The sequence below is a fragment of the Janthinobacterium sp. EB271-G4-3-2 genome, assembly GCF_020858035.1.
In the GTDB taxonomy this organism is placed as follows: Bacteria; Pseudomonadota; Gammaproteobacteria; order Burkholderiales; family Burkholderiaceae_D; genus Janthinobacterium; species Janthinobacterium aestuarii.
Genome location: NZ_JACYMG010000004.1, coordinates 56887 through 112508 on the forward strand (window position 1 = coordinate 56887; position 55622 = coordinate 112508).

The following is a 55622-nucleotide window of genomic DNA, read 5'->3' on the forward strand; positions in this document are numbered from 1 at the left end:
CCCATCTGGAAGCGGCCGGCAACGTCGTCTGGCGCCGCGTGCGCCCCCTGCTGAAACCATTGATGCCCATGGATACGCCGTTAAAAGCGCTGGCCGTGGGCGGGCTGTGGGGCTGGGTGCCGTGCGGCATGGTCTACAGCGCGCTGCTGACGGCCATGATGCAGGGCTCGGCCCTGAACGGCGCGGCCACGATGGCCGCCTTCGGCCTGGGCACCCTGCCCACGCTGCTGGGCATGGGTTTGCTGGGCACGCGCTTGCGCACGCAGATGCAGCGCCGTCCCGTGCGCATCGCCAGCGGCTTGCTGGTGCTGGGCTTTGGCCTGCTGGGCCTGCTGCGCGCCACGAATGGCGTCTCGCTGGGCTGGCTCGACGCCCTGTGCGTCACGGGCCATCCATGAAAAGACGCATGAAAACAAACCTATGAATGCTGTTTTACAACCCTCCGCCTGCTTCCATTGCGGCTTGCCTGTCCCCGCAGGCTCCAACTGGAACGTGACCATCGACGACGTGCCGCGCGCCATGTGCTGCCCCGGCTGCGAAGCGGTGGCGCAAACCATCGTCGACATCGGCCAGAGCGCGTATTACCGCGACCGCGACGAATATGCCGTCAATGCGGCCGATGCGGCCATGGTGCCGCCCGAGCTGCGCCTGTACAGCAATGACGACGCGCAATTCGCGCGCGACGCCAGCAGCTGCGAAGCGACCCTGTCCGTCGAAGGCATCCGCTGCGCCGCCTGCGTCTGGCTGATCGAGCGCCAGCTGACGCGCCTGCCCGGCGTGCAGGCGGCCAGCCTGAACGTCGCCACGGAGCGCCTGTACGTGCGCTGGAGCCGCGCCCAGTGCGAACCGGGCGACATCCTGCAAGCCGTGCGGCAAGTGGGCTACACGGCCTATCCGTATGACGCCGTGCGCCATGGCGAACGCCTGCAAAAAGCCAGCAAGACCCTGGGCCGCCAGCTGTTCGTCGCCGGCCTGTCGATGATGCAGGTGATGATGTACGTGGCGCCCGCCTACCTGGCCGCCGAGGATGGCACCCTGGACGAGAATATGGCCAGCCTGATGCGCTGGGCAAGTTTGCTGCTGACCCTGCCCGCCATCTGCTACTCGGCCATGCCGTTCTTCCAGGGCGCCTGGGCCAGCCTGCGCGCGCGCACCCTGGGCATGGACGTGCCCGTCGCGCTGGGCATCCTGGCCGCCTTCTTCGGCAGCGTGGTGGCGACCTTCACGGGCCGCGGCGAGGTGTATTACGACTCGGCCACGATGTTCATTTTCCTCTTGCTGTGCAGCCGCTATTTCGAGCTGCAGGCGCGCCGCAAGGCCGCTTCCGCGCTCGAGCGCCTGCAGCACGCCTTGCCTGCCTCCGCGTCCTTGATGCCGGGCTTTCCCGACAACCGCGCCACCACCCTGGTGCCGGCCGGCAGCCTGGCCGTGGGCGACATCATCCTGGTCAAGCCGGGCGAAGCGATCGCCGCCGACAGCGTCATCGTCGAAGGCACGAGCGCGCTCGATTTATCGCTGCTGACGGGCGAAAGCGCGGCCCAGCGACGCAAGACAGGCGAACAGGTGCCGGGCGGGGCCATCAACGCCAGCGCCGCGCTCATTGTGCGCGTACTGAAACCGGCGCGCGAAAGCACCCTGTCGGACCTGCTGAAACTGATCGAGCGGGCCGGCAGCGGCAAGCCGCAGATCGCGCAGTGGGCCGATAAAGTGGCGGCCTGGTTCGTGCTGGGCCTGCTGCTGTTCGCCGTCGCCGTGTTCGCCTTCTGGAGCTGGCATGACCCGGCACAGGCCTGGCCCGTGGCCATTGCCGTGCTGGTTGTCTCGTGCCCGTGCGCGCTGTCGCTTGCCACGCCGACGGCGCTGGCGGCCGCCACCGACAGCCTGCTGCGGCGCGGCGTGCTGATCGTCCAGCCGCATGTCTTGGAAACCTTGCACCGCGCCACCCACATCGTCTTCGACAAGACGGGCACCTTGACCCTGGGCCGGCCCGTGCTGCGGCAAATCGAGGGACTCGGCAGCCTGAGCGAGGACGATTGCCTGCAGGTGGCCGCCGCGCTGGAAGCGGGCAGCGCCCATCCGCTGGCGCAGGCGATCGTGGCAGCAGCGGGAGAAACGCCGCGCACGCATGCGGAACAGTTGCAGGAAGTGCAAGGCCAGGGCCTCGAGGGCGTCGTCGACGGCGTGCGCTACCGCCTGGGCAATGCGGCCTTTGTCGCCGCCATCGCCGGACCGCCGCTGGGCGACACGGCCGTCGGCATGCAGGGCATGACGCCGCTGTACCTGGGCACGCAGGGGCGCTGGCTGACGCGCTTTTTACTCAGCGACGCGCTGCGCCCGGAAGCGCGCGACGTGGTCGCGTATTTCCACCGGCACGGCAAGCAGGTCGTGCTGCTCAGCGGCGACCAGGAAGCGCTGACGCAAAGCGTGGCGACGGAACTGGGCATCAACACGGCGTGCGGCGAATGCCTGCCCGACGAAAAGCTCGATTTCGTGCAGCAGTTGCAGGCGACGGGCGCCGTCGTGGCGATGGTGGGCGACGGCATCAACGACGCGGCCGTGCTGAGCGGCGCCGACGTGTCCTTCGCCATGGGCTCCGGCGCCGCGCTGGCGCAGGCGCATGCGGACACGGTGCTGCTGTCGAGCCAATTGGTGTCCGTGCTCGACACGGCGAAGACGGCGGCGCGCAGCATGCGCATCATCCGCGAGAACCTGGGCTGGGCCACCCTGTACAATCTGACGGCCATCCCGGCCGCCGCGCTGGGTTTCTTGAACCCCTGGCTGTCCGGCGTCGGCATGGCTGCCAGCTCGGCCGTTGTCATCGCCAACGCCCTGCGCCTGCGGAAAGCCTGAACATGGAAGCACTGTATCTCCTCATCCCCCTGAGCGTCGTGGTCGTCTTCATCGCCCTATGGGTGTATTTCACGGCCTCGGACGGCGGCCAGTTCGACGACCTCGTCGGACCGGGCCTGCGCGTGCTGCAGGACGACGACACGCCGCCCCAGCCGGCGCCCGGCGAACCGCATCCCTGACCGCACCAGCCCGGCCGAAATCCCGCACGCCATGGCCGGCGCGTCTGCCCCGCCCTGATTGCAGGGATCTTGTATGGCTTTTTTGAGCTGAATTTGACCGAAATATCACTTTATTTCGATGCCAGTTCGCTACGCTTATTTCATCCGGGGAATTTTGATCCACATCAAAGTTTTTTCGCGGTCAAACACTTACTCTCTGGCCACCATCATAAATAGTAATTCCAGGGAGAGTCTTTGTGGATCAATCGCTGAACTATAACTACAAGATCGTGAAGCAATTCGCGGTCGCTACTGTGGTATGGGGCATCATCGGCATGCTGGTTGGCGTTATCATCGCCGCTCAGCTGGCCTGGCCTGCCCTGAACCTCGACATACCATGGCTGACATACGGACGCTTGCGTCCGCTGCACACGAATGCGGTGATTTTCGCCTTCGGCATCTGCGGCCTGTTCGCCACCTCGTACTACGTCGTGCAACGCACCTGCCAGGTGCGCCTGTTTTCCGACAAGCTGGCCGCCTTTACCTTCTGGGGCTGGCAAGCGGTAATCCTGTGCGCGGTCGTCAGCCTGCCCATGGGCCTGACCCGCGGCAAGGAATACGCGGAACTGGAATGGCCTATCGCCATCCTCATCGCCGTCGTCTGGATCGCCTACGCCATCGTCTTCTTCGGCACGCTGATCAAGCGCAAGGTCAAGCACATCTACGTGGCCAACTGGTTCTTCGGCGCCTACATCCTGGCCGTGACGATTTTGCACGTGGTCAATGGCGCCGTCATGCCAGCCTCGTTCACGAAATCGTATTCCGCCTATGCGGGCGTGCAGGACGCCATGATCCAGTGGTGGTACGGCCATAACGCGGTGGGTTTCATCCTGACCGCCGGCTACCTGGGCATGGTCTACTACTTCATCCCGAAACAGGCCGAGCGCCCCGTGTACTCGTACCGTCTGTCCATCGTCCACTTCTGGGCGCTGATCTTCACCTACATGTGGGCGGGCCCGCATCACCTGCACTACACGGCATTGCCTGACTGGACGCAATCGATCGGCATGGTCTTCTCGCTGGTCCTGCTGGCGCCAAGCTGGGGCGGCATGATCAACGGCATCATGACCCTGTCGGGCGCCTGGCACAAGCTGCGCACCGACCCGATCCTGAAGTTCATGATCGTCTCGCTGTCGTTCTACGGCATCGCCACCTTCGAAGGTCCGATGATGTCGATCAAGACCATCAACTCGCTGTCGCACTACACCGACTGGACCGTTGCCCACGTGCATGCGGGCGCCCTGGGCTGGGTGGGCTTCATCACCATGGGTTCGATCTACTACCTGCTGCCGCGCCTGGCGGGCCGCACGCAGATGCACAGCACGCGCCTGGTCGACGTGCACTTCTGGGTGGCCACCATCGGCATCGTGCTGTACATCGCCGCAATGTGGATCGCCGGCGTGATGCAGGGCCTGATGTGGCGCGCGGTCAATCCGGACGGCACCCTGACCTACACCTTTGTCGAAAGCGTGAAAGCAACGTATCCGTACTACGTGGTGCGCGTGGCCGGTGGCCTGCTGTACCTGTCGGGTATGTGCATCATGGGCTACAACACCTGGATGACTCTGCGCGGCAGCAAACTCCCCGTCGCCCGCATTCCGGAACTGAACGCGGCGCACGCCTGATAGGAGCAAAAGCAAATGAAATTTTCACATGCATGGATTGAGAAAAACCCCTGGCTGCTGATCGCCCTGGTCACGGTGGTGATCAGCATCGGCGGCGCCGTCGAGATCGTCCCCCTGTTCTTCCAGAAGAGCACGACGGAGCCCGTCGCCGGCCTGAAGCCGTACTCGCCGCTGCGCCTGGCCGGCCGCGACATCTACGTGCGCGAAGGCTGCTACAACTGCCATTCGCAGATGGTGCGTCCGCTGCGCGCGGAAACGGAACGCTATGGCCACTATTCGGTCGCCGGCGAGTTCGTCTACGACCGTCCGTTCCAGTGGGGTTCCAAGCGCACGGGGCCCGACCTGGCCCGCGTGGGCGCCCGCTACAGCGACGAATGGCACCGCACGCACTTGAACAACCCGCGCGACGTGGTGCCCGAGTCGAACATGCCGGCCTACCCATGGCTGGCGAAGACCAAGCTGGTGCCCGACGACATCATGCCGAAGATGCGCGCCCTGCAACGCCTGGGCCAGCCGTACAGCGACGCGGAAATCGCCGCCGGCCCCGCGCAGCTGCAGGACAAGACGGAAGAAGACGCCCTGGTCGCCTATCTGCAAGGCCTCGGTACATTAATCAAAACAAGGAATTAGCATGGCAATCGAAAACCTGTTTGACAGCGCCAGCAGCGTCATGACGGTGGTTTCCTTTACGACGTTCGTGGGCATCCTGTGGTGGACGTTCAGCCGCAGCAATAGCGACTTCGACGCGGCGGCGCGCCTGCCGTTCGCCGACGAGGCGCTCGACTATCCGGCCGAGGCCGAGATGAACCTGGCGAAGGAGCATAACCATGGCTGACTTTACCAATGGCTTCTGGAACATCTACATCATCGTGCTGTCCCTGCTGGGCATCATCGGCTGCGGCGTGCTGCTGTACTCGCAGTCGAAAGTGAAAGTGGCCGCCGGCGCCCCCGCCGACGGCACCACGGGCCACGTGTGGGACGAGGACTTGAAGGAACTCAACACGCCGATGCCGCGCTGGTGGATGTGGCTGTTCTACATCACCATCGTCTTCGCGCTGGCCTACCTGTTCCTGTATCCGGGCCTGGGCAACTATGCCGGCAGCCTGGGCTGGAAATCCACGGGCCAGTACGAGGAAGAGCTGAAGAAGGCGGAAGCCGACTACGGCCCCCTGTTCAACAAGTACCTGAGCCAGGACTTGAAGACGGTGGCGGCCGATCCGCAGGCGCAAGCCATCGGCCAGCGCCTGTTCCTGACCTACTGCGCGCAATGCCACGGTTCGGATGCGCGCGGCAACAAGGGCTTCCCCAACCTGACGGACAAGGACTGGCTGTATGGCGGCGAACCCGACATCATCAAGACCACCATCCTGCACGGCCGCAATGGGCAGATGCCGCCGATGGGCGCCGCGCTGGGTTCCGAAAAGGATGTCGAGAACGTGGCCCATTACGTGCTGAGCCTGTCCGGCTCCACCTCGGACCCCGTCAAGTCCGTGCTGGGCAAGGCCAAGTTTGGCGCCTGCATGGCCTGTCACGGCGCCGATGCGAAGGGCAACCAGATGCTCGGTGCGCCTAACCTGACGGACAAGGTCTGGCTGTATGGCGGCAGCGCCGACACCATCATGGAAACCGTGCGCAAGGGACGCAGCAACACCATGCCGGCCTTCAGCGATTTCCTCGGCGAATCCAAGGTACACGTGCTGTCGGCGTATGTCTGGAGCCTGTCGAATCCCCAGACGCCCGTGAAATGATGTAATGGAACCTCAAGTCATCAAGATGTATGCGGCCCGCGAGCAGATCTACCCTCGCGAGGCCAAAGGACGCTACGCTACCTGGCGATGGGTATGCGTATGGCTTACCCAGCTCGCGTTCTACGGCTTGCCGTGGTTGACCTGGAATGGCAGGCAAGCCCTGCTGTTCGATTTGACCACGCGCAAGTTCTACATTTTCGGCGTCGTGCTGTGGCCCCAGGATTTCATCTATCTGGCGGCCCTGCTGATCATCTGTGCGTATTTGTTGTTCCTCGTCACGGCCATTGCCGGGCGGGTGTGGTGCGGGTTCTCTTGCCCGCAAACGGTATACACGGAAATCTTCCTGTGGGTCGAACGCCGCATCGAGGGCACGCGCAGCGCGCGCATGGCCCTCGACAAGCAGGGCCCTTCCGTGCGCAAGGCATTCAAGAAGACGGCCAAGCACCTGGTGTGGGGCGCCATCGCCCTGTGGACGGGCTTTACCTTTGTCGGCTACTTCACGCCGATCAAGGAACTGGCGCGCGAGGTGACCACCTTGAATTTCGGTCCCTGGGAATGGTTCTGGGTCTTGTTCTACAGCCTGGCAACCTACGGCAACGCGGGCTGGCTGCGCGAGCAGGTGTGCAAATACATGTGCCCCTACGCGCGCTTCCAGAGCGCCATGTTCGACCAGGACACCCTGATCATCACCTACGATGCCAAGCGCGGCGAACCACGCGGCGCCATGAGCAAGAAGGCCGGCAACAACGACAAGCTGGGCGATTGCATCGACTGTACACTGTGCGTGCAGGTGTGTCCGACCGGTATCGATATCCGCAACGGCCTGCAGTATGAATGCATCGGCTGCGCCGCCTGCGTCGATGCCTGCAACAGCGTGATGGACAAGGTCGAGCGGCCGCGTGGCCTGATACGCTACAGCACCGACCATGCGATGGAAAACAACTTCAATTCGAAGCAGATACGCCAGCGCGCCATGCGCCCGCGCGTCTTGATCTACACTTCCATCCTGGCCCTGATCATCATCGCCGTATGTACCTCGCTGGCCCTGCGCACCCCCCTGAAAATGGACGTGATCCGCGACCGCGGTTCGATGGGGCGCGAGGTGGAAGACGGCATGATCGAAAACGTCTACCGCCTGCAGATCATGAACACGTCCGAGCAAAGCCAGCACTTTAAAATCAGCGCTTCCGGCTTGCCGGGCCTGACCTTGCTGACGCGCGAAGAAGTGACCTTGCAGCCGACCGAAACGCTGGGCTGGCCGATCCGCCTGCGCGTACCGCACGGCGTGGGCGAGAAGGGGTCGAACAAGATTGCGATCGAATTGCAATCGCTGGACAATCCATCGCTGCATGTGCGTGAAAGCGCGGTCTTCATCGTGCCGCGTTAACAAGGAAAGGCGGACGGGGACCGGGTGCCCTCGCCGCCGCCACGAAGTTGCAGGAAGGCCGGTCCCCGCATGGGGGCTGGCCGTTTACACAGGAGAAATACCATGTCCGACAGTCTGAAACTGCAGCCTCCCGTTGCACCGTGGTACAAGCACCGCTGGCCATGGCTGCTGATGATCGGTCCCGGCCTGTCCGTGGTCGTCGGCAGCTTCATGGGCTATATCGCGTTTACGCAGCCCGACGCGCTGGTGGTGGGCGACTATTACAAGCAGGGCAAGGCGATCAACCAGGATTTGAAGCGCGACACGATCGCCAGCGACCTGGCCATGGATACGAGCCTGGCGTACGACGTCGCCGCAGCGCGCCTGACCGGTTCCGTGCACAGCTTCGGCAAGGCCTATCAGGGTCCGCTGCAGCTGCACCTGGCGCATGCGACCCTGCCTGAAAAAGATATCAAGCTGCTGGTGCGGCCCGATGCGGCCGGCAATTTCTCGGTGCCCCTGCCGATGCTCGAGCGCAGCCGCTGGCAAGTGCTGGTGGAAAACGACAAACGCGAGTGGCGCCTGTCCGGCATCTGGACCTGGCCCGTGCAGCGCAGCATCGCGCTGCATGCGGATGAAGAGTTATAAGCCTTACTTGCAGACGTCGGTACCGGCCGTAATGGCTTTCAGCTTGGCAGGCTGCAGGATCTCGATCTCGCGGTTCGAGACGCGCAGCCAGCCTTCCTTCTTGAATTTTGACAATAAACGGCTGACGCTCTCGATGGTCAGGCCCAGGTAGTTGCCGATTTCCTCGCGCGACATGCGCAGCTGGAATTTGCTGCTCGAATAGCCGCGCGCTTCGTAACGCGACGCCAGGTTGACGATGAAGGCGGCAAAGCGCTGCGTCGCCTGCATATTGCCCAGCAACAGCATGACGCTTTGCTCGCGCGTGATTTCCTGGCTCATCATGCGGTGGAAATGCCGCAGCAGGGTCGGCATATTGCCCAGCAATTGTTCCAGGCTGGAAAACGGGATTTCACACACTTCGCTGTCTTCGAGCGCCACCGCATTACAGTGGTGGCGGTCGGCGCTGATGGCGTCCATGCCCAGCAGTTCGCCGGCCATCTGGAAACCCGTCACCTGCTCCTCGCCGCCCGGATTGATCTGGTACGTCTTGAAGTGCCCCAGGCGGATCGCGTACAGGTTCTGGAACGAGTCGCCGATGCGGAACAGCGAGGCGCCGCGCACGATCTTGCGGCGGCGGCCGATGATCTGGTCCAGCCTGTCCATGTCGCCCATATCGAGGCCCATCGGCAGACACAATTGATGCATGCTGCAGGTCGAGCATCGCGCACGCAACGCTTCCACGGTCACTGTGGGCAAGGTTGGAGTGATTAGCGCTTCAGTCATGTCGGTACCTTTTAGAAAATGCAACAACAAGTTTACTGCATACCGGGTTGCCGTGTGCCAATTTCACCGCAATTTCGCTGAATAAACGACGTTCCGACTTTAATTATATGGCAACATCGTCAAAAGCCCATGCGGAGAGGGGCATTTGTGCGGCGGCGCTTGCCAAGCTGGGGTATTGATAGGAAAATTCCTGACAGCATTATCTGCCGCCTGTGCCGCCCGGTACTGAAAAGGAAATCATGAAGCCTCTCGGCATCAAAGCAAAAGTCGCGCTGGCCACCAGCCTGACCTCGATCGCCATGATCGCGCTGGTCACCATGATACAGGTGCAGCACATGCGCGACGACTTCACCCGAGTACTGCTGAGCCAGCAGTCGTCCCTGATCAGCCGCACCGCTGCCGAGCTCGACGACAAGCTGGGCATGCTGCTGCAGATCGTCACCCTGACGGCCAGGCAGCAGCCGCCGGAACTGATGGCCCAGCCAGCCCAATTGCGCGAATACTATTCGCGCCGCTCGATGCTGGTGCTGTTCGACGACGTGCTGGTGCTCGACGCGCATGGCGCCGTCGTGGCCGACATGCCGGAAGTGGCGGGGCGCACGGGCATCAACGTCGCCGAGCGCGAGTATTTCCAGACCGTGCTGCGCACGCGCCAGCCCATGATCACCGAACCGATGCTCGGCAAATCGAGCGGCATGCCCATCGTGCAGATGGTGGCGCCCGTGCTGGCCGCCGATGGCCAGGTGGCCGGCGTGGTGATCGGCGTGCTGCGCCTGTACAAGGACAATCTGCTGGGGCGTCTGCGCTCGGAAAAGATCGGCAAGAGCGGCTATTACTTCATCCTCACGCGCGGCGCCGTGCCGCGCTATGTGCTGCATCCCGATACCAGCCGTTTGCTGCAGCCGCGCCAGCCGAACGCCAACCTGACGACGACCCAGCTGCTGAAGGAAGATGGCGAAGGCAGCATGGTCAGCACCAACAGCCGCGGCATCACGGCCGTCAACAGCTTCAAGCGCCTGAAATCGGTGAACTGGCTGCTGGCCACCTCGCTGCCCTTGGCGGATGCCTTCGAACCGTTCGATGGCGTGCTGTACCGGCTGGTGCTGTGGAGCATCCTCGCTTCGCTGCTGGCCGCAGCCGTGCTGGGCTGGGTCACCGTGCGCCTGCTGTCGCCGCTGGTGCGCCTGCGCGACACCCTGCTGGCCCTGCGTACCAGCGGCAGCCGTTTCACCCCCGTGCCGGTGCAGCAGCGCGACGAGATCGGCGAACTGACGGAAGCGTTCAACGGCCTGATGAGCGAGCGCGACCGCCTGCAGCAGGAACTTGAATCGCGCGCGGCGGAACTGGAGCAGGAACGCGACCGGGCCGAGGCCGCCAACCGCGCGAAGAGCGATTTCGTGGCCAACATGAGCCATGAAATCCGCACGCCCCTCAATGCCGTGCTGGGCATGGTGTATTTGCTGGGCAATACCAAGCTCGATACGGAACAGCGCAAGTATCTGACCATGGTGCGCGTGGCGGGCCAGTCGCTGCTGGGCATCCTCAACGACGTGCTCGATTATTCGAAGATCGAGGCACGCCGCATGGAACTGTCGCCCGTCGAATTCGACCTCGACGAAGTCATGAATACCCTGGCCACGACGATGACGATGAATGCGGGCGAAAAGGAACTGGAACTGGCCATCTCCGTCGAGCCCGACGTGCCGCGGCGCCTCGTGGGCGACACCCAGCGCCTGCAGCAAATCCTCGTCAACCTGGCCGGCAACGCCATCAAATTTACCGAGAGCGGCGAAGTGGTGGTGGCCGTCAGCCTGGCCGAGAGCGAGAACGGCCGCGCCTGGCTGCGCTTCGAAGTGCGCGACACGGGCATCGGCATGACGGAACTGCAGCAACAACAACTGTTTGCCGCGTTTTCACAGGGCGACCAGAGCATCACGCGGCGCTTCGGCGGCACGGGCCTGGGCCTGGCCATCAGCAAGCAGCTGATCCACATGATGGGCGGCGACATCGCCGTCGCCAGCAGCGAAGGCAAGGGCAGCCGCTTCTGGTTCAGCGTGCCGTTCGAGATGCTGGCGCAGCCGGCCGAAACGCGGCGCACGCCCACGCTGGGCCAGCTGCGCCTGCTGGTGGCGGACGATAACCGCACCACGCGCGAACTGATCGTCAAGCTGATCGAGGCGTGGGGGTGGCTGGCCGATGAAGTCGACTCCGGCTTTGCCGCCATCGAACTGTACCGCGAACGCCTGGCGCAGCAGCAGCCGTACGACGTGGTGCTGGCCGACTGGCACATGCCCGTCATGGACGGCCTGGCCACGGCGAAGGCCATCCGCCAGGCGGCCAGCGGCCAGCGGCAGCCCATCGTGGTGATGGTCAACGCCTTCGCCCGCAACCACCTCGAGGAAATCTCCAGCGCGGCCGAGGCCGACGTCGTGCTGATGAAGCCGATCACGGGTTCGAGCCTGTTCGATGCCCTGCATCAGGCCCTGATCACGAAGAACGACGGCGGCGAGCAGCGCATCCTGCACCAGCCGCTGGGCACGCAACTGGCCGGCGTGCATTTCCTGCTGGTGGAAGACAATCATTTGAACCAGGCCGTGGCGCGCGGCATCCTCGAACACATGGGCGCCACCCTCGACGTCGTCGGCGACGGCTTGCAGGCCGTGGAACGGCTGCGCACGGAAGCGCTGCGCTACGACATCGTGCTGATGGACATGCAGATGCCCGTCATGGACGGTTTCAGCGCCACCCACATCATCCGCACGGAACTGCGCCTGAGCCTGCCCGTGATCGCCATGACGGCCGGCGTGCTGGCGTCCGAGCGCGAGCGCTGCATGACGGCCGGCATCAGCGACTTCATCGCCAAGCCTGTCGTGGTGGAAGAGATGATGGAAGTCATCCTGCGCCACCTGCCCAAGCGCCCGCAAGTGCAAACGGCCGAGCCGGTGCGCGTCGCCGACGAGGAAGTGTTTTCCATGGCGCCGCTGATGCGCGTGATGGGACGCGACGCGAAGGGGCGCGGCGTGCTGCGGCGCATGGTCGAAGACGCGCTGAACAAGGGCATGACGCCCGTGCGCGATGCCGAAACCGCGTTGCAGGCGGGCCGCCACAGCGACGTGGCGCGCATCCTGCACAGCGTGCGCGGCTCCGTCGGCACCCTGGGCACGAAACGCCTGATCCGCGCCGCGTTCGCCACCGAGGAAGCCATCGACGCCGGTCGCCTGGACGAAGTCCCAAGCCTGCTGGCGCACACGGCGCAGGAGCTGGAACAGGCGCTGGCGGCGGCCGCCGACTGGTTGTCCAGGCTGAAGGATTAAAAGGGTAGGTCGGATTAGCGCCACGCGCGTAATCCGACAGGACGCGGCAACAATGTTGTCGGATTACGCTGCGCTAATCCGACCTACGCAATTTACGCGGGTACACCGAGGATCACGCTGGACGCCTTGAACATCGCCGTCACGCTGCCGCCGATGGCGATCCCCAGGTCGGTACAGCTCTGGTTGGTGATGATGGCGGCGATCGTGCCGCCGCGTGGCAGGTCCAGCACCACTTCCGTGTTGACGGCGCCCGTCTGCACGCGCGTGACCGTGCCGGCCAGCTGGTTGCGCGCGGAAAAGCGCGCGCCTTCGCTGTCGGCCACGAGGATGATGGACGAAGCCTTGATCAGCGCAAACGCTTCCGCGCCAGGCACCAGGCCCAGGCTTGCGCTGCTGCCCTGCGTGACGATGGCAACGATATGCTGGCCGCCCGGCAATTCCAGGGTGACTTCATCGTTGACGGCACCCTGTTTCAGTTCGGCCACCTTGCCGAGGAATTGATTGCGTGCCGTGGTTTTCATGGCCATTCTCCGTATGAGTAAAAGATCGTCGGCGATGCCTTCGGCCTGGCTGCCCAGCTGGCGCAGGTAGCGGGCATGCTCGCGCTCGATGATGCGGAAATTGTCGACCAGCTGGCGTCCCCGTTGCGTGAGCCGCGTGCCGCCGCCGCCCTTGCCGCCCGTCAGGCGCTCGACCAGCGGCTCGCCGGCCAGATTGTTCATCGCGTCGATGGCGTCCCAGGCCGCCTTGTAGCTCATCTTCACAAGCTTGGCCGCCTGCGTGATGGAACCGCACTCGGCGATGGCGCCCAGCAATTCCACCCTGCCGGCGCCGCCCAGGTGCTCGCCACCCACCGTCATCCATACCGAACCTTCTAGGCCGATTTCCGCTGCCGCCGATTTATCCAATGCGTTCACCCAATGCCATGTGGTCTTCCCTGTTATCGATCTGTCCGTCGCGCAAATACAGCACGTGTTCGCCCAGGATGCGCGCATCTTCCGGATCGTGTGTGATCAGGATCATGGGCACGTCCAGGCGCTGCTGCCACTGGCTCAGTTCCAGCCGCATTTTGACACGCAGGGCCGGATCGAGGGCGGCAAACGGCTCGTCGAGCAGCAGCGCGGACGGCTCGGCCACGAGCGCCCTCGCCAGCGCCACCCGCTGGCGCTGGCCTCCGGACAACTCGTCGGGGAACTGGTGCGCCAGTTCCTGCAAGTGAAACGCGTCGAGCCAATGCTCGACCTTGGCCAACTTTTCGCGCGCGCGCGGATTGAACCAGCCGCGGCTCAGGCCAAAGCCCACGTTCTGGCGCACCGTCAGGTGCGGGAACAGCGCGTAATCCTGGAACAGGTAGGCGACGTTGCGCTGCTGCGGCGGCAAGTTGATGCCGGCGGCCGAATCGAACAGGGTGCGCCCGTTCAGGCGGATATGGCCTGCGTCCGGTGTAAACAGTCCGGCAATGGCTTTCAGGGTCATGCTCTTGCCGGCGCCGGACGGGCCATACATGGCGATGCGCTGGCTGCCGGACGTGCATTGCACCTGCAGGTCGAAGCGGCGTTTGCCGGAGCGCAAGGTGGCGCGGATGTCGAGGTCGAGTTGCATGGGCGTCATCCTCAGCGTCCTTTGTGCGCGACGCGCCCGGGCGCCAGGCGGCCAGCCGACAGCAGCACCACGATGCAGACCACCGAGATGATCACGACCAGCGTATTGGCCACGTCGTCCTGGCCCGCCTGCACGGCTTCATACACGGCCACCGACAGGGTCTGCGTCTTGCCGGGAATGCTGCCGGCCACCATCAAGGTGGCGCCGAATTCGCCGAGCGCGCGCACGAATCCCAGCAGCACGCCGGCCAGGATGCCGCGCCAGGCCAGCGGCAAGGTGACGCGAAAGAAAATCGCCGGCTCGGAAATGCCCAGCACGCGGGCAGCCTGCTCGAGCTGGCCGTCGACGGCCTCGAAGGCGGCGCGCGCGGGCTTGAAGACGAGGGGAAAGGCGACCACGGTGGAAGCGATCACGGCGCCCTGCCATGTAAAAATCAGGTTGATGCCGAAGTTGTCCTGCAGCCAGATGCCCAGGGTGCCGCGCCGGCCCAGCAGCACCAGCAGGTAATAGCCGAGCACGGTCGGCGGCATCACCATCGGCAGGGTCAACAGGGCGTCGAGCAGCTCGCGCCCGGGAAAACGCGTGCGTGCCAGCAGATAGCCCGTGCCGATGCCGAGCAACAAGTTAAGCGCCGTGGCCCATGCCGCCACTTTGAGCGACAGGGCCAGCGCGGTCCAGGCGATATCCATGTGCAGTCGTTCTACTTTATGGCTTTTTAAACCCGTATTTGGCGAGGATGGCTTGCGCCGGCACCGTCTGCAGATAGCTGACGAAGCGCTTCGCTTCGGCCGCATTGCCGCTGCCCTTGATGGTGGCGATCGGGTACAGCACGGGTGCGTCCAGCGGCACTTCCAACACCACGTTGACCTTGTCTTTCATGATGGCCGCGTCGGTGGAGTAGACAAAGCCCGCATCGACTTCGCCGCGCGCCACGTAGTCGAGCGACTGGCGCACGTTCTGCGTGCCGATGGCTTTAGATTGCACGGCGTCCCACAGCTTCGCCTTCTTCAGCGCGCCTTCCGAGTAACGGCCGACGGGCACGCTGGCCGGATTGGCGATGGCCACGCGGGTCACGTCCTTGCGCGTCAGGTCGCTCAAGCTCTTGATGCCCAGCTTGCTATCGTGCGGCACGATCAGCACCAGGCTGTTGCCGACGAAGTCCATGCGCTCGGCCGGCAAGACAAGGCCCTGCTTTTGCGCCGCATCCATGGTTTCCTGGTCGGCCGAGGCAAACACGTCCACGGGCGCGCCCTTGACGATCTGCTGCAGCAGCACGCCCGAGGCGGCAAAGTTCAAGGACACCTTGCTGCCCGGATACTGCGCCTCGTAGCCTTGCGCCGCCTCCTTGAACGCATTCGTCAGGCTGGCCGCGGCCGACACGACCACTTCGCCGGCAAGGGCGGACGAGGCGGCGGTGGCGGTGGCGAAGAGGGCGGCGCCGAGCAGTGTGGCGAGGGAGGTAAGGCGCATGATCGTATCCTTGATGAGAAGAGAACCAGGCCCGTAATATACACCGATATATAGCGCTCTGCCATCGCACAGGTCAAGTCAGCGCAAGTCCCATTCCCTGATATACTGTATATAAACACAGTATATCGAGGTGCATCATGGAATTGACGGACAAGCTGGAAATCCTGGCCGACGCGGCCAAGTACGATGCGTCCTGCGCCAGCAGCGGCGCGCCCAAGCGCGATTCCATCGGCAAGGACGGCTTTGGCGCCACCTCGGGCATGGGCATTTGCCACAGCTACACGCCGGATGGGCGCTGCGTCTCGCTGCTGAAAGTGCTGCTGACGAATTACTGCCTGTACGACTGCCAGTACTGCGTCAACCGCCGCACGTCAAACGTGCCGCGTGCGCGCTTTACCGTGGCCGAAGTGGTGAAACTGACGAGCGACTTTTACCTGCGCAACTACATCGACGGCCTGTTCCTCAGTTCCGGCATCATCCAGTCGGCCGACTACACGATGGAACAACTGGTGCAGGTGGCGCGCGAGTTGCGCGAAGTGCACCAGTTCCGCGGCTACATCCATCTGAAAACCATTCCCGACGCCGATCCGGCGCTGATCGCGCAGGCGGGCCGCTATGCCGACCGGCTCAGCGTCAACATCGAACTGCCGACCCAGGACAGCGTGCAAAAGCTGGCGCCGGAAAAGAGCGTGCACACGATCAAGCTGGCGATGGGGTCGATACGCCGCAAGCTCGATGAAAAGGCCGAGGAACCACGCGCGCCGCGCTTCGCGCCGGCCGGGCAAAGCACGCAGATGATCGTCGGCGCCGACGCCAGCGACGACCAGCAAATCCTCGCCACGGCCGAGACCTTGTACGGCAGCTACAAACTCAAGCGCGTGTATTACTCGGCTTTCAGCCCGATCCCCGACAGCCCGAAAAGCGTGCCGCTGGCGCCGCCACCGATGCTGCGCGAACACCGGCTGTACCAGGCCGATTTCCTGCTGCGCAGCTATGGTTTCCAGGCCAGCGAACTGCTGCCCGCCACGGGCGGCAACCTGGCGCTCGATATCGACCCGAAACTGGCGTGGGCGCTGGCGCACCGCGAACATTTTCCGCTGGACTTGAACCGCGCGGCGCAGCACATGATCGCCCGCGTACCCGGCATCGGCCTGCGCAACGCGCAGCGCATCGTCGACCTGCGGCGGCTGCGACAGGTGCGCTACGCCGACCTGTCGCGCCTGCGCTGCAGCATGAAGAAAATCGCTCCCTTCATCATCACGGCCGACTACTTTCCCGCGCGCGACACGACCGCCTCCGAACACCTGCGGCGCGCCATGGCGGAGGCGCCGCAGCAAATGTATCTGTGGCCGGAGCTGCAGGCCGCATGAGCACGGTGGTGAGGCTGGCGCAATCGTTCGACGAGTGGCGCGCGGCGGCACGCGAACTGATCGCGCTTGGCGTGCCGCCTGCCGACGTTGCCTGGCAGTCGCGTCCCGGCGATGGCGACCTGTTTTCCGCCACGCCGGATGCGACCGATACCGGCGCGCCGCAGCTGCGCCTGCCGCGCCAGCTGGTGGAACTGCTGCGGACCGCCGCCTGTTTCAGCGTGCCTGACCGCTGGGCCTTCCTGTACCAGGTGCTGTGGCGCTGGCAGCTGGGCCAGTACGACGTGATGTCGCCGGCCGATGCGGACGGCGCGCGCCTGCACGCCATGGTCAAGGCCGTGCACCGCGAGGAGCACGACATGCATGCGTATGTACGCTTCCGCGAACGCAGCGAAGCGGAAGAGGCACCGCGTTTTGTGGCCTGGTTCGAACCCGTGCACGAAGTGCTGCCGCAAGTGGCGCGCCACTTCGCCCGCCGCATGGGATCGACCAGCTGGATGATCGCCACGCCCGCCGCCAGCATGCTATGGGATGGCACAATCTTGCACGCTGGACCCGCACTGATGCGGGACGCGGCCGATATCGACGATGCCGGCGAAGCCCTGTGGCTGACCTACTACCGCAGCATCTTCAATCCCGCGCGCGTGAATGCGGATTTGCTGCACAGCCATATCCCCTCGCGTTTCTGGAAAAACCTGCCGGAAGGCGCCATCGTGCCCGCCATGCTCAGCGGCGCCACCAACGGCGAACGCCGCACGGGCCAGACGGCCAGCGTGGGCCAGCGCAGCGGCGCGGCCATGATCCCGATTGCCGCCGAACGCGTCCAGCCGGCGCGCGAAGTAGCGACAAGCCTGGACCAGTGCCGCCGCTGCGAACTGTGGCAGCACGCCACGCAAGCCGTGCCCGGCATTGGCCCAGCACAGGCGCGCATCATGCTTGTGGGCGAGCAGCCGGGCGACCAGGAAGACCTGGCGGGACTGCCGTTTGTGGGCCCGGCCGGGGTGCTGCTCGAGCAAGCCATGCAGGAAGCGGGCATGGCGCGCGACAGCGTCTACCTGACCAACGCCGTCAAACATTTCAAGTGGGAGCCACGCGGCAAGCGCCGCCTGCACAAGACGCCCGCGCAGCGCGAGATCCTCGCCTGTCATGGCTGGCTGGAAGAAGAGATCGAGCGCGTCCAGCCGCAGGTGATCGTGGCGCTGGGCAGCACGGCCTTGAAGTCCATCCTGAGGGATGGCGCGGCGAGCATGGCACCGCTGATCGGCACGACTATCGAGCATGCGGGACGCCCGGTGGTGACCGTATATCACCCGGCGTATGTGCTGCGCGCGCCCGATGAGCCCAGCCGGCGGCAGGCTTACGCGGTCATAGTGGCGGGGCTGCGGCAGGCGCTGCGGCTAGAGCAGGATCGCCATCACAGCGTCGTGGCCGGCACATCCCGCCCCTCATCGCGCCGCGCATAGCGTTGCGCGATCACGGCGCAAATCATCAGCTGAATCTGGTGGAACAGCATCAGCGGCAAGATCACCATGCCCAGCGAACGCGTGGAAAACAGCACCTTGGCCATCGGCACGCCGCTGGCCAGGCTTTTCTTCGAGGCGCAAAAGACGATGGCGATTTCGTCTTCCTTGTTGAAGCCCAGGCGGCGGCTGACGAAGGTGGAGATGCCCAGCACCAGCACCAGCAGCAAGGTGCTGATCAGGCCCAGGGCGACCAGGGTTTCCACCGAGATCGTATGCCACAGGCCTTCGCTGACGGCTTCGCTGAAGGCCGTGTAGACCACCAGCAAGATCGAACCTTGGTCGACGTATTTCAGGGTGGCTTTGTGGCGGTCGACCCAGCGGCCGATCCAGCGGCGCAGGAACTGGCCAGCCAGGAAGGGCAGCAGCAGCTGCATGACGATGGACAGCACGGCGTCCACGGACGACTTGCTTTCCGCGCCCTTGGCCACCAGCAAGCCCACCAGGATGGGGGCGAGGAAGATGCCGATGAAGTTCGAGGCCGAGGCGCTGCAGATGGCGGCCGGCACGTTGCCGCGCGCCATGGCCGTCATGGCGATCGAGGACTGCACGGTGGACGGCAGCGCGCACAGGAACAAGATGCCCATGTACAGGTCGGGCGTGAGGAAGGTCAGCGCCAGCGGGCGCAGCGCCAGGCCCAAGAGCGGAAACAGGACAAAGGTGCTGGCCAGCACCAGCAAGTGCAAACGCCAGTGCATGGCGCCTGCCACCACGGCTTCGCGCGACAGCTTGGCGCCGTGCAGGAAGAACAGGGCGCCGATGGCGACCGTGGTGATGTTGCCGAAAACCACGGCCGTCTGGCCCGTGCAGGGCAGGAAGGTGGCCAGCGCCACGGTGACGAGCAGGGCGATGGTGAAATTATCGGGTTTCAGATTGCGCAGCAGGGCAGCGGGAGAAAAAGAAGACATGCGGTAGCCTGGTAACGGCGCAGCCTTGCACGCTGTGCCGTGGATGACAAAAAGCGCCGGAATCGGCGCCAGTGCTGGCTATTCTAACCCTATTGCCGAGCTACCTGCCTGGAAGCAAGCGTGGCTTGTGGACACAATGGCACAAAAAAATGCCCTGTCCGCAGACAGGGCAACCCGGAGTAAAGTACAGCGCGAGGGGATTAACCGGCGGCTTTGACTTTCAGCTCGTTCTTGATTTCTTTCACGCCGCTCACGGAAGCGACGATCTGCACGACGCGGTCACCCGCTTCGGCGCTCGGTACGTCGCCCGACAGGACGACAACACCTTGCTGGGTTGCTACCTTGACTGGCAGGGCGGCGGCTTGCGCATCGGCGCTCAGGGCGGCCTTGGCCGAGGAAGTGATGGTTTCATCAGGGACGGCTGCGGCAGCGTTGGCGGCCACGACGGTGTCAGCAGGAGCTTGTGCTTTTGGTGCGGAGTCAGCGGCATGCGAAGCGGTGATCGAGGCGCCCGACAGTACGATAGCGGCAACCAGGGTATTGAACAGTTTCGATGTTTGCATGGTAGTTCCTCTCAATGAAGTTAAAAGCTTCTTACTTGGATAAAGCAACACTTTGAAGCGTCACATCTACCCATACAGCAAGCGCCGTGCCAGCTTTTAAATTTCCTTTAAAATCAATTGCTTATATTCAAACTCGATTTTTCCGGCCCGTTTCGCGGCGATCTGGCCCGGAAAACAGGACTTTTTGTCGCCTGGCAGCGACAGCTTGTGGCAAGAACGTTAATGTTTTACGCCAAGCCCCTGATTTTTAACGCTTTATTTTTGTCGCTATTCAGCGACAGGGTCGCCATCGGCCCGGAACAGGGCCGGCGTCAGCTCGTATTTCTGCAATAAGCGGTAGAACTCCGTGCGGTTGCGGTCGGCCAGGCGGGCCGCGTCGGCCACGTTGCCATCCGTCAGGCGCAGCAGCTGAATCAGGTAGTCGCGCTCGAAACGCTGCTTGGCTTCGTTATAGCTGAGCGCTTCCAGGGACGGCACGCGCAGGGCACGCTGCACCAGGGACAAGGGCACCAGCGGCGCCGTGGCCAGCGCGCACACTTGCTCGACGACATTGACCAGCTGGCGCACGTTGCCGGGCCATGGCGCCGCCACCAGGGCCGTCAAGGCATCGGGCGCGAAGCCGTTCAACGGTTTTTGATACTTGGCCGCCAGTTTCTGCAGGAAATGGTTCGCCAGCAGGGCGATGTCTTCGCGGCGCTCGGCCAGCGGCGGCAGGGTCAAGGTCACGACATTGAGCCGGTAATACAAGTCTTCGCGGAATTGCCCTTCCGCCATCGCCACGTCGAGGTCGCGGTGCGTGGCCGACAAGAGCCGCACGTCCACCGGACGCGTCTGGTCGGCGCCAACGGGGCGCACGGCCCGCTCCTGCAGCACGCGCAGCAATTTGACTTGCAGCGGCAGCGGCATGTCGCCGATCTCATCCAAAAACAGGGTGCCGCCATCGGCTGCCTGGAACAAGCCTTCGCGGTTGCCGACGGCGCCCGTAAACGAGCCCTTCACGTGGCCGAACAGTTCCGATTCCAGCAGCTGCTCGGGAATAGCGCCGCAGTTGACGGCGATGAACGGCGCCTTGGCGCGGCGGCTGGCGTTGTGCAGGGCGCGCGCCAGCAATTCCTTGCCTGTGCCGCTGGGGCCTCGTATCAGGATGCTGGCGTCGGAGCCCGCCACCAGCTTGGCTTCGGCCAGCAGCTCGGCCATCTGCGCACTGCGGCTGATCAGCTCGGCACGCCAGCTCTCGTCGCCGGACGCTTGCGCCGGCATGACGGTGGACAAGTTGATGGCATACGCCACTTTTTCCATCAGCAGCTTGCCGTCGAATGGTTTCGTCAGGTAGGCAAACGCGCCGCGCGCCGTCGCGTCGACGGCGTCCGGGATGGTGCCGTGCGCCGTCAGCAGGATAACGGGCAGGGCAGCATGCTGGCGGCGGATTTCATCGAACAGGGCCAGGCCGTCGCGGCCCGGTAATTGCACGTCGGTAATGACCAGGGCCGGCAATTCCACGGCCAGACGCGCCAGCGCCGCTTCCGCGCTGCCCACGGCCGTGACCCGATAATTGCCCGCCTTCAGGCGGATGGTCAGCAGGCGCAGCAGGTCGGGATCGTCGTCGACCAATAAAATGTGGGCGTGCTCGCTCATTTCGGCGCTCCCGCGGCAGGGCGCACGGACAGGCTGCGCTCGATATTCTTTAACGCTTCGAGTTTTTCATTGAGCAAGTCGTTGCGGCGCTGGGCGTCGCGCAACTGCGTGTTGAGCTTGTCGATGCTGTCTTCCTGGCGGCGCAGTTCCGCATACTGGCTGCCCAGCAATTGCGCCAGCGGCGCCAGCAGTTGCGCATCCTTGCCCGTGGCCGTGGCCAGCGGTTCCAGCGAGGCTTGCGCGCGGGCCAGGTCGCCCGGACCGCGCAAGGCCGCCTGCAACATGGCGCGGCGCAGCGTGTTGTGCGGCGCATGGTCGGCTTTCGCCAGGTCCAGCTGCGCTTTCGCCAGTTCCGACGGCGTCATCAGGCGCAAGGCGCTTTGATACGCGAGCAGTTCGGTCAGCTGGGGATCGGCCACCACCACGACGCGCGGCGGCGTTTGCACGAGCACGGGCGTCTGGACGGGGGGCTTGGCGGCGCAAGCGCCCAACAGCAATGCGCAAGCGGCCATGGCGGCCAGGGAAATTCTCGTCATCATAAGGGCAGTTCTATCCGAAAATGCGCGCCGGCGGGGCGCGGTAAAAGAGTGACGCTGCCATCGTGGGCGGCGATATATTCGCGCACGATGGACAGGCCGATGCCATTGCCGTTACGCGCGCCGGCCGCCTGGCGCACTCCCTGGTAAAACGGTTCAAAAATACGCGCGGCATCCTCGGGCGCCACGCCGGCGCCCTCGTCGATGCAATCGATGCGCACACGGCCGCCTGCGCCAGACAGGGCAAACCGCACGGTGCCGCCTTCCGGGCTGAAACGTACGGCATTCGACAGCAAATTGGCCAGGGCCGTCGCCAGCTTGTCGCGGTCGGCTTGCACGCTCAGGGATTCGCCCTGCACCTCGACCGTCAACCGGCGCGCCAGCCATTGCAGGCGCTGCCCGGCCACCACATCTTGCAGCAAGACCAGCAAATCGACCTTGCTGTGCGCCAAGTGCTGGGCGTCAAAAGCGGCGGTATTGTAGCGCAGCAAGTCCTCGATTTGCGTTTGCAGGGACGCCGTGTTTTGCTGCAGGATGCCGGCGATTTCGCGCTGGCTATCGCTGAGCTTGCCTGCCACCTCGTCTTCCAGCAAGGCCACGCCTTCGCGCAGGGCCGCCAGCGGGGTCTTCAGTTCATGCGAAATATGGCGCAGAAAACGTTCCTTGTCGGCATCGAGGTCGGCCAGGCGCTGGCGCAGCCAGTCCAGCTGCTGGCCAAGGCGGCGCGTGTCGGCCGGACCGCCGACGACGATGGGCTGGTCGTAGCGCTTGTCACCGAGGCGCTCGATGGCCGTCTCGATGCGGCGCAGCGGACGCGACAGCAGGAAGCCGAAGCAGGTGGCCAGCACGGCCGCCAGCAGCACGGCGCCGCCCACCAGCACGCCCAGCAGGCGGCGCTGGCGTTCCAGCTCGGCCAGCAGGGCGTCGTTGCGGCTGCCGATTTCCGTCTTGCTTTCGCGCGCCAGGCTGTCATTGATCTGCGTCATGCGGGCAAACGCGCGGTACACGACGGCGTGGCCATCGCGCTTGCGGCGCTTGCCTGCCTGTAACACTTCCCAGGCCGATTGCGCCTGCACCGTCCATTCGTCGGCCAGCTGGGGAGCGAACTCGGGCGTGGCACGGTTCAGCACTTGCAGCGCCGCCGTCGCTTCGTCGCGGGCCGCCGCGAAGCGCTCGCGGAACACGGGGTCGTCCAGCACGAGGAACTGGCGCGCGCTGCGTTCCATGGCCAGGGTGCGCTCGGACAGGCGCTGCGACTGTTCCGTCAGGGCAATCGCCTGCGCCGCCGTCTCGCGCCCCAGCCGCGCCAGGTGCTCGAGGGTCAGCAGGGCTTGCACGGAGGTGGCCGTCAAAATACCCGTCGTCAAAATGAAGGCGGCAAATAACAGTTGGCGAAAGGAAAGTCGGGACAAGGTAGGCGCCTTCGGTTCAGTCTGGAATGCAAAAGGCGCATGGTACGCTAAGCCTCCATCGCGGGGCGCCAGCTGTCAAAAATAGCTGATTTGGCAACCTTGTTGCTTTTGCGCCCGACAAGCAAGCGTCGGCGGCGGCGCGCAGATACTCCTAGTACAATAGGAAAAAACTTCATACAGGCATCAAAGTGGCCCCCAGCCCTGGCATTGCGCCACTTTGCCCCCACATGTGATGCAGCCCCACCGACTATCCGAATCACCTACCGCAGAGATCCCATACCGCATGAGCACATTTGAAAAAGTCAGCAGCAACTTCATTCCAGTCTTGCAGGCAACCATCGAGCAATATGTCGAGCCAGCAACGGGCATGCGCCATATCCACATGCATACCGAGCAGGCTGAGATGGTGTTCCTGGTGGCCTTTCCCACTGTGCCGGAAGTAAGCGACGGGCGCGCCCACATTCTCGAACACCTGGCCTTGTGCGGCTCGTCGCGCTACCCGGTGCGCGACCCGTTCTTCTCGATGCTGCGCCGCTCGACGGCCACGTTCATGAATGCGATGACCTATGCGGACCGCACCGTGTACCCGTTCGCCAGCACCGACCGCAAGGATTTCTTCAACCTGCTCGACGTCTACCTGGACGCGGCCTTCTTCCCGAACCTCGATTACCTGAATTTCCGCCAGGAAGGCTGGCGCCATGCGTTCGAAGGCGACAAGCTCGTGTACCAGGGCATCGTCTTCAATGAAATGAAGGGCGCTTTCAACAGCCCCATGCGCGCGCTCGACAGCGGCATCGCCAGCGCCTTGCTCAAAGGCACGACGTATGAAGTGGAATCGGGCGGCGATCCGCTCGACATCCCCGAGCTGACGCATGACATGCTGAAAGCATTCCACGCCAGCCATTATCATCCTTCGCAAGCCGTGATCATGACCGCCGGCAATATCGAAGCGTCGGCCGTGCAGGAGCAAGTCGCCGAGCGCGTGTTGTCCAAGCTCAGCGGTTTCTCCGAACGCCGCCTGCCGCAGCTGGCGCCCGCATGGGCCGCGCCGCAGGAAAACATCGTCAAAATTCCGTCGCAAGAAGCGCGCGACGATGAATTCGGCCTGCAATTCGCCTGGCTGATGGGCGAGTCGAGCGACCCCATCGCCTACTACCACGCGCATCTGCTGTCGCACGGCTTGCTCGGTGAATCGTCGGCGCCCGTCATGCGCGCCATGGAATCGGCCGGCTACGGCCGTCCATCGGACATGAATGGCCGCGACGCGGGCATCCGCCAGATGGTGTTCCACATCGGCATGGAAGGTTTAACCAAAGAACAGATCGCCGATGCGCACCAGCGCATCTGGACGGCACTGGAAGAGACGGCGGAAGAGGGCATTCCCGCCGCCGTGCTGCACGCGGCCTTACGCGACATCAAGTACAGCCAGCGCGAAATCAGCAGCGGCCGCATGCCTTACGGCCTGGGCCGCTTGCTGCACGCCTTGCCGCTGGCCATGTATGGCGGCGACGTGATGGACGCTTTCGACAATGCGGCCATCCTGGAAACGCTGGAACAGCAGATCGACGACCCGGCCTTCTTCAAGCAGCTGGTGCGCGAGCTGATCGCCAACCCGACCCGCCTGACGACGCACGTGGTGCCCGACAGCGCCTACTTCACGGCCCGCGCCGCGCAGGAAGACGCCAAGCTGGCGGCCCTGCAAGCGACGCTGACGGATGCCGAGCGCGAGCACATCGTGGCCGAGTCCGCGGCGCTGGAAGCGCATCAGCAACTGCCATCGAATTCCGAAGTCTTGCCGCGCATCCGCCCTGGCGACGTCAGCGCCTTGCCGCGTCCGGCCTTGCCGATTCCAGCCGCCGTCGACGGCGCCGTGGCGTTCAGTATCGCCTCGAACGGCATCAGCTATGCCAACGTGCTGTACGACGTGTCGAACCTGCCGGAAGCGTCGTGGCCATGGCTGCGTTTGTACACGGACCTGGCGCCGGAACTGGGCGTGGGCGACATGTCGTTCGACGACGCCAGCGCCTGGCGCCAGAGCATGGTGCCCTCGTTCCACATCGGCCTGGAAGCCATTCCCCGCCCGCAACAAGCGATGCGCGTGGAACTGTCGTTCTCGGCCAGCGGCTTGCGCGAAGAACACGCGGCCATCGCCGCCGTGCTGTCGGCCTGGATCGCCAAGCCCCGCTTCGATGAAGAAGAGCGCCTGGCTTTCCTGATCGAAAGCCTGGTGCAAGACAAACTCTCCAGCCTGGCCGAATCGGGCAACCGCTACGCCATGCTGGCCTCGGCAGCACCGCTGTCGCCCACGCGCCGCTTCGACGACATCGTCGGCGGCCCGGCAGCCTTGCCGTTCTACCGCCGTTTGCAGCAGCTGAGCAAGACGTCGGCAGGCTTGCAGGAAATCGCGCGCGAGCTCGACACCTTGCACGCGCACATCATCGCCCAGCAGCCGACCGTGCTGTGCGCCGGCCTGGAGCAGGATGGCATCACCCTGGCCCGCTTGCTGGAATTGCCTGCCGCCAGCACGGATGCCGCCGCACCGGCGGAAACCGTCGCTCCCGCAGCTTTGCCGCTGGCCAACACGGCCCTGCATGCGACAAGCCAGATCAACCATTGCTTCGTTTCCTGGGCCGTGCCGGGCGTGCACAGTCCGGACGCTTCGGCCCTGGCCGTCGCCGCCGAACTGATGACCAACCAGGTGCTGCATACGGCCCTGCGCGAAAAAGGCGGCGCCTATGGCGGCAGCGCCAGCTATGCGGCCGGCGCCGGCACGTTTACATTGAGCTCCTACCGCGATCCGCGCCTGGCCGGCACGTTCGCCGACTTCGGTACGACCCTCGATCAGATCCTCGACGGCGATTTCTCGCAAGAACAAGTGGAAGAAGCCATCATCTGCGTCATCAAGGGCCTCGACAAGCCGCATTCGCCGTACGCGGAAGCGCTGACGGCGTGGAACATGCAGCAGCGTGGCACGACGGAAGCCGTGCGCCAGCAATTCCGCACCGGCGTGCTCAATTGCACCCTGGAGCAGATCAAGGCCGTCACGCGCACCTGGCTGAAAAACGGCCAGCCGAGCCGGGCCGCGTTTGCGGGCAATACGACGCAAGACCTGGCGGGCCTGGACGTGGTCGATCTGCTGGCGCTGGCTTCCTAAGCTGGCCGGAGACGTCGGATTACGCGATCTGCCTGAGCCGTAGCGTAGGTCGGATTAGCGGCGGCACGCCGCGTAATCCGACACCACCACCGATCAGCCAGGTACGGCGCCTGCTTCCATATACATCAATTCCCATTGATGCCCATCAAGGTCCTGGAAACTGTGGCCATACATGAAGCCGAAATCCATCGGCTCCTTGTAGATGCTGCCGCCCGCCTGGACGGCCTTCGCCACCAGCTCATCGACTTCGCCGCGGCTCTCGGCCGACAAACACACGAGCACTTCCGTCGCCACCTTGGTGTCGCACAGCTGCTTGGGCGTAAATTGCTTGAATTTGTCGTGCGTCAACAGCATGACGAAAATGTCGTCGGCGACGATCATGCACGTCGCCGTTTCATCCGTGAAATGGGCATTGAAACTGAAGCCCAGCGCCGTGAAAAACGCGATGGAGCGTTCCAGCGACTGGACGGGCAGATTGACAAAGATTTTGCGGGCCATCATGTCTCCTTGTGGGTCGTATGAGTAGTTGCTGCCCGCCGATTCTACACCGGCTTTTTACGCGCCCGCGCGGCCCACGGTCTTCGGCGCGTAGCCGAAATAGCGGCTGAACGCGGCGCTGAAATTGGCCGGGTGGCGATAGCCGGTTTGCCAGCCCGCCTGCGCCACCTGGCAACCATTTTCCAGCAGTAACTTTGCCCGCTGCATGCGCAGCGCCAGCAGGGTGCGCTGCGGGCTGTCGTTGTAGCGGTAGCGCCACCCCTGCTTGAGCTTGAACAAGCTCAGCCCCGATTGCGCGCACAGGTAATCGAGCGTGAGTTCCTGCGCCATCTGCTCCTGCATCAGCGCGTGGACGCGTTCCAGTCTGGCGATATCGGTCTCGGACCAGCGCGGCACGGCAGAGGGCGCCGGCCGCAGTGCCCGCAGCTGTTCCGCCAGCAGGCTGAGCACGCCGATATGCACGGCCAGCGGGTCCGTCGCGCGCAGCAGCGAGCGGGCGTGCTGGGCGCAGGCCGCCGTGGTGGCCGCATGCGCCAGCTGGCGCGCGCCGCCGTCGGGCAGCAGGGACGCCAAACCTTCCGGCCAGTAGCGCGCCAGCGCTTCTTCACCCACCAGCACGCGCAATTGCGCCGCCCGCTGATTCGCCTCGAAACGGCGCTCGCCGCTCGTGTGGCGAAACGCCGTCACCGTCGTATGGCCGCCCCGGAAACGCAATTGTTCGCCATCGCGCGTGACGTAGCCGGACGCGCCTTCCAGGCCGATGGTGATCACCATGCCGCCCGCGTCCTCATGCTTCGATTGCTCGACGAGCGCCAGCCGCGGGCGGTAATCGGAATGCACGAGCAGCAAGCCCTGGTCGACCTGGCGCTGGTCGGCGCGGCACTCTTTCAACCCCGGGTCCAGCTGGCGCCGCGTCCAGCCTGCCGCTTCCCTGTCCTGTTCCATCATCGCTCCTCCCTGTCCTTGCGCGCCGTCGCGCATACGAAATGCGCCGTGCCGCATACAAATGCAAATGATAATTATTCTCATTGTTGCATAAAATAGCTTCCATGCCCATCTCGCCGAAAGGAAGCACCATGCCGTTCACGTCGCAACACACTTTGCAACCGTACTGGGACCTGGCCGTCGCGCCCGTGCAGGCGGACGGGCTGGCCGCCGCCCTGGAACTGGGCATTTTCGATGTGCTGGCCACACCGCACACGCCGGCGCAGCTGGCCGACACCCTGTCGCTGCATGCGCCGCACACGGCGCTGCTGCTGGAACTGCTCTGGAGCATGCAGCTGCTGGAGCGCGACGGGGCCGACGCAGATGCCCAGCGCTACCGCTGCACGGCCGCCACCTTGCAGTATTTCTGCGGCAACTCCGTGGCCTTTTGCGGCGACGCCTGGCTGTACCGGCTGCATGCGCTGCGCCACTTTGCGACGCAGCTCAGTACGCTGGTGCGCGACGGCGGCAAGGCGGCGCCGTACAACACGGCCAATGGCATCAACTGGGCCGCCGCCGCGCAGCAGCAAATTGGCCAGGAACAACGCGCCGTCACCATGCGCGCGGCCCTGTCCGTGATGCAGCGCATCACCCCGTTTGCGGACGGCAACACGCCCTTGCGCCTGCTCGACCTGGGCGGCGGGCCGGGCTGGGTTGCCATTGCGCTGGCGCAAGCCCATGCGGGCTTGCACGGCTGCGTTTTCGACTGGCCGGAAACGGTGGCCGTGGCGGCCGCGAATATCGCCCATGCGCAACTATCCGACCGCCTGGAAACGGTGGGCGGCGACCTGGGCTGCGACGATATCGGCAGCGGCTACGACCTGATCTGGTGCTCGTCCGTGCTGCATTTCGTGCCCGACATGGCGGGCGCCTTGCGCAAGATGCAGGCGGCATTAAAACCCGGTGGCGTGCTCGTCTGCGTGCAGGCGGAAATCGCCCCGGCACCGGGCGAGGCGGCGCGCGTGCTGCCGTACTACTTGCCGATGCGTATGCTGGGCCGCACGGTGACACGGCACGGTGAATTGGCGCAGCTGCTGCGCGACACAGACTGGAAGCAAGTGGAGCAATACGGCGCCAGCGATTTTCCCATGGCGCCCGTGCAAGTGCTGATTGCTCGTGCCTAACAATTACCATTTAGTAATTATCTTTTTTATAGCAAAAAGGGATACAAATGCGCTAAGCTGTGCCAGCATTGATCGATGTCATCCGCAGCACTCCGCTGCCTCCACAGGGAATCCATCATGAGTCTACATATCGCAGGGAAAGTCGTTGTCATCACCGGCGCCAGCAGCGGCCTGGGCGAAGCCACGGCGCGCCATCTGGCCGCACTGGGTGCCAGCGTCGTGCTCGGTGCACGGCGCATGGATTTGCTCAATACCATCGCCGAGGAAATCACGGCGGCCGGTGGCCAGGCCGCCATCGCCCAGACCGACGTCACGGTGCCTGCCGACGTCAAGAATCTGATCGACACGGCCCTGGCCGTGTTCGGCAAAGTCGACGTGCTGATCAACAATGCGGGGCTGATGGCCATCGCCCCGATGAGCGCCTTGCAAGTCGACGAGTGGAACAACATGATCGATATCAACATCAAAGGCGTGTTGAACGGCATCGCCGCCGTCCTGCCGCATTTCCAGGCGCAAAACAGCGGCCACTTCATCAATATCTCGTCGGTGGCCGGACAAAAAGTCTTCAGCCCGGGCGGCACCGTCTACAGCGGCACCAAGTTTGCCGTCAGCGCCATTTCGGAAGGCTTGCGCCATGAGCTGGCGGCCAGCGGCGGCACCATCCGTACCACCACCATCTTGCCGGGCGCCGTGGACACGCCATTGAGCGAGGGCAGCAGCCACGCCGAGAGCGCCAAGGCCGTCAAGGAGTTCTACGAAATTGCCATTCCCGCCGATGCCGTGGCGCGCGCCATCGCGTATGCGATCGGGCAGCCGGACGACGTGGGCATCAATGAAATCGTGCTGCGCCCGACGGCGCAGGCGTTCTAAGCCGCATCTTGCTGCAGCGACTCGATGATCAGGCTGGCCAGGCGCTCGACGGGCGGCCTGGACACGGGTGAAGCACGCAGCAGTTCCAGCGACAGCGGGGGCAGGGCGGGCAGCCCTGCCGCCACGTGATCGAGCGCGCGCACGGTTGAGGGCAAGCCCAGGCCCGTGCGCACCGTCACGCCCAGCCCGGCTGCGGCCGCCGCCCACAGGCCGGCCAGGCTGGGACTGGTAAACGCCGTGCGCCAGGCGATGCCGGCCCGGTCCAGCGCCTGCGTGGCGCAGCGCTGGAACAGGCATTCGCGGTCAAACGCGATGAGCGGCAACGGTTCGCCCGACTCGGGCCGCCAGGCCAGGCTGGACGAGGCGATCCAGCGCATGGCCGGTTCGGCAATATGCTGGCGCTGCTGCCGCGGATACTCGGCCACGTCGGCGATGCACGCGCCACCCCACAGCAGGGCCAGGTCCAGCTGCCCCATGGCCAGGCCTTCCATCAAGGCCGTGTTGCGCGCCACGTGCGCCTCGATGCGCACTTTCGGATGCGCGCGGGCAAAACGTCCCAGCACGTCGGGCAGCAAGGCTTCGCCAAAATCCTCCTGCAAACCCAGCCTGATCCAGCCTTCCAGTTCCGCGCCGCGCAAGGCGACGGCCGCCTCGTCGTTGAGTTCCAGCAGGCGGCGCGCATAGCCGAGCAAGACTTCGCCGGCCGGCGTCAGCGCCAGCCCCCGTCCATCCTTGCGGAACAGGGGCATGCCCGCCTGCTCCTCGAGTTTTTTCAGCTGCGCGCTGACGGCCGAGGTGGAACGCCCCACCTTGTCCGCCGCGCGGGCAAAGCTGCCCAGCTCGATGCCAGCCACATAGCTGCGCAAGAAGGCGATGTCAAAATTAAGCAAGCTCATGGCGCACAAAATTGTCCTGTTTTATGGGATGGTTTATATTAAATTATCTGATATTCAGAACGATCGTACTGCGCGACACTGTCAGGGTCAACCACTTTCCTGTCCCTGCCATGAGCACCAATTGCCAAGCTATTCCTGTTCCTGTTCCCGCCACCACGCCGGCGCCGGGCGACGCCCACCGCTGGAAAGTACTGGCCGTCGGCGTGGCGGCCAATGCCAGCTTTTCCGCCGCCGCCAACGGCATGCCCACCACGGCCATCTGGCTGCGCAGCGGCTATCACCTGAGCAATACGGAACTGGGGGTGGCGCTGGGCGCCATGGGTCTGGGCGTGGCCCTGACCGAATTGCCGTGGGGCATGGCCACCGACCGCTGGGGCGACCGCCCCGTGCTGCTGACCGGCTTGCTGGGCACCATGCTGGCGCTGTTGACCTTGCTGCTGTGGATCACGCCGGCTGACGGCGCCGTGCCGCCCCTGTGGGCGCTGGCGGCCGGACTGGCCCTGGTCGGCGTGCTGGGCGGCAGCGTGAATGGCGCCAGCGGCCGCGCCGTGATGCGCTGGTTCGGCCCCGGCGAACGGGGTTTCGCCATGAGCATCCGCCAGACGGCCGTGCCGTTCGGCGGCGGCCTCGGCGCCCTCGTCCTGCCCAGCCTGGCTTCACGCTATGGCTTCATGCCCGTCTTTGGCGCCCTGGCCCTCGTATGCGGCCTGTCGGCGTTTTTTACGTGGCGCTGGATGCATGAGCCCGATTTCTCCGCCGAGGCCGCCACGGGGCCGCACAACGCGCCCACGGGCCTGATGAAAGTCCAGGCAACATCGCCCCTGAAAAACCGCAAGGTCTGGCGCATGGTGGCCGCCATCGGCTTGCTGTGCGTGCCGCAGTTTGCCGTGCTCAGCTTTGCCACCGTGTTCCTGCACGATGACGGCCACCTGGGCCTGGCGGGAATCACGGCCGTGATGGTGGCCCTGCAGGTGGGCGCCATGGTGATGCGCATCTGGAGCGGACGCCACACGGACCGCCACGCAAACCGGCCCGCTTTCCTGCGCGGCGCGGCCCTGGTGGCGCTGGCTTCCTTCATTTTTCTGGGATGCATCGCCTGGCTGGAGGCGCCGGGCTGGCTGTTGATGGCCGCCGTGGTGCTGGCCGGCATCGCCGTGTCCGCCTGGCATGGCGTGGCCTACACGGAGCTGGCCACGGAAGCGGGCGGCGCCAACGCGGGCACGGCGCTGGGCATGGCGAACACGGCCGTCTACGTGGGCTTGTTCCTCACGCCGATCGCCATCCCGCATTTGCTGGCGGCCAGCAACTGGCCCATCGTGTGGTGGCTGGCGGGGCTCGTGGCGCTGCTGGCCCGCCCGCTGTTTCCGAAAGCTTAGGGCAGCGCCCGGATCCGGTACACGCAGCGCATCGCATTGGCCAGCACGTGCTGCTCGCGCACGATGCTGGCGTGCGGTCCCACCACTTCCTGGAACAGCTGCAATTCGGAGCGGCAAAAGCCCTGGCAGGTGCGCGCGGCGGCGCAGATGGGGCAGTGGTCTTCGATCAGCAGCCAGTCGTCGCCGTCCGCTTCCACGCGCGCCATATAACCCTCTTCGTCGCGCACGGCCGCCAGCTGCCGCAGCCGCGTGGGCAAGTCCGGCGCCGAGCACGCCAGCGCATACGCGCCGCGGCTTTCCTCTTCGCGCTGCGTGATGAGTTTATCCAGCCCCGCCTCGCCGAACAGCTGGCGCACCGAGCCGATCAGCTTGATCGTCAGCTGCGCATGCGTGTCGGGAAAGCGCGCATGGCCCGCTTCCGTCAAGACCCAGTTCTGGCGCGGCCGGCCGGCGCCCGCCTGCGCTTCCTGCCGTCCTTCAATCAAGCCGGCCGCCACCAGCTTTTGCACTTGCTGGCGCGCCGCCTCGCCCGTCATGTCCAGGGTCTTGGCCAGGGTCGCCGTGGAGACGGGTCCCTTGGTCTTGATGAAATACAGGATGCGCTCCGTCGTTTGCGGTGCCTCGCCATTATCCAAACGTTTACTTGTGTAATTCATTTCGCTCAACTATCATGGGGCCAGTTAACCAACTAATTGCTTGCATAATAGGCCGGTAGCTCCCCGCTGTCGAGGAGTTTCCACGTCCGCATGCCGGCAAGACATTCTTTGGACGGGAATCCCATGCAGCTGCAGCACTCGATCTGGCTGTTTCACGCCATCCTCGCTACCGGCCTGGCCACCTGGCTGACCCTGGCCGCCATCAACAACCTGCACGCCTTCCACGGCTCCGTCTGGGCCATCGGCAACACCATGCGCATGGACCCATTGCGCCAGGACCCGACCATCCAGACGCCGCTGTTGCGCCGCGCGCTCACGTCCTTGACCCTGCACCGGCTGTCGCTGGGCGTGGTGCTGACCTTGCAACTGCTGGCCGCCATCGCCGCCTGGACGGGCGTGGCGCTGTTCTTCGGCGCCTCGCTGACGCAGGCGCTGCCCTGGCTGAACCTGGCCTTGTGCGCCATGGCCGCCTTTTTGCTGCTGATGCACCTGGGCGGCCTGTGGTTCGGCTACTGGATCGCGCAGGAAGGCTTGCAGACGACGCACCTGGTGCTGCTGCTGTGGACCATCGGCCTGTTCTTTCTTTTCAACGCGCAGCGGACCTGATCAGCCTCCGCTGCGCCTCTTCTTCCCAGTTGTAAAGGACTTCATCATGAATACGAAACTCGTCGGCGCCTCCGCGCTGGCCATCACCCTGGCCGTCGCCGGTGCCGTACTGTATCCGCGCGCTGAATCACAAGCCGCCGCGCATGCGGCCGATGCCGCCGCCTCCCCCGCCACCAAGGTGGCGCTCGTGCCCGTCGTGCTGGGCACGCAGGAGCGCTACTTCGCTGGCGTAGGCGAACTGGAAGCGGCGCGCCAGGTGCAAGTGGCGGCCGAAACGGGCGGGCGCATCACGCGGATCCGCTTCGCATCGGGGCAGAGCGTGGCGGCCGGCGCCGTGCTGGTGCAGCTCAATGACGCCCAAGAACAGGCGGCCCTGCTGCGCCAGCGCGCGCAGCTGAAAAACGCGGAAAGCAGCCATGCGCGCACCGCGCAGATGGTGAAGGAAAAGGCGGCCACGCAGGAGCAGCTCGATAGCGCGCTGGCCGCGCGCGATGCGGCCCTGGGCGACGTGCGCCAGACGGAAGCGCTGATCGCGCAAAAGACCATCCGCGCGCCGTTCGCCGGGCAGCTGGGCATCCGCAAGGTGCACGCGGGGCAGTACCTGAATGCGGCCGATACGGTGGCCAGCCTGATCGACACGCAGTCGCTGATGGTGAACTTCGCCCTCGATGAACAGAGCAGCGCGAAACTGGCGCCAGGCCAGGCCGTGCAAGTGCTGGTGGATGCCTATCCCGATGACATCTTCACGGCCAAAATCAATGCCATCGATCCGCTGATCGCCCGTTCGCGCATGGTGCAGGTGCAAGCGGCGCTCGCCAATCCGCGCGGCGCGCTCAAAGCGGGAATGTACGCGAACGTGCGCGTGGCGCGCGAGGCGGGCCAGCAACTGACGGTGCCGGAAACGGCCGTGACCTACAGCGCGTATGGCGACACGGTATTTGTGGCGCAGCAGGAAGGGAAACAGCCGCTCACCGTCAAGCGCGTGGGCGTGAAACTGGGCGAGCGGGCAGGGGGCAGGGTCGCCATCCTCGACGGCTTGCGCGAAGGCCAGCGCGTGGTCGCTTCGGGCCAGCTGAAACTGGCCGACGGCATGGCCGTGCAAGCCGTCGCCAACACCCTGGACGAGGCCAAGCGCGCCGCGCCCAAGGCCGGCTCGTAAAGGAAAGACATCACCATGAAATTTACCGATCTATTCGTGCGCCGCCCCGTGCTGGCGCTGGTGATCAGCACCTTGATACTGATGCTGGGCGTGGTCGCCATCCTGCAGCTGCCGATCCGTCAATACCCGATGCTCGAATCGTCCACCATCACGGTGAAAACCACGTATCCGGGCGCTTCGGCGGAACTGATGCAGGGTTTTGTCACGCAGCCGATCGCGCAAGCCGTATCGTCGGTGGAAGGCATCGATTACCTGACCTCGTCGTCGGTGCAGGGCAGCAGCACGGTCACCGTGCGCATGGAACTGAACCGCGATTCCACGCAGGCGCTGACGGAAGTGATGGCCAAGGTCAACCAGGTACGCTACAAGCTGCCCGAAGGCGCTTTCGACCCCGTCATCGAGCGCTCGGCCGGCGACTCCTCGGCCGTCGCCTATGTCGGCTTTGCCAGCGAGAGCGTGTCCGCGCCCGCGCTGACGGACTACCTGGCGCGCGTCGTGCAGCCGATGTTCGCCACCATCGACGGCGTGGCCAAAGTCGACGTGTATGGCGGCCAGCAGCTGGCCATGCGCTTGTGGATCGACCCGGCCAAGCTGGCGGCGCGGGGCTTGACGGCGGCCGACGTGGCCGACGCCGTGCGGCGCAATAACTACCAGGCGGCGCCCGGCAAAGTGAAGGGACAATTCGTCGTCTCGAACATCAGCGTCAACACGGATCTGACCAGCGTGGCGGAGTTCCGCGACATGGTCATTCGCAAGGGCGGCGATGACAGCGCGTCGCTCGTGCGCCTGAAGGACGTGGGCACGGTGGAACTGGGCGCGGCCGCCACGGAGACGAGCGGCATCATGGACGGCGTGCCGGCCGTGTACCTGGGCCTGTCGCCCACCCCGGGCGGCAACCCGCTGGTGATCGTCGACGGCATCAGGAAGCTGCTGCCCGAAATCCAGAAAACCCTGCCACCGGGCGTGAAAGTCGAACTGGCGTTCGAGACGGCGCGCTTCATCCAGTCGTCCATCGACGAGGTGGCGCACACCCTGCTCGAAGCGCTGCTGATCGTCGTCATCGTCATCTACCTGTGCATGGGCTCCTTGCGCTCCGTGCTGATACCCGTCGTGACGATCCCGTTGTCGATGCTGGGCGCGGCGGCGCTGATGCTGGCCTTCGGCTTCAGCATCAATTTATTGACCTTGCTGGCGATGGTGCTGGCCGTGGGCCTGGTGGTCGACGACGCCATCGTCGTGGTGGAAAACGTGCACCGGCATATCGAGGAGGGCAAGACGCCCGTGGCGGCCGCCCTTGTGGGCGCGCGCGAAGTGGCCGGCCCCGTGATCGCCATGACGATCACCCTGGCCGCCGTGTATGCGCCGATCGGCATGATGGGGGGACTCACGGGCGCGCTGTTCAAGGAATTCGCACTGACCCTGGCCGGCGCCGTGGTGGTGTCGGGCGTGGTGGCCTTGACCTTGTCACCCGTGATGAGCTCCTTGCTGCTGCAGCCGAAACAATCGGAAGGGCGCATGGCGCGCGCCGCCGAGCATTTCTTCGAGGGACTGACCAGCCGCTATGCGCGCCTGCTGGACCGCTCCCTGCACCACCGCTGGCTCAGTGCCGGTTTCGCCGCGCTGGTGATGGTCAGTTTGCCGTTTTTATACCTGCTGCCGCAGCGCGAACTGGCGCCGGCGGAAGACCAGGCCAGCGTGCTGACGGCGATCAAGGCGCCGCAGCACGCCAACCTCGATTACGTCGAGCGCTTTTCGTACAAGCTCGATGCCATCTACAAAAATATCCCCGAAACGCACTCGCGCTGGATCATCAACGGCGGCGAAGGGCCGGCATCGAGCATCGGCGGCATCAACCTGACGCCGTGGGCCGAACGCGCGCGCAACGCGGCCGTCATCCAGGCCGAACTCCAGCATGCGGTGGGCGACGTGGAAGGCACCAGCATCTTCGCCTTCCAGCTGGCGCCCTTGCCGGGATCGAGCGGTGGCTTGCCCGTGCAGATGGTACTGCGCAGCGCGCAGGATTACGCCACCCTGTTTCGCACCATGGAAGACGTCAAGCAGCGTGCGCGCGATAGCGGCCTGTTTGCCGTCGTCGACAGCGACCTCGATTACAACAACCCGGTGGTCAAAGTGCGCGTGGACCGCTCCAAGGCCAACAGCCTGGGCATCCGCATGCAGGACATCGGCGAGTCGCTGGCCGTGCTGGTGGGCGAAAATTATCTGAACCGTTTCGGCATGGATGGCCGCGCCTACGACGTCATCGCGCAAAGCCCGCGCGAACAGCGGCTCACGGCGCAAGCCCTGACGCAGCAGTACGTGCGCGCCGACGATGGCAGCCTGCTGCCGCTGTCCGCCGTTGTCTCGGTGACGGAACAGATCGAGCCGAACATGCTGACGCAGTTCAACCAGCAAAACGCGGCCACCTTCCAGGGCGTGCCGGCGCCGGGCGTGACCCTCGGTGACGCCGTCGCCTTCCTCGATGGCGTGGCCAAGACCCTGCCGCCGGGCTTCAGCTACGACTGGCAATCGGACGCGCGCCAGTTCGCCACGGAAGGCAATGCGCTGCTGCTGGCCTTCCTCGCGGCCGTCGTCGTCATCTACCTGGTGCTGGCGGCGCAGTATGAAAGCCTGACGGATCCGCTGATCATCCTGATCACGGTGCCGCTGTCGATCTGCGGCGCGCTGATTCCGCTGGCCCTGGGTTACGCCACCGTCAACATCTATACGCAGATCGGTCTCGTGACCCTGATCGGCTTGATCAGCAAACACGGCATCCTGATGGTGGAATTTGCCAACGAATTGCAGGTGCATGAACAGCTCGACCGCATCACGGCCATCCGCAAGGCGGCGCAGATCCGCCTGCGACCGATTTTGATGACGACGGCGGCCATGGTGGTGGGCCTGGTGCCGCTGCTGTTCGCTTCCGGCGCGGGCGCCAACAGCCGCTTCGGCCTGGGCGTGGTGATCGTCTCGGGCATGTTGATCGGCACCTTCTTTACCTTGTTCGTGCTGCCCACCGTGTACACCTTTCTGGCCCGCCGCCACACGGCCGACCATGCCACGCCGCGCGCCCGCGACCTGTCGCAGGCGCTGAAGGAATCCGTATGAAAAAGTACCGCTATCTCGTCGCCCTTTTCCCCGTGCTGGCCGGCTGCGCCGTCAGTCCCGCCTACGTTACGCCGGGCATGCCCGCCATCGCCCTGGCCAGCCCGCAGCAAGCGCTATTCGCACCCGGCGCGGGCGCCGTCAGCGAGGCCGCGTGGTGGACGTTTTTCGACGATGCGCGCCTGTCGCGGCTGATCGCCGGCGCGCTCGAACACAACCTCGATATCGCCCAGGCGCAGGCCAACCTGCTGGCCGCGCGCGCCCACTTCGACGAGCGCCGGCTCGATGAACTGCCCACCGTCACGGGCCAGGCGGGCTGGCAGCGCGCAGTCAGGCAAGACACGCCCGACAGCCGCGCCGCCAGCGCCAGCACGCGCGTGGGCTTCGACGCGCAATGGGAGATCGACCTGTTCGGCCGCCTCGCGCACATGAGCCGCTCGGCGCAGGCGCGCGCCGACGCGGCGCAAGCGGACTTGCGGCAGGTGCGGCTGACGATCGCCGCCGAGGTGGCGCGCAATTACTACGAGGCGCTGGGCTACCAGCAAAACCTGGCGCTGACGCAGGCGCAGGTGCAAAGCTGGCGCGATACGGTGGCATTGACCGATGCCCGCATCCGCGCCGGCAGCGGCTTGCCGGAAGAGCGCCATAACGCGCTGGCCAACCTGGCGCGCAGCGAGGCGATGCTGCCGCCCTTGCAGGCGGGCTTGCGCCAGGCGCAGTACCGGCTCGATGTGCTGAGCGGGCAAGCGCCTGGCGCCATCGCGCTGGCCACCAAGCCCCGGCAACAGGCGCCGCTGGCGGGCCAGCTGCCGCTCGGCGACGTGAACCGCCTGATCAAGCAGCGTCCCGACGTGGTGCGCGCCGAGCGCCTGCTGGCCGCCTCCAGCGAAGACGTGGGGGCCGCCACGGCCGACCTGTATCCGCGCCTGAGCCTCGGCGGTTTTCTCGGCTTCTTCGCGCTGCGCGGCAGCGGCGTGTTCGACGGCGGCGCGCGCGCCTTCGAGGTGGCGCCATCGGTCAGCTATCCGGCCTTCCGTCTGGGCAGCGTCAAGGCACGCTTGCGCGGCACGCAGGCCGAAGCGCAGGGCGCGCTGGCGCGTTATGAGCAGACGATGTTATTGGCGCAGGAAGACGTGGAAAACGCCGTCACGCAACTGGCGGAAAACCAGACGCGATTGGCGTCCCTGCTGCAGTCGGCGCGCCATGGCAACGCGGCCCTCGGCATCGCCAGCACGCGCTATCACGGTGGTTCCGGCAGCTACCAGGCCGTGCTGGAAAACCAGCGCGCCTTGTACGATATCCGGCGCGAAGCGCTGCTGGCGGAAACGGCGTCCTACATCGATGCGATTGCCCTGTACAAGGCGCTGGGATGGGGGCAAACTATGTGATCTTTTTAGCTCGGAAAGGCACACGATGTTCAACCAAGGCAGCTGGCTCAATGCACCGGAAAACTGGTCCGCCGATGGCGCGCAATTGCGCGTGACGACGGACGCCAGCACGGATTTCTGGCGCAAGACCTCGTACGGTTTTATCCGCGACAGCGGCCACTTTTTCGGCACCGGCATCGAGGGAGATTTCACGGCGCAGCTGCATGTGTCGGCGCAGTACGCAGCGCTGTACGACCAGGCGGGCCTGATGGTGCGCATCGATGCGGAAAACTGGATCAAGTGCGGCGTCGAATTTTCCGACGGCCAGCTCTTATTGAGCACCGTGCTGACGGTCGATACATCCGATTGGGCCGTCAGTCTGGCGCCCGCCATGCCGGACGGTTTCTGGCTGCGCGTGACGGTGGAGCAGGGCGCCATTCGCGTGCAGTATTCGACCGATGGCAAGCTGTGGCCGCTGCTGCGCCTGGCGCCGTTTCCCGTGGCATCGCGCTACCTCGTCGGCCCCATGTGCTGCACCCCGGAACGCGCGGGGCTCGAAGTCGTGTTTTCGCAGTTTTCCACCGGCCCGGCGCTGCAAAAGGACTTGCACGACCTCAGTTGAGTGGCCGTGCGTGCATGGTGGATCAGGCGGCGGAATCGAGCCACTGATTCTCGGCGCACCATTGCCGCACGTCGGCGGTCAGTTGTGCTGAAACAGGCTGGAGTCCCGGGAGTTTTTTCTTGTATTTTTGAATGCTGGCTGCAAAAAAAGTGAAGAAAGCGGCGCCGATCAATTTGCGTTGTGCCGGCGTGTTTTTTTTCACCGGCACGAAGTCTTCCTCGTCCATGGCGATATCGAGGCCGAACATTTTGTCGCTGGCGTAGTAGCGGCAAAAGGTTTTTCTCTGCAAGCCTTTCGGCAGGCAGCGCAGGCACACAAACAATTCCCAGTCGAGCTCAGGATATTTTTCTTCCATCAAGGGACCAAGCTGCCGCAGCTCATGACCAATGTCAAAGACCTTGGTCCAGCTTGGCGAGTCCGATGTCGTGTCTATGCGCATCTTTGTTTTCTCCGAATGCAAGAAACGCATGATACGCACATCGTCCTTCAGACAGCGCACACACAGTGCCATCAGCTCAAGGCCGTATCGAGCACCATCATCAGCAGAAAACCGAACACCAGCGCGATACTGGAAAAACCGCCATTGCCGCTGCGGTGCGCCTCGGGAATGGCGTCGTGCACGATGACGAACAGCATGGCGCCGGCGGCCGCCGCCAGGCCCCACGGCAGCAGGGCCGACGAGAGGCCGATCAGTGCCAGGCCCGCCAGCGCCGCCAGCGGTTCGACCAGGCCCGAGGCGGCGCCCATGGCCACCGACAGACGCCGGCCGTAGCCCACGCTGCGCAGCGCCAGCGCCACCACCAGGCCTTCGGGCACATCCTGGATGGCGATGCCGGCCGCCAGCGCATTGGCCTTGTCCAGGTCGATGCCCGCATAGCCGACGCCGATCGCCAGTCCCTCGGGCAGGTTGTGCAAGGTGACGGCAAACACAAAAATCCACACTCTTTTCAGGCTGCTGGCGGCGACGGGCGCGCCATGCTGCACGCGTTCGCGCACCACCAGGTTGAGCGCCACGATCAGCAGCATGCCCAATCCCATGGCAAAGGCCACCAGCAGGCTGGCGTCCATGGGCGTTGCCACGCGCTGCCTGGCCGCCGCCAGCGCCGGCAGCACCAGAGAAAATGCGGTGGCCGCCAGCATCACGCCGGCGCCAAAACCGAGGAAGCAGTCGTAGCTGCGTTGCGAAAATTTGTGCGACAGCAGCACGGGCACGGTACCGAGTGCCGTGGCACCGGCCGCCATGGCGCCGCCGATCAGGGCCGGCGCCAGATGGGCATGGCGCAGCGTCAGCTGGGCCGCCAGCGCGAACAGCAACCACAGCGCGCCACCGCCGCACACGGCAAAGCCCAGTGCATGGGGCCAGGACCAATGTCTGGCCAGGGCTCGCAGCGCGCGCGGCGTGTTCACGCTGACGGTACCCGGCCTGCCGCGCTACAAGGGCATGGACGAGGTGCTGCCATCGCGGCCGTTGGGGCGCATCCCCAGTTCGGCGCCCGTCAGCGGGTCGGCATCGGGATTCGACGCCGTGCGCGCCGCCATCTGCTGCACGGTGGCCAGTTCGTCCTTCGGCAATTTCACTTCCGCCTCGCCGGTGCCGCCATCGACGGCCATCTGCTGGCGCGGGTCGGAAATGTACTGCCACTTGCCGCCCTGGTTCCACGGTCCCCGTTCCTCGCCCGGCCCCTGCGACATATTGAAATACACGTCCGCGTACTGCGGGTCGCCCGGCAGCTTGCCGGGAGGGAAATTGGGCTCGATCGAATACAGGGCTTTTTCAAACGACTTCTGGTGCGCCACTTCGCGCGTCATCAGGAAACCCAGCGCTTCCTTCACGCCCGGGTCGTCCGTCAGGTTGATCAGGCGCTCGTAGACGATCTTGGCGCGCGCCTCGGCGGCGATATTCGAGCGCAGGTCGGCCGTCGGTTCGCCGATGGTGTCGATGTAGGCGGCCGACCACGGCACGCCGGCCGAGTTGACCAGGGGCGCACCGCCGCCGTACAGCACCTGGGTCACATGGCTGTCGTTGCCCGCGCCCGTGATGTTGCGGTACAGCTCCGCCGCCTGGTCGACGCCCTCGGCCAGGCGGCCCTTGGCGCCCTTGTTGAGCATGACGACGATATTGCCGATCACTTCCAGATGGCTCAGTTCTTCCGTGGCGATATCGAACAGCATGTCCTTGCGGCCCGGATCGTCCTCCGACAAGGCTTGCGTGAAGTAGCGGCAGGCGGCGGCCAGCTCGCCCTGCGGGCCGCCGAATTGTTCCAGCATCAGGTTGGCCAGCCCGGGATTGGGCTGCTCCACCCTGACCGTGTATTGCAGTCGCTTGTTGTGTGCAAACATGGGCTTCTCCTCGTTTGCAGCACGCCGGCCTACTCGTGCTGATTCAGTGATCTGTGGATGTCCTTCGACTCGTTGCGGCCCGGCCGGTCATCGGCCAGCTTGCCCGCTTCGCTTTGCGGCCGCTGCGCCGCGCCCTTGACGTGGGCATTGCCATCGGGCTGCGTCAGCGTGGGCAGGTTTTCCTGCTCCACCGGGTCGGGCCCGCCCTGCGGCGTGATGACGTCGTTGGCCCAGTGGCCGTTGTTGGCATTGCCGCTGGCCAGCTTGCCGCCGCCCTGGTTCGCATACGCATCGCCCTTGGCCTTATCGGCATCGGTCTTGTCCATGCGCGTGTTGCGCCCCTGATCGGCGGGATGCTGCGGGGTATTGCCGTGTTCGTCCTGCATGCGCTTCTCCTCGGTTGGTGGATGAAGTTCCATGCTACTGGCGCGCAGCGGCCGGCAAGATAGGCGCGCGGCGGGCCGGCGTGTAGGAAAGTGACTCGCGCGGCGCCTCAGCGCCGCCGCAGCCACAGCGCGCCCGCGGCCAGGCCGATGCCGAAGGCGCCGTACACGAGCAGCAGCGAGGGGCGCGACAGGCGCATCTCGTAGCCGGGCTGCAAACGGTGCGGCGTCAGCTGGTAATCCGTGAAACAGGCCACGGCCGTGGCGCCGGCCGCCGCCGCGACGGTGGACGCCACGCGGCGCCGGTCGAGGATGCGCGCCGCATAGCGCTCGAACAGCACGCCCCAGAACATGGCGCTGCAATGGTGGATGACGTAGCCGACCAGGGTGTGCCTGAGCGAGGCATCGTCGCGGCGCGCCGCCTCGTCGCCCCACAGCCAGTGGCTGACGGCGTTCACGGCGGCGAATACGCTGCCCGTTTCGCGCCGCCCGCACAAGGCCAGGGCGGCGGCGGACAGGAGGGAGGCAAGGCTGCCCGACAGGGCGCCATGACGCAGGGTGGCAGGCAAGGATGGCATGGTGGTCTCCTATGGTGAATGCGGCAATGAACTGAAACGCAAAAGGCGAATCCAACTCCCATCAGGAAAGGGCATCGATGCGCATACTGCTGACGGGGGCGAGCGGTTTCATCGGAACGCATGTTTCGACCGCGCTGCTGGCCGAAGGTTTCCAGCTCGCGTGCACGACACGCCGCGCGCCACCCCGCGCCCGCATCGGCGAGGAGCAGCGCGTGCGCCTGATCGAGGCCGATTTTGCGCGCGACACGGCCAAGGCCGTGTGGCTGCCGCGCCTGGACGGTATCGATGTCGTCATCAACTGCGTCGGCATCATCGCCGAGCATGGCGCGCAGACGTTTGCGGCCCTGCACACGCGGGCGCCGCGCGCCCTGTTCGCCGCCTGCGCCGAGAGCGAGGTGCAGCTGGTGATACAACTGTCTGCCCTGGGCGCCGACGAAGGCGCCGTCTCGCCCTACCACCTGAGCAAGAAGGCGGCCGACGATTTTCTCGCCGGCCTGCCGCTGCGCGCCGTCATCGTCCAGCCTTCGCTCGTGTATGGCGACGACGGCGAGAGCGCGCGCCTGTTCCGCATGCTGGCCAGCCTGCCCGTGTATCCCCGCTTCGGCCGCGCGCCGCAGCCGGTGCAACCCGTGCATGTGGACGACTTAAGCGACCTGATCGTCGCGCTGGTGCGCGGCGCGGGCGCGCTGGGCGGACAGAAGACGCGCCGCGTGCCCGTCGTGGGGCCGCAGGCGCTGCCGTTTACTGCCTACCTGGCGGCCCTGCGCGCGGCCATGGGGCTGGGACGCCTGCGCGTCGTGTCGCTGCCCCGGTGGCTGATGCCGCCCGTGCTGCTGCTGGCCAGGCTGCTGGGCTTTGCCATGCCGGACCGCGCCACCCTGGGCATGCTCGAACGGGGCAATACCGCCGATGCGGGGCTCACGCGGCGTTTACTGGGGCGCGCGCCGCGGCCCGTGGCGCAGTTCATCAGCGACGCGCGCGGCGCGGCCGTGCGCGCCCAGCTGGACTGGCTGCTGCCCGTGCTGCGCCTGTCGATTGCCATCGTATGGATCGCCACGGCCATCGTCTCGGCAGGCGTCTATCCCGTGGAAGACAGCTATCGCCTGCTCGCGCGCAGCGGCGTGCCGCCCGCCTGGGCGCCGCCGCTGCTGGCCGGCGCCTGCCTGTTCGACCTGCTGCTCGGCATGGCCACCCTGGCGCTGCGCCCGCCGTGGCGGCGCTGGCTATGGCCGCCGCAAGCCGCGCTCATCGTGTTCTATACCGTCTGGATCGCCGTGTTCCTGCCGGAATTCCTCTGGCATCCCTACGCCCCGCTGACGAAAAACCTGCCCATGCTGGCGGCCCTGTGGCTGCTGTACCAACTGGAGGAACATCCATGGAATACCTGATCGTCAAATGGCTGCACATCGTCTCGTCGACCCTGCTGTTCGGCACCGGCATCGGCTCGGCCTTCTACCTGCTGTTCACGAGCCTGAGCCGCGACGTGCGCGCCATCGCCGTCGTCAGCCGCCACGTGGTGCGCGCCGACTGGCTGTTTACGGCCACCACGGTGGTGTTCCAGCCCCTGAGCGGCTTTTACCTGGCGCACCTGGCCGGTTATCCCTTGAGCAGCGGCTGGATCGTCTGGTCGGTGGCCTTGTACCTGGTGGCGGGCGCCTGCTGGCTGCCCGTCGTGTGGCTGCAGATGCGCATGCGCGACATGGCGCAGGCCAGCGCGCGCGACGGCCTGGCCTTGCCCGCGCTGTACTGGCGCTACCTGCGCATCTGGACGGCGTTGGGCGTGCCCGCCTTCTTCGCCCTCATCGTCGTGTTTTACCTGATGACGGCCAAGCCGGCCTGAGCACGCATCGCCGTCTTTGCGTCAGTGTTTGCGGCCCTGCTTCTTGCCGCCGCCGGCGCCCTTGCCGGAACCGGCCTTCGTATGGCTGGCCGCATCCTTGCCGCGCTTGCCAACGTCATTGTCGGTGCCGCTTTTGTCTTCCGTGGGGCCGGCCGATTGGCGGTTCTGGCCGGCCTGCGATTTTTGCTTGGTCATGAGGCGCTCCTGATGAACGAGGGGACCTTGTCAGCCTAGCCGCCGCAGCGCCATTGTCCATCGGCGCGCCCGCCGCCACGCTGTAGGATCAATCCGCCCGCACGGCCCACGTTTCATGCAGGTGGCGCCACAACAAAGCGCCATCGGGCGTTTTTTCATACACGACGGTGGACCAGCGCTCGGTGTTTTCCGCGCCCGGCAGCGACTGGAATTCGCGGTAGGAGACGGTGGCGCCGGCGGCGCTTTCCTGGATCAGCTGCAAGTCCGTGATGCGCATGGCGAGGCCCGGGCGGCTGCCGCCGGCGCCCTGGAAAAATCCGGTCAATCCGGCGTGATCGAGCCGCATCCCGCCCGGCGCCACCATCGTAAAGTCGGGCGAAAACCGCGCCAGCAATTGCGCGCAGTTTTCCGCTGCCGCTTCGCCAGAAAGCCATGCGCGGATCAGCACATGCGTGGATAAAACGTCGTCAAAATAGGGGTTCGTTGCAGTCATTTTTTTGCTACTCCATGGTGATGTAAAAGGTCGAGAACGGCGCGGTTGTCGATGCGCAGGCACAGTGCCAAAGGCAGCAGGCACGAGGCGGCGGCCAGCGCAAAGCACCAGTGGAACACCTGCGCCGCGCGCAGATGCTGGGCGGGGTCGTCGAGCGATGCGATACCCTGCGCCGCCAGCAAGCCATTCAGTAATACGCTGAGCAGCGCCACGCCCAGGCAAAAGCCCAGCTGGCGGTTGATATTCCACACGGCGCTGGCCTGGCTCAGCTGCCCGTCCGGCGTGCGCAAGAAGGCCGTGCTTTGCGCCGTGCTGCTGCACAAGCCGCCGCCAAAACCCATCACGGCATACGCGCCGGCCAGCCAGAACAGCTGATCGGCCGCATCCACGCGCAGCAGCATCAGCATGCCCGCCGCCTGCAGCAGCGCACCAAAGATGAACAGCGGTTGCGGACCCACGCGGCGGTAGCTTTTGCCGGTCAGCGAAATGGCCGCAAACGAGGCCAGCGCCCACGGCAGCATCAGCGCACCGGCCGTCGACGCGGGCATGCCCAGCACGCCCTGCAGATACAGCATGGCCAGCAGGCTCACGCCCATGAAAACGCCCGGCACCAGCAGATACATCAGCATGGCAATGCGCAGCAGCGGTTCGGCGGCCAGGCGCAGGTTGAGCAGCGGCGTCGACTTGCGCAGCGCGCCGCGCACATAGCCCCAGGCGCAGGCGGCGCCCAGCGCCAGCACGCCGGCGCCGGCCAGCAGCTCGTCCGGCGTGCCCAGCATGGTCAAGCCCAGCAACAGCAGCAAAATCGCGGTGCTGCCCGCCAGCAGGCCGCCCACGTCGAGACGGGGAACGGCCGCACGCGGCGGGTCGGGACGCAGCCAGCAGGCGGCCAGCAGCAGCGCCAGCGCGGCAAACGGCACGTTCAAATAGAAAATCGCCCGCCACGACAGGCTGTCGACGATGACGCCGCCCAGCGCGGGCGACAGGGCGGGCGCCAGCAAGCCCACGAGCATGATGACGGAGGACAGTCCCGGACGCTCGGCAGGCTGGTACAGCTGATAAGTCATGCTTTGTCCCAGCGGAATAAGCAAGCCGCCGCCCAGGCCCTGCACGCAGCGCCAGGCGATCAGCGCTTCGATCGATGGCGCCAGGCCGGCGCCGATGCTCGCGCATAAAAAAGTTAGCAACGATGCCATGAACACGGTTTTGCTGCCATAACAGGCAGCCAGCCAGGCGCTGGCAGGGATGACGATGGTCAGGCCGAGGATGTAGGCGGTGCTGATCCAGGCCAGCTGCGCCACCGAGGCGTGCAAGGCATGGCCGATGTCGGGGTAGGCGACGCTGGTGATGAACATGTTGATCAGGTCAACGAAAAAGCCCAGCAGATAGATGGCCGCGACCTTTTTGCGATAGTCCATGGTGCTCCAAATGGCAAACGGCCAGCTTAAGCGCCAACCGCCATTTGCGTAACGGGCCAGCCCCGATTACACTGTCAAATCCATTTTGACAAAGCCTTGCAACCCGTATCTCTTCTCACTTCACTCCATGATCAGTCTTGACCGCCTGGGTATTTTCATCGCCATCGTCGATGCCGGTTCGCTGACGGCGGCCGCCGCCGTGCTGGGCCAGAGCAAGGCCGTCGTCAGTTTTAATTTGAAACAGCTGGAGGCGGAGCTGGGCGTGTCGCTGCTGACGCGCAGCACGCGCAGCCTGGCGCTGACCGACGTGGGACGGCGCTTTTATGAAGATTGCCAGCGCGTGCTCAGCGAAGCGCAGGGCGCCATCGAAACGGCGCGCCAGGGTCACCAGGGCTTGCGCGGCACCCTGCGCCTGACCACCACCGTCGAATACGGCAGCCGCACGGTGATCCCCGCGCTGATCGCCTTTGCCGCCGCCCACCCGCAGCTGCAGATCCAGCATTCGTCGTCGTCCTCGCACGAAGACCTGATCTCGGGCGGCTATGACCTGGCCATCCGCATGGGTTCACTCAACGATTCGAGCTACCGCGCCGCGCTGATCGAGCCATATGCGATCTGGCCCGTCGCCTCGCCCGCCTACCTGGCCAGCCTGCCAGCCAAGGACATCGCCACCTTGGACGAGCTGCAGCGCGCGCGCTGGCTGGCGCACAGCCGCCTGGCCGCGCCGCTGCGCTGGGACGTGCAGACACCGGACGGCCCCGCCGCCTTCACGGCGCAGGACGACGCCGCCATCCATTCCGACTCCGCCTCGGCCCTGCTGGGCTTTGCACTGGGCGGCTGCGGCGTGGCCCTGCTGCCGCAGTGGCAGGTGGAGGGGGAAGTGCGTGCGGGACGCCTGCGCCGCCTGCTGCCCGACGTCGTCTTCCCGGAGCAGGGCGTGTATGCCGTGTATCCGAACACCCAGCATATCGCGGAAAAAGTACGCGCCTTTATCGACTTTTTGCGCGCCTTCGTGGGCACGCCGGACTGAGATTTCACGTCGTCAATATTTGTTGAACACAACGATTTCCAAGGGGCAAACGGGCGCCACTTTCGTTTTTCGCGGCCTACACTGGTAGGACGTTGTTCACCGATTGGAGACCATCATGGCACACACATTGGCAGCAGTTTTCACCGCGCGCGATATGGCCGAGCGCGCCCGGCACGACCTGATCACGGCTGGCTTCCCCGGCGCCCGCATCCGCCTGCACGATGCCGGCAGTGACGACATGTCCGCCGCGGAAAACCTCCGCCGCGACGACAACGACAGCCTGCTCGACAGCATCAAGCATTTCTTTACCGACCTGTTCGGCAGCCACGCCGACCGCCACATCTATGCGGAAGCCGTGCGGCGCGGGCATGTCGTGCTGACGCTGGAAGGAGCGAGCGACGCCGATATCCAGCGCGCCACCGACATCGTCGAACGCTACGCGCCGCTCGACATCGATGCGCACGCCGACCACTGGCGCGCCGGCGGCTGGCAAGGCGCGCCGCAAGACGCCAGCGCGATGCGTCAGGGCGCCAGCATGCAGTCGGATACGCCATCGCGGCAGGGCACCTCCGCCAGCAACGTGAACGAGGCGCCAGGGTCGCAGCAATTTGCCACCGACATGGCCCCGCCGCCGTCCAGCGCGGGCGCCAACGTGCGCCGCTATCCCGGCGCCGACAACCTGCCCGGCACCAATTACGACGACGAGCAGTACTACCGCAGTCACTGGAGCGCCACCTATGTCACCACCGGCGCGCGGTTCGAGGACTACGATCCCGCCTACCGCTATGGCCATTCGATGGCGAACAGCGACAGCTACCGGGGCCGCCCATGGGACGACGTGGAAGCGGACCTGCGTTCCACGTGGGAGCACACGTATCCGCAATCGGCGTGGGACAAGTTCAAGGCGGCCGTCAAGCATGGCTGGGAACGCGTGACGTCCTGACGCGCGGGGAGGGGGAGTGCCCCCTCTCAGCGCCCCTCGTGCGTGAGCTTGAGGAAGTGGTTCAGGATGTGAAAATGGTCTTCGAAGAATTGCTCTTCCATGGCCGGCAGCGCGGCCACGGGCACCCACTGCGCCAGCGCCGCATCGTCGGCCGCCGTCACGGCCGGCAGCTGGCGCGTCTTCAAGTCAAAGTAATGCGCATGCGTGATGGTGCGCCCGCGCTGGCTGCGGTCCGGGTGATCGAACACGGCCACGCCGACCAAGGCCTCGACGAGGGTGGGCGCCAGCACGCCCAGCTGGGTTTCCTCCGCCAGTTCGCGCAGAGCGCCCTGCAGCAGGCGTTCGCGCGGCTCCAGGAAGCCGCCGGGCAAGGCCCACAAGTCCTTGCCCGGATAGCCGCCACGGCGCACGAGCAGCACGTGGCCGCCCGTCTGCACCAGGGCGTCGACGGTGGTGAAGATGGGCGGATAAGGCGCCGCGCGCCAGCGCGCTTTATACGCTTCGATGGCGCGGTATTCCTGCACCAGCGGCGCATACCACGGCAACAAGGTCCACGCCTTCAGATACTGGCCGATGGCCGCCGGCAGCAGCTGCGCCACGGCGCTCAGCGACACGTCCACGTCTTCCGCCTCGAACAGCACGTTGCGAATGGCCGTCGCGCCGATGGGCGCGCCAGGGTCGATCTCCAGGTTCAGCAGCTGCCAATGGGGGAAGTGGCGCAGGTAGTAACTGGTGGCGTCCTTGAAGCAAGCCACCAGCATCACGCGCTGCGCCTTCGGCACGGCGCCCGCCACGGCGTGCCGCACGGCGTCGGCCCACAGGCCGTCATCGTAGTAGTCGCGCACGGCCACGTAATGCACGCGCGCGCGCTGCGCCTCGGGCAAGGTCGCGGCGATCATGGCGGCCCGCTCTTGCCACGTAAACGGGTTCTTCGGGCTGCGCGCATGGAAGGCCGAGCCGAGCACCACCACCACCTGCGCGGCCGTCGTCAGGGCCTTTTGCAGCAAGCCCGCATGGCCATTGTGGAAAGGCTGAAAGCGGCCGATCAGGATGGCCGCGTCGGCAGGGTAGGATGGGGTCATGCGTCGTCTCCGGTGGGGTAGTGGGCGGCGATCGGCAATTGACGCCCGCTGCCAAAGGCGCGCGAACGCACGCGGATGATGGGCGCCGCCTGGCGCCGCTTGTATTCATTGCGGGCGACCATGCCGAGGATGCGCGTCACGAGAGCGCGCCCCTCGTCCGTCTCGCGCAGCTGGTCGACCAGCGTCAGCGCTTGCGCGCTTTCTTGCGCCGGCAGGCGGCGTCCTTCGATATGCCATTTGAGAATTTCATCGAGCACGGGATACGGCGGCAAGCTGTCCGTGTCGCGCTGGCCCGGCGCCAGTTCCGCCGATGGCGGTTTATCGAGCACGGCGACGGGGATCAGTTCGCGTCCGGCGCTGGCGTTGATATGGCGCGACAGGGCGAACACCTCGGTTTTATACAGGTCGCCGATCAAGCCCAGTCCCCCGTTCGTGTCGCCGTACAGGGTGCAGTAGCCCACCGAGATTTCGCTCTTGTTGCCGGTGGTGAGCAACAGGGCGCCAAACGCGTTCGAGTATTCCATCAGGATCGTGCCGCGCACGCGCGCCTGCAGGTTTTCCAGCGGCAGTCCCTGCAGCTTGCCGTCGAAGGCTTGCGCATAGCCGGTTTCATATTGCGCCACGATGTCGCGGATCGGATGCGTGTAGAGGGCGATGCCGAGGTTAGCGCACAGGGCGACGGAATCGGTGACGGAGCCGGCGCTGGAAAACACGGACGGCATGGTGATGCCCACGACGTTGTCGGCACCGAGCGCCTCGACGGCCAGGGCCAGGGTCAGCGCCGAATCGATGCCGCCCGAGCAGCCGACGACGACGTGCGTAAAGCGGCAGCGGCGCGCGTAGTCGCGTAACCCCAGCACGATCTGGCGGCGCGCAAATTCCACGGCGGGGATGCCGTCCGGGTCGGGCACAGGAAACGCCACGCCATCGGTACGCGCAAAACGGCCGTCGGCAAAGCGCAGCAATGGAAAATCCTCGACGAAGCGGGCCGCTTCGAATTGCACGCCCTGGCTCGGTGACATGGCGAACGAGGCGCCGTCGAACACGAGCTGGTCCTGGCCGCCCACCTGGTTGACGAACAGCAGGGGCAAGTTCACGCGCGCGCAGGCGGCGCCAAACACGGCGTGGCGCTGCGCGCGCTTGCCGATGTCGGAAGGGCTGGCGTTGATGCTGACGACGAGGTCGGGCCGCGCCGCGTGCAGGGCGTCGAAGGGGTTGACGGCGTAGGCGCGGCCATCGTCGTTCCAGCCATCCTCGCAAATCATGAAGCCGACCTTGCAGCCGGCGATAGTCATGGTGCAGGCGCCGGGCGGGCCCGGCTCGAAATGGCGGCCTTCGTCAAAGATGCCGTAAGTGGGCAGCAGCTGCTTGTAGTATTCGGCCACGATGCGCCCGTCGCGCATCGCCAGCAAGGCGTTGTACAGGGGCTTGCCGACGCCGGAGTTCGGCCGCGCCGTGCCGATGACGGTGACCAGCGCCGGCCAGCGCGTGGACGCTTGCAGCACGGTGTCGAGCGCCTGCTGCATGCCGCGCAGGAAGGCGGCGTCCTCGAACAGGTCGCCCGGGTAATACGCGCACAGCGACAGTTCGGGGCAGACGAGCAGGTCCGCGCCTTCCTCGCTGGCGCGCTGCATGCGCGCGATGATGGCGGCGCAATTGGCGTCGAAGTCGCCCACGGTGGGATTCATCTGGGCGAGGGCGATGGTCAGCATGGCGATCCTTCAGTTGGTTGCGCTTGAAACCACTATCCTGCCTGAAAAATTTCCTGAGCGTACTGATGCAACCGTGCAAGCCTGCCGCTCCCGCTACAAGGTCTTGAGCCAGGCCCGCAAGCGCGTGCGCGCGTTCGCATATGGCGACGCCGTGTTGAACTGAATCATGCGCCCCATCGTGTAATGCGTGTACCAGGGCTGGCCATACAATTGCGCGTCATCATGGCTTTCGACCAGCGCCAGCAACTGGTTTTTCGCCTGCTCCAGACGCTGCAGCAAGTCGTCCATGCCCAGTTCAGCATAGTCGGCATAAAAGCGCTGCGCCAGTTTTCCCAGAGCGTTCCACGTGAAACCTTCGGCGGGAAAGGCGATATCCTCGATGCGTTTGCCGTCGCGCAGCTGCGCGTGCCAGTGCAAAACCAGCTCATTCCAGCCGACCAGGTAGGCGAGCAGATCGCACACGCTCATGCGCGTGCCCGCCACTTGTCCTTCCAGCACGGGCTCCCGCGATAGCGCCGGCGGCACGCGCGCCAGCTCCTGCGCCAGTTTCGCATACGTACTGTTGATGGCGTCGAGCAGTTCCCGCTTGCTGTTGGGGACCGCCATCACGCCGCCTTGACGACTGGCAGGCCGGCCGCCTGCCAATCGTCGTAACCGCTGCCGAGACGGCGCGCCTGCAGGCCGTGCTGGCGCAAGGCCGCCACGGCCTGCACGGACAGCACGCAATACGGGCCACGGCAGTAGGCGGCGATCTGTGCGTTCGCAGGCAATTCGTCGAGGCGGCGCTGCAAGTCATCAAAAGGAATATTGACCGCACCGGGCAAGTGGCCGGCGGCAAACTCCTGCGCGGGCCGCACGTCGAGCACGGTGATGCTGGCTTCGCGCATGCGCTCAAGCAGCTCGTCGCCCGTGATCGCTTCCACGTGGTCGCCCCGGCCCAGCGCCTGCAACTCGCTGCGCTGGTGCTGCGCATACACGTCCAGCGCAGCCAGCAGTTGCACGATGGGGCCGCTGCCGAGCCGGTACAGCACGCGCTTGCCGTCGCGCCGCGCCTGCACGAAACCGGCGCGCCGCAACTGCTGCAAATGCTGGGAGGTGTTCGCCACGGACAGGCCCGTCAGCTCCACCAGCTGCTCCACCGCGTACTCGCCATGCGCGATCTGCTCGAGCAGGCGCAAACGGGGCGCGCTGCCTAAAATATGGGCAAACCCGGCGGAACCGGTGAGCAATTCGATATCGGCATTTTTCATTGACACTATGCTAGCACCCTTATAACATTCAAGCAATTCATTGAATATTAGGGGCGGCAATGCAAATACTCTGGCTCGATGCGCTGGCGATCGGCGTGGGCGCGACGGCGGTGATGGATGTGTGGGCGGTGGCCTTGAAACGCTACTGGTGCATCCCCTCGCTGAACTTTGCGATGGTGGGGCGCTGGCTCGGCCATCTGCCGCGCGGCACCGTGACGCACACCAATATCGCCCAGGCGGCGCCCGTGCGCGATGAAGCCCTCCTGGGCTGGACGGCCCATTACGTGATCGGCGTGCTGTTTGCGGCCGTGCTGCTGGCGCTGGTGGGACAGGAGTGGGCGCAGCAGCCGACGTTCGCGCCGGCGCTGCTGGCGGGCCTCGTGAGCGTGGCCGCGCCGTTTTGCATCTTGCAGCCGGGCATGGGCGCCGGCATGGCCGCCAGCAAGACGCCGCACCCAAACGCCGCTCGCCTGCGCAGCCTGATGGCGCACACGGCGTTCGGCGTCGGCCTGTACCTGGCGGCCCTGCTGTGGTCGACCGTGCGTTAAGACGTCAGCGGCGGTACCGGTGCGGGCGCCGGCGCAACGGCTGACATGGCCGGCGCCTCGGGCTGCGCCGGCACGGTGCTCAGCACCATCGTGCTGGGCTTGGCGATCGCGATGTTCGCCTCGTCCAGGCGCTTGAGCAATTCGAACAGCAGCGCGCTGCGGATGCCCGACGTCAGGCGCGGCGACGAGGCAAAGCCGGTGGCGTTGAACAACAACAGGCCATTGTCGATGCCGTCGAGCTGCACGCTGGGCGCCGGCGTGTCGAGCACGTCGGGATTATCGACAAAGACGGACAGGATCAGTGCGCGTGCCGCCTGCGCATCCGTGCCCAGCGGCAGCGGCAGCTTGACCTGCACCAGGCCCAGCGGATTGGCCAGGGTCACGTTGCGCACCGTCTTGGTAATGAATTCCGAGTTCGGCACGATCACCGTGGAACGGTCGCCCAGCTGAATTTCCGTGGCACGCACATTGATGCGGCGAATATCGCCTTCCACGCCGCCGAGCGACACCCAGTCGCCCACTTTGACGGGACGCTCAGCCAGCAGGATCAGGCCGGAAACGAAATTCTGCACCACGGCCTGCAAGCCAAAACCGATACCCACCGACAAGGCCGACGCCACCCATGCGATGCGCTCGAGGCCGATGCCGGCCGCCGACAGGGCCAGCGCCACGGCCAGCACGCCGCCGATGTAGCCGAACAGGGTGATGAACGACACTTGCATGCCAGTATCGAGATTGGTGGTCGGCAAATAACTGTTTTGCAGCCAGCGCTTGAACAGGCCCAGCGCGATAAAGCCGACGACCAGCACCAGCAGCGCCTGGATCATGGCGGCCGGGCGGATCGCCACTTCGCCAATGGCCAGGCCATCCTGCAGCTTGCCGACGCGCTGGAACAGCTCGCCCGGACCTTCGCCAAACGGCGCCAAGAGCAGCATCAGGGCCAGCAGCACGACGATGGCGCGGCCGATGCCCGACAGCAGCACGGCCGCCTGGTCGCGCGCCTTGGGCGTGGCCAGCACGGGATGGGCCGCGTCCGGCGGCGGTGGAGTGGACGCCAGCAGCATGCAGATGTCATCGACCAGCACCGTCAGCAAATACGTGCTGCACACCACGACGATGACCCAGGCGATTTGCTTGGCGACAAAACTGCCGAACGCCACATAGCCGACCAGCAAGCTGATGACACTGGACGCCAGCGCCAGCCACAGCAGCACCGTGACGCAGCGCAGCCACAGGGGCGTGACCAGGGTGGCGGGATCGGCCTCGCGCAACTGGCGCCAGCAGCGCTCGGCCCGCATCAGGCCGTAGGCGATGGTCGTGCTCATCACGAGGGCGACGATGCAATTGACGGCCACGGCCGTCGACAGGCCCGCATTGATGACGATGGTGACCCGTTCCGTCGCCCACACGAGCACGACGATGAAGGAAAACATCGATGGAAAATTGCGCATGCGGTGCGCCAGCGCATCGGGCAGGGGCAGCAGACGCCACGACACGCGGCGCGGCGACAGCAGCGCGTGGCCCAGTCCTGCCGTAAAGCCGGCAAAACAGATGATGCCGATCAAGCTGCTGAGGAAAGTCGACGTTTTTTCGGACAGGCCGCCCTCCCAGCGCAAGCCCATGGCCAGCAATTCCGCCACCAGGCCCGGCGTGGCCAGCGCCAGCACCAGCACGGCCAGCGCATGCAGCGAACGGCGCAAACGGCCATGCGGCACGCGCGTGGACGTGACCACCAGCAAATAACGCGAAATCCAGACGCTGGCGCCGATCACGGCCACGATGGCGGCCAGCAAGCCGCCCCAGGCCGACCACGGCGTGGCGCTTGCCGCGTTCGCCAATTCCAGCTCCA

Annotated in this window: 53 protein-coding genes (2 of these 53 only partly in view); 26 read left to right on the forward strand and 27 right to left on the reverse strand. The window is 65.3% G+C overall.

Features of this window, described 5'->3' with window-relative positions:
* From IGS55_RS10475 to IGS55_RS10515, 9 genes are all read left to right on the forward strand, one after another.
* Positions 1-398, forward strand: the 3' portion of a protein-coding gene (locus IGS55_RS10475; RefSeq protein ID WP_230516837.1) for a sulfite exporter TauE/SafE family protein. The gene continues 370 nt to the left of window position 1, outside the view; only the last 398 of its 768 coding nucleotides appear in the window; its start codon lies off the left edge, out of view; its stop codon occupies positions 396-398.
* Positions 399-420: 22 nt separating this feature from the next.
* Complete coding sequence (locus tag IGS55_RS10480) at positions 421-2850, forward strand: heavy metal translocating P-type ATPase (RefSeq protein ID WP_230516838.1); 2430 nt, start codon at positions 421-423, stop codon at positions 2848-2850.
* A 2-nt stretch (positions 2851-2852) separates the two neighbouring features.
* Positions 2853-3029, forward strand: a complete 177-nt coding sequence (ccoS, locus tag IGS55_RS10485) for a cbb3-type cytochrome oxidase assembly protein CcoS (RefSeq protein ID WP_034752510.1) — start codon at positions 2853-2855, stop codon at positions 3027-3029.
* 236 nt (positions 3030-3265) lie between these two features.
* Positions 3266-4693, forward strand: a complete 1428-nt coding sequence (gene ccoN / locus IGS55_RS10490; RefSeq protein WP_046681775.1) for a cytochrome-c oxidase, cbb3-type subunit I — start codon at positions 3266-3268, stop codon at positions 4691-4693.
* A 15-nt stretch (positions 4694-4708) separates the two neighbouring features.
* Positions 4709-5323, forward strand: a complete 615-nt coding sequence (gene ccoO, locus IGS55_RS10495; RefSeq protein WP_230516839.1) for a cytochrome-c oxidase, cbb3-type subunit II — start codon at positions 4709-4711, stop codon at positions 5321-5323.
* 1 nt (position 5324) lies between these two features.
* The gene (locus IGS55_RS10500) at positions 5325-5528 is read left to right on the forward strand and encodes a cbb3-type cytochrome oxidase subunit 3 (protein WP_128140672.1); all 204 of its coding nucleotides are present in this window, start codon (positions 5325-5327) and stop codon (positions 5526-5528) included.
* Complete coding sequence (gene ccoP, locus IGS55_RS10505) at positions 5521-6441, forward strand: cytochrome-c oxidase, cbb3-type subunit III (protein WP_230516840.1); 921 nt, start codon at positions 5521-5523, stop codon at positions 6439-6441. Before IGS55_RS10500 ends, ccoP begins: the two co-directional genes overlap by 8 nt.
* 4 nt (positions 6442-6445) lie before the next feature.
* The gene (ccoG, locus tag IGS55_RS10510) at positions 6446-7828 is read left to right on the forward strand and encodes a cytochrome c oxidase accessory protein CcoG (protein ID WP_230516841.1); all 1383 of its coding nucleotides are present in this window, start codon (positions 6446-6448) and stop codon (positions 7826-7828) included.
* A gap of 102 nt (positions 7829-7930) precedes the next feature.
* Positions 7931-8455 (forward strand): FixH family protein, encoded by a 525-nt coding sequence (locus IGS55_RS10515; RefSeq protein ID WP_230516842.1) that lies wholly within the window; start codon positions 7931-7933, stop codon positions 8453-8455.
* 3 nt (positions 8456-8458) lie between these two features.
* On the opposite strand, the gene fnr is transcribed toward IGS55_RS10515, so the two are convergent.
* Positions 8459-9217: a fumarate/nitrate reduction transcriptional regulator Fnr gene (gene fnr, locus IGS55_RS10520; protein WP_139092116.1), complete on the reverse strand. Its 759-nt coding sequence runs from the start codon at positions 9215-9217 to the stop codon at positions 8459-8461.
* A gap of 239 nt (positions 9218-9456) precedes the next feature.
* Between fnr and IGS55_RS10525 the strand changes: the two genes are divergently transcribed.
* Positions 9457-12531 (forward strand): response regulator, encoded by a 3075-nt coding sequence (locus IGS55_RS10525; RefSeq protein WP_230516843.1) that lies wholly within the window; start codon positions 9457-9459, stop codon positions 12529-12531.
* A gap of 92 nt (positions 12532-12623) precedes the next feature.
* Here IGS55_RS10525 and IGS55_RS10530 read toward each other — a convergent pair whose 3' ends face one another.
* Genes IGS55_RS10530 through modA form a run of 4 tightly spaced genes read right to left on the reverse strand, consistent with a single transcriptional unit; the run spans position 12624 to position 15603 of the window.
* Positions 12624-13391 carry a TOBE domain-containing protein gene (locus tag IGS55_RS10530; protein WP_230516970.1) on the reverse strand — a complete coding sequence of 256 codons (768 nt, stop codon included), beginning with the start codon at positions 13389-13391 and terminating at the stop codon, positions 12624-12626.
* A 40-nt stretch (positions 13392-13431) separates the two neighbouring features.
* Positions 13432-14133, reverse strand: a complete 702-nt coding sequence (locus IGS55_RS10535) for a sulfate/molybdate ABC transporter ATP-binding protein (protein WP_230516844.1) — start codon at positions 14131-14133, stop codon at positions 13432-13434.
* 11 nt (positions 14134-14144) lie between these two features.
* Positions 14145-14822: a molybdate ABC transporter permease subunit gene (modB, locus tag IGS55_RS10540; protein WP_230516845.1), complete on the reverse strand. Its 678-nt coding sequence runs from the start codon at positions 14820-14822 to the stop codon at positions 14145-14147.
* A gap of 16 nt (positions 14823-14838) precedes the next feature.
* The gene (gene modA, locus IGS55_RS10545; protein WP_230516846.1) at positions 14839-15603 is read right to left on the reverse strand and encodes a molybdate ABC transporter substrate-binding protein; all 765 of its coding nucleotides are present in this window, start codon (positions 15601-15603) and stop codon (positions 14839-14841) included.
* A 137-nt stretch (positions 15604-15740) separates the two neighbouring features.
* On the opposite strand from modA, the gene IGS55_RS10550 reads away from it, so the two are divergent.
* Together IGS55_RS10550 and IGS55_RS10555 are read left to right on the forward strand one after the other, a co-directional pair.
* Entirely contained in the window at positions 15741-16973 is a 1233-nt protein-coding gene (locus IGS55_RS10550) for a putative DNA modification/repair radical SAM protein (RefSeq protein WP_230516847.1), read from the forward strand.
* Positions 16970-18433 (forward strand): UdgX family uracil-DNA binding protein, encoded by a 1464-nt coding sequence (locus IGS55_RS10555; protein ID WP_230516848.1) that lies wholly within the window; start codon positions 16970-16972, stop codon positions 18431-18433. Before IGS55_RS10550 ends, IGS55_RS10555 begins: the two co-directional genes overlap by 4 nt.
* Here the strand turns inward: IGS55_RS10555 and IGS55_RS10560 are convergent.
* The 5 genes from IGS55_RS10560 to IGS55_RS10580 all read right to left on the reverse strand — a co-directional run bounded on the left by IGS55_RS10560 (position 18385) and on the right by IGS55_RS10580 (position 23544).
* The gene (locus IGS55_RS10560) at positions 18385-19398 is read right to left on the reverse strand and encodes a bile acid:sodium symporter family protein (protein ID WP_230516849.1); all 1014 of its coding nucleotides are present in this window, start codon (positions 19396-19398) and stop codon (positions 18385-18387) included. The genes IGS55_RS10555 and IGS55_RS10560 overlap by 49 nt on opposite strands.
* Positions 19399-19598: 200 nt before the next feature.
* Entirely contained in the window at positions 19599-19961 is a 363-nt protein-coding gene (locus tag IGS55_RS10565) for a BON domain-containing protein (RefSeq protein ID WP_034752546.1), read from the reverse strand.
* A 267-nt stretch (positions 19962-20228) separates the two neighbouring features.
* Positions 20229-21596: a sigma 54-interacting transcriptional regulator gene (locus tag IGS55_RS10570; protein WP_230516850.1), complete on the reverse strand. Its 1368-nt coding sequence runs from the start codon at positions 21594-21596 to the stop codon at positions 20229-20231.
* Positions 21593-22135, reverse strand: a complete 543-nt coding sequence (locus IGS55_RS10575; RefSeq protein WP_230516851.1) for a hypothetical protein — start codon at positions 22133-22135, stop codon at positions 21593-21595. The genes IGS55_RS10570 and IGS55_RS10575 overlap by 4 nt, the downstream gene beginning before the upstream one ends.
* A complete protein-coding gene (locus tag IGS55_RS10580) occupies positions 22132-23544 on the reverse strand; it encodes a HAMP domain-containing sensor histidine kinase (RefSeq protein WP_230516852.1) in 1413 nt (470 codons plus the stop codon). The genes IGS55_RS10575 and IGS55_RS10580 overlap by 4 nt, the downstream gene beginning before the upstream one ends.
* Positions 23545-23827: 283 nt before the next feature.
* Between IGS55_RS10580 and IGS55_RS10585 the strand changes: the two genes are divergently transcribed.
* Positions 23828-26698 carry an insulinase family protein gene (locus tag IGS55_RS10585; protein ID WP_230516853.1) on the forward strand — a complete coding sequence of 957 codons (2871 nt, stop codon included), beginning with the start codon at positions 23828-23830 and terminating at the stop codon, positions 26696-26698.
* Positions 26699-26791: 93 nt separating this feature from the next.
* Here IGS55_RS10585 and IGS55_RS10590 read toward each other — a convergent pair whose 3' ends face one another.
* A complete protein-coding gene (locus IGS55_RS10590; RefSeq protein WP_230516854.1) occupies positions 26792-27196 on the reverse strand; it encodes a VOC family protein in 405 nt (134 codons plus the stop codon).
* A gap of 57 nt (positions 27197-27253) precedes the next feature.
* On the reverse strand, positions 27254-28144 hold the full coding sequence (locus IGS55_RS10595) for a helix-turn-helix transcriptional regulator (protein WP_230516855.1): 891 nt from the start codon (positions 28142-28144) through the stop codon (positions 27254-27256).
* Between the two features lie 128 nt (positions 28145-28272).
* Between IGS55_RS10595 and IGS55_RS10600 the strand changes: the two genes are divergently transcribed.
* Both IGS55_RS10600 and IGS55_RS10605 read left to right on the forward strand, forming a co-directional pair.
* Positions 28273-29304, forward strand: coding sequence for a methyltransferase domain-containing protein (locus IGS55_RS10600; protein WP_230516856.1), 1032 nt, complete (start codon positions 28273-28275; stop codon positions 29302-29304).
* 117 nt (positions 29305-29421) lie between these two features.
* Positions 29422-30174, forward strand: a complete 753-nt coding sequence (locus IGS55_RS10605; RefSeq protein WP_230516857.1) for an SDR family oxidoreductase — start codon at positions 29422-29424, stop codon at positions 30172-30174.
* Here IGS55_RS10605 and IGS55_RS10610 read toward each other — a convergent pair.
* Complete coding sequence (locus tag IGS55_RS10610; protein WP_230516858.1) at positions 30171-31070, reverse strand: LysR substrate-binding domain-containing protein; 900 nt, start codon at positions 31068-31070, stop codon at positions 30171-30173. The two genes, IGS55_RS10605 and IGS55_RS10610, sit on opposite strands and share 4 nt — an antisense overlap.
* Before the next feature lie 110 nt (positions 31071-31180).
* Here IGS55_RS10610 and IGS55_RS10615 point away from each other — a divergent pair, with 110 nt between their 5' ends.
* Positions 31181-32446: an MFS transporter gene (locus IGS55_RS10615; protein WP_230516859.1), complete on the forward strand. Its 1266-nt coding sequence runs from the start codon at positions 31181-31183 to the stop codon at positions 32444-32446.
* On the opposite strand, the gene IGS55_RS10620 is transcribed toward IGS55_RS10615, so the two are convergent.
* Positions 32443-33102 carry a helix-turn-helix transcriptional regulator gene (locus IGS55_RS10620; RefSeq protein ID WP_230516860.1) on the reverse strand — a complete coding sequence of 220 codons (660 nt, stop codon included), beginning with the start codon at positions 33100-33102 and terminating at the stop codon, positions 32443-32445. The genes IGS55_RS10615 and IGS55_RS10620 overlap by 4 nt on opposite strands.
* Positions 33103-33225: 123 nt before the next feature.
* On the opposite strand from IGS55_RS10620, the gene IGS55_RS10625 reads away from it, so the two are divergent.
* Genes IGS55_RS10625 through IGS55_RS10645 form a run of 5 tightly spaced genes read left to right on the forward strand, consistent with a single transcriptional unit; the run spans position 33226 to position 39961 of the window.
* A complete protein-coding gene (locus IGS55_RS10625; RefSeq protein WP_128140695.1) occupies positions 33226-33708 on the forward strand; it encodes a DUF2165 family protein in 483 nt (160 codons plus the stop codon).
* Between the two features lie 46 nt (positions 33709-33754).
* Positions 33755-34867 carry an efflux RND transporter periplasmic adaptor subunit gene (locus IGS55_RS10630; protein ID WP_329958130.1) on the forward strand — a complete coding sequence of 371 codons (1113 nt, stop codon included), beginning with the start codon at positions 33755-33757 and terminating at the stop codon, positions 34865-34867.
* 15 nt (positions 34868-34882) lie between these two features.
* Positions 34883-37975, forward strand: a complete 3093-nt coding sequence (locus IGS55_RS10635) for a MexW/MexI family multidrug efflux RND transporter permease subunit (RefSeq protein ID WP_230516861.1) — start codon at positions 34883-34885, stop codon at positions 37973-37975.
* A complete protein-coding gene (locus IGS55_RS10640; RefSeq protein WP_329958131.1) occupies positions 37972-39360 on the forward strand; it encodes a TolC family protein in 1389 nt (462 codons plus the stop codon). Before IGS55_RS10635 ends, IGS55_RS10640 begins: the two co-directional genes overlap by 4 nt.
* Before the next feature lie 25 nt (positions 39361-39385).
* Positions 39386-39961, forward strand: coding sequence for a DUF1349 domain-containing protein (locus IGS55_RS10645; RefSeq protein ID WP_230516862.1), 576 nt, complete (start codon positions 39386-39388; stop codon positions 39959-39961).
* Positions 39962-39983: 22 nt separating this feature from the next.
* On the opposite strand, the gene IGS55_RS10650 is transcribed toward IGS55_RS10645, so the two are convergent.
* The 5 genes from IGS55_RS10650 to IGS55_RS10670 all read right to left on the reverse strand — a co-directional run bounded on the left by IGS55_RS10650 (position 39984) and on the right by IGS55_RS10670 (position 43262).
* Entirely contained in the window at positions 39984-40400 is a 417-nt protein-coding gene (locus tag IGS55_RS10650) for a hypothetical protein (RefSeq protein WP_230516863.1), read from the reverse strand.
* A gap of 71 nt (positions 40401-40471) precedes the next feature.
* A complete protein-coding gene (locus IGS55_RS10655) occupies positions 40472-41368 on the reverse strand; it encodes a ZIP family metal transporter (RefSeq protein WP_230516864.1) in 897 nt (298 codons plus the stop codon).
* Between the two features lie 24 nt (positions 41369-41392).
* Positions 41393-42301: a manganese catalase family protein gene (locus IGS55_RS10660; RefSeq protein WP_230516865.1), complete on the reverse strand. Its 909-nt coding sequence runs from the start codon at positions 42299-42301 to the stop codon at positions 41393-41395.
* Positions 42302-42330: 29 nt separating this feature from the next.
* On the reverse strand, positions 42331-42687 hold the full coding sequence (locus IGS55_RS10665; protein WP_230516866.1) for a hypothetical protein: 357 nt from the start codon (positions 42685-42687) through the stop codon (positions 42331-42333).
* A gap of 107 nt (positions 42688-42794) precedes the next feature.
* Complete coding sequence (locus tag IGS55_RS10670) at positions 42795-43262, reverse strand: hypothetical protein (RefSeq protein WP_128140702.1); 468 nt, start codon at positions 43260-43262, stop codon at positions 42795-42797.
* Positions 43263-43339: 77 nt separating this feature from the next.
* Here IGS55_RS10670 and IGS55_RS10675 point away from each other — a divergent pair, with 77 nt between their 5' ends.
* Positions 43340-44650 carry an SDR family oxidoreductase gene (locus tag IGS55_RS10675; protein ID WP_230516867.1) on the forward strand — a complete coding sequence of 437 codons (1311 nt, stop codon included), beginning with the start codon at positions 43340-43342 and terminating at the stop codon, positions 44648-44650.
* Positions 44638-45102 (forward strand): DUF2269 family protein, encoded by a 465-nt coding sequence (locus tag IGS55_RS10680; RefSeq protein ID WP_230516868.1) that lies wholly within the window; start codon positions 44638-44640, stop codon positions 45100-45102. The genes IGS55_RS10675 and IGS55_RS10680 overlap by 13 nt, the downstream gene beginning before the upstream one ends.
* A 21-nt stretch (positions 45103-45123) precedes the next feature.
* Here the strand turns inward: IGS55_RS10680 and IGS55_RS10685 are convergent, their stop codons facing one another.
* The 3 genes from IGS55_RS10685 to IGS55_RS10695 form a co-directional block, all read right to left on the reverse strand.
* Positions 45124-45297: a hypothetical protein gene (locus IGS55_RS10685; protein ID WP_230516869.1), complete on the reverse strand. Its 174-nt coding sequence runs from the start codon at positions 45295-45297 to the stop codon at positions 45124-45126.
* Between the two features lie 88 nt (positions 45298-45385).
* Complete coding sequence (locus IGS55_RS10690) at positions 45386-45790, reverse strand: DUF4440 domain-containing protein (protein WP_230516870.1); 405 nt, start codon at positions 45788-45790, stop codon at positions 45386-45388.
* Positions 45787-47208 (reverse strand): MFS transporter, encoded by a 1422-nt coding sequence (locus IGS55_RS10695; protein ID WP_230516871.1) that lies wholly within the window; start codon positions 47206-47208, stop codon positions 45787-45789. The genes IGS55_RS10690 and IGS55_RS10695 overlap by 4 nt, the downstream gene beginning before the upstream one ends.
* Before the next feature lie 127 nt (positions 47209-47335).
* On the opposite strand from IGS55_RS10695, the gene IGS55_RS10700 reads away from it, so the two are divergent.
* Both IGS55_RS10700 and IGS55_RS10705 read left to right on the forward strand, forming a co-directional pair.
* Positions 47336-48238, forward strand: coding sequence for a LysR family transcriptional regulator (locus tag IGS55_RS10700; RefSeq protein WP_230516872.1), 903 nt, complete (start codon positions 47336-47338; stop codon positions 48236-48238).
* Between the two features lie 115 nt (positions 48239-48353).
* Positions 48354-49181, forward strand: a complete 828-nt coding sequence (locus tag IGS55_RS10705; protein ID WP_230516873.1) for a hypothetical protein — start codon at positions 48354-48356, stop codon at positions 49179-49181.
* A gap of 26 nt (positions 49182-49207) precedes the next feature.
* On the opposite strand, the gene IGS55_RS10710 is transcribed toward IGS55_RS10705, so the two are convergent.
* From IGS55_RS10710 to IGS55_RS10725, 4 genes are all read right to left on the reverse strand, one after another.
* The gene (locus IGS55_RS10710) at positions 49208-50263 is read right to left on the reverse strand and encodes a bifunctional nicotinamide-nucleotide adenylyltransferase/Nudix hydroxylase (RefSeq protein WP_230516874.1); all 1056 of its coding nucleotides are present in this window, start codon (positions 50261-50263) and stop codon (positions 49208-49210) included.
* The gene (locus tag IGS55_RS10715; RefSeq protein ID WP_230516875.1) at positions 50260-51975 is read right to left on the reverse strand and encodes an NAD+ synthase; all 1716 of its coding nucleotides are present in this window, start codon (positions 51973-51975) and stop codon (positions 50260-50262) included. The genes IGS55_RS10710 and IGS55_RS10715 overlap by 4 nt, the downstream gene beginning before the upstream one ends.
* A gap of 93 nt (positions 51976-52068) precedes the next feature.
* A complete protein-coding gene (locus IGS55_RS10720; RefSeq protein WP_230516876.1) occupies positions 52069-52581 on the reverse strand; it encodes a ClbS/DfsB family four-helix bundle protein in 513 nt (170 codons plus the stop codon).
* Complete coding sequence (locus tag IGS55_RS10725; RefSeq protein WP_230516877.1) at positions 52581-53225, reverse strand: ArsR/SmtB family transcription factor; 645 nt, start codon at positions 53223-53225, stop codon at positions 52581-52583. The genes IGS55_RS10720 and IGS55_RS10725 overlap by 1 nt, the downstream gene beginning before the upstream one ends.
* Before the next feature lie 59 nt (positions 53226-53284).
* Between IGS55_RS10725 and IGS55_RS10730 the strand changes: the two genes are divergently transcribed.
* Positions 53285-53773 (forward strand): DUF2938 domain-containing protein, encoded by a 489-nt coding sequence (locus IGS55_RS10730; protein ID WP_230516878.1) that lies wholly within the window; start codon positions 53285-53287, stop codon positions 53771-53773.
* Here the strand turns inward: IGS55_RS10730 and IGS55_RS10735 are convergent.
* A protein-coding gene (locus IGS55_RS10735; protein ID WP_230516879.1) for a DUF3772 domain-containing protein crosses the window boundary here: on the reverse strand, positions 53770-55622 show its 3' portion. 571 nt of this gene lie beyond the right edge of the window; 1853 of the gene's 2424 nt are visible here — the last part of the coding sequence; the start codon falls outside the window, past its right edge — the gene reads right to left on this strand; it ends in the stop codon at positions 53770-53772. The two genes, IGS55_RS10730 and IGS55_RS10735, sit on opposite strands and share 4 nt — an antisense overlap.

Coding starts and splice junctions, on each gene's coding strand:
- IGS55_RS10645 (WP_230516862.1), top strand. CDS start 39,386: ATGTTCAACCAAGGCAGCTGGCTCAATGCACCGGAAAACTGGTCCGCC.
- IGS55_RS10695 (WP_230516871.1), bottom strand. CDS start 47,208: ATGGACTATCGCAAAAAGGTCGCGGCCATCTATCTGCTGGGCTTTTTC.
- IGS55_RS10690 (WP_230516870.1), bottom strand. CDS start 45,790: ATGACTGCAACGAACCCCTATTTTGACGACGTTTTATCCACGCATGTG.
- IGS55_RS10640 (WP_329958131.1), top strand. CDS start 37,972: ATGAAAAAGTACCGCTATCTCGTCGCCCTTTTCCCCGTGCTGGCCGGC.
- ccoG (WP_230516841.1), top strand. CDS start 6,446: ATGGAACCTCAAGTCATCAAGATGTATGCGGCCCGCGAGCAGATCTAC.
- IGS55_RS10500 (WP_128140672.1), top strand. CDS start 5,325: ATGGCAATCGAAAACCTGTTTGACAGCGCCAGCAGCGTCATGACGGTG.
- IGS55_RS10515 (WP_230516842.1), top strand. CDS start 7,931: ATGTCCGACAGTCTGAAACTGCAGCCTCCCGTTGCACCGTGGTACAAG.
- IGS55_RS10680 (WP_230516868.1), top strand. CDS start 44,638: ATGGAATACCTGATCGTCAAATGGCTGCACATCGTCTCGTCGACCCTG.
- IGS55_RS10665 (WP_230516866.1), bottom strand. CDS start 42,687: ATGCAGGACGAACACGGCAATACCCCGCAGCATCCCGCCGATCAGGGG.
- IGS55_RS10570 (WP_230516850.1), bottom strand. CDS start 21,596: ATGAGCGAGCACGCCCACATTTTATTGGTCGACGACGATCCCGACCTG.
- IGS55_RS10685 (WP_230516869.1), bottom strand. CDS start 45,297: ATGACCAAGCAAAAATCGCAGGCCGGCCAGAACCGCCAATCGGCCGGC.
- IGS55_RS10590 (WP_230516854.1), bottom strand. CDS start 27,196: ATGGCCCGCAAAATCTTTGTCAATCTGCCCGTCCAGTCGCTGGAACGC.
- modA (WP_230516846.1), bottom strand. CDS start 15,603: ATGCGCCTTACCTCCCTCGCCACACTGCTCGGCGCCGCCCTCTTCGCC.
- IGS55_RS10610 (WP_230516858.1), bottom strand. CDS start 31,070: ATGAGCTTGCTTAATTTTGACATCGCCTTCTTGCGCAGCTATGTGGCT.
- IGS55_RS10720 (WP_230516876.1), bottom strand. CDS start 52,581: ATGGCGGTCCCCAACAGCAAGCGGGAACTGCTCGACGCCATCAACAGT.
- IGS55_RS10585 (WP_230516853.1), top strand. CDS start 23,828: ATGAGCACATTTGAAAAAGTCAGCAGCAACTTCATTCCAGTCTTGCAG.
- IGS55_RS10560 (WP_230516849.1), bottom strand. CDS start 19,398: ATGTCTTCTTTTTCTCCCGCTGCCCTGCTGCGCAATCTGAAACCCGAT.
- IGS55_RS10705 (WP_230516873.1), top strand. CDS start 48,354: ATGGCACACACATTGGCAGCAGTTTTCACCGCGCGCGATATGGCCGAG.
- IGS55_RS10575 (WP_230516851.1), bottom strand. CDS start 22,135: ATGATGACGAGAATTTCCCTGGCCGCCATGGCCGCTTGCGCATTGCTG.
- ccoP (WP_230516840.1), top strand. CDS start 5,521: ATGGCTGACTTTACCAATGGCTTCTGGAACATCTACATCATCGTGCTG.
- IGS55_RS10650 (WP_230516863.1), bottom strand. CDS start 40,400: ATGCGCATAGACACGACATCGGACTCGCCAAGCTGGACCAAGGTCTTT.
- IGS55_RS10550 (WP_230516847.1), top strand. CDS start 15,741: ATGGAATTGACGGACAAGCTGGAAATCCTGGCCGACGCGGCCAAGTAC.
- IGS55_RS10565 (WP_034752546.1), bottom strand. CDS start 19,961: ATGCAAACATCGAAACTGTTCAATACCCTGGTTGCCGCTATCGTACTG.
- IGS55_RS10725 (WP_230516877.1), bottom strand. CDS start 53,225: ATGAAAAATGCCGATATCGAATTGCTCACCGGTTCCGCCGGGTTTGCC.
- ccoS (WP_034752510.1), top strand. CDS start 2,853: ATGGAAGCACTGTATCTCCTCATCCCCCTGAGCGTCGTGGTCGTCTTC.
- IGS55_RS10630 (WP_329958130.1), top strand. CDS start 33,755: ATGAATACGAAACTCGTCGGCGCCTCCGCGCTGGCCATCACCCTGGCC.
- IGS55_RS10730 (WP_230516878.1), top strand. CDS start 53,285: ATGCAAATACTCTGGCTCGATGCGCTGGCGATCGGCGTGGGCGCGACG.
- ccoO (WP_230516839.1), top strand. CDS start 4,709: ATGAAATTTTCACATGCATGGATTGAGAAAAACCCCTGGCTGCTGATC.
- IGS55_RS10635 (WP_230516861.1), top strand. CDS start 34,883: ATGAAATTTACCGATCTATTCGTGCGCCGCCCCGTGCTGGCGCTGGTG.
- IGS55_RS10670 (WP_128140702.1), bottom strand. CDS start 43,262: ATGCCATCCTTGCCTGCCACCCTGCGTCATGGCGCCCTGTCGGGCAGC.
- IGS55_RS10700 (WP_230516872.1), top strand. CDS start 47,336: ATGATCAGTCTTGACCGCCTGGGTATTTTCATCGCCATCGTCGATGCC.
- IGS55_RS10480 (WP_230516838.1), top strand. CDS start 421: ATGAATGCTGTTTTACAACCCTCCGCCTGCTTCCATTGCGGCTTGCCT.
- IGS55_RS10620 (WP_230516860.1), bottom strand. CDS start 33,102: ATGAATTACACAAGTAAACGTTTGGATAATGGCGAGGCACCGCAAACG.
- IGS55_RS10525 (WP_230516843.1), top strand. CDS start 9,457: ATGAAGCCTCTCGGCATCAAAGCAAAAGTCGCGCTGGCCACCAGCCTG.
- modB (WP_230516845.1), bottom strand. CDS start 14,822: ATGGATATCGCCTGGACCGCGCTGGCCCTGTCGCTCAAAGTGGCGGCA.
- IGS55_RS10595 (WP_230516855.1), bottom strand. CDS start 28,144: ATGATGGAACAGGACAGGGAAGCGGCAGGCTGGACGCGGCGCCAGCTG.
- IGS55_RS10605 (WP_230516857.1), top strand. CDS start 29,422: ATGAGTCTACATATCGCAGGGAAAGTCGTTGTCATCACCGGCGCCAGC.
- IGS55_RS10710 (WP_230516874.1), bottom strand. CDS start 50,263: ATGACCCCATCCTACCCTGCCGACGCGGCCATCCTGATCGGCCGCTTT.
- IGS55_RS10675 (WP_230516867.1), top strand. CDS start 43,340: ATGCGCATACTGCTGACGGGGGCGAGCGGTTTCATCGGAACGCATGTT.
- IGS55_RS10535 (WP_230516844.1), bottom strand. CDS start 14,133: ATGCAACTCGACCTCGACATCCGCGCCACCTTGCGCTCCGGCAAACGC.
- IGS55_RS10530 (WP_230516970.1), bottom strand. CDS start 13,391: ATGACGGTGGGTGGCGAGCACCTGGGCGGCGCCGGCAGGGTGGAATTG.
- IGS55_RS10715 (WP_230516875.1), bottom strand. CDS start 51,975: ATGCTGACCATCGCCCTCGCCCAGATGAATCCCACCGTGGGCGACTTC.
- IGS55_RS10615 (WP_230516859.1), top strand. CDS start 31,181: ATGAGCACCAATTGCCAAGCTATTCCTGTTCCTGTTCCCGCCACCACG.
- IGS55_RS10555 (WP_230516848.1), top strand. CDS start 16,970: ATGAGCACGGTGGTGAGGCTGGCGCAATCGTTCGACGAGTGGCGCGCG.
- IGS55_RS10600 (WP_230516856.1), top strand. CDS start 28,273: ATGCCGTTCACGTCGCAACACACTTTGCAACCGTACTGGGACCTGGCC.
- fnr (WP_139092116.1), bottom strand. CDS start 9,217: ATGACTGAAGCGCTAATCACTCCAACCTTGCCCACAGTGACCGTGGAA.
- IGS55_RS10660 (WP_230516865.1), bottom strand. CDS start 42,301: ATGTTTGCACACAACAAGCGACTGCAATACACGGTCAGGGTGGAGCAG.
- IGS55_RS10625 (WP_128140695.1), top strand. CDS start 33,226: ATGCAGCTGCAGCACTCGATCTGGCTGTTTCACGCCATCCTCGCTACC.